The organism is Blastococcus goldschmidtiae (assembly GCF_031845325.1).
GTDB classification, from domain to species: Bacteria; Actinomycetota; Actinomycetes; order Mycobacteriales; family Geodermatophilaceae; genus Blastococcus; species Blastococcus goldschmidtiae.
Genome location: NZ_JAVREI010000007.1, coordinates 55,907 through 112,928 on the forward strand (window position 1 = coordinate 55,907; position 57,022 = coordinate 112,928).

General features: G+C 74.8%; 51 protein-coding genes and 1 pseudogene (2 of these 52 cut by a window edge). 27 read left to right on the plus strand and 25 right to left on the minus strand.

The window, feature by feature from the left end; translation table 11 throughout:
* Positions 1–602: the 3' portion of an SDR family oxidoreductase gene (locus tag RM425_RS11750; protein ID WP_311345390.1), read on the plus strand. 208 nt of this gene lie to the left of the window's left edge; 602 of the gene's 810 nt are visible here — the last part of the coding sequence; the start codon falls outside the window, past its left edge; its stop codon occupies positions 600–602.
* Between the two features lie 7 nt (positions 603–609).
* Here the strand turns inward: RM425_RS11750 and RM425_RS11755 are convergent, their stop codons facing one another.
* A complete protein-coding gene (locus RM425_RS11755) occupies positions 610–1,545 on the minus strand; it encodes a GGDEF domain-containing protein (protein ID WP_311345391.1) in 936 nt (311 codons plus the stop codon).
* 193 nt (positions 1,546–1,738) lie between these two features.
* Here RM425_RS11755 and RM425_RS11760 point away from each other — a divergent pair, with 193 nt between their 5' ends.
* Entirely contained in the window at positions 1,739–3,037 is a 1,299-nt protein-coding gene (locus RM425_RS11760; protein ID WP_311345392.1) for an erythromycin esterase family protein, read from the plus strand.
* A gap of 10 nt (positions 3,038–3,047) precedes the next feature.
* Here RM425_RS11760 and RM425_RS11765 read toward each other — a convergent pair whose 3' ends face one another.
* A complete protein-coding gene (locus RM425_RS11765; RefSeq protein WP_311345393.1) occupies positions 3,048–4,475 on the minus strand; it encodes an NAD(P)/FAD-dependent oxidoreductase in 1,428 nt (475 codons plus the stop codon).
* 114 nt (positions 4,476–4,589) lie between these two features.
* Between RM425_RS11765 and RM425_RS11770 the strand changes: the two genes are divergently transcribed.
* Complete coding sequence (locus tag RM425_RS11770) at positions 4,590–5,270, plus strand: alpha/beta fold hydrolase (RefSeq protein WP_311345394.1); 681 nt, start codon at positions 4,590–4,592, stop codon at positions 5,268–5,270.
* A gap of 37 nt (positions 5,271–5,307) precedes the next feature.
* On the opposite strand, the gene RM425_RS11775 is transcribed toward RM425_RS11770, so the two are convergent.
* Positions 5,308–6,738, minus strand: a complete 1,431-nt coding sequence (locus RM425_RS11775; RefSeq protein WP_311345395.1) for a xylulokinase — start codon at positions 6,736–6,738, stop codon at positions 5,308–5,310.
* A 127-nt stretch (positions 6,739–6,865) separates the two neighbouring features.
* Between RM425_RS11775 and RM425_RS11780 the strand changes: the two genes are divergently transcribed.
* The 9 genes and pseudogenes from RM425_RS11780 to RM425_RS11820 all read left to right on the plus strand — a co-directional run bounded on the left by RM425_RS11780 (position 6,866) and on the right by RM425_RS11820 (position 17,167).
* The gene (locus tag RM425_RS11780) at positions 6,866–8,119 is read left to right on the plus strand and encodes an ROK family transcriptional regulator (protein ID WP_311345396.1); all 1,254 of its coding nucleotides are present in this window, start codon (positions 6,866–6,868) and stop codon (positions 8,117–8,119) included.
* A gap of 47 nt (positions 8,120–8,166) precedes the next feature.
* Positions 8,167–9,327, plus strand: coding sequence for a xylose isomerase (xylA, locus tag RM425_RS11785; protein WP_311345397.1), 1,161 nt, complete (start codon positions 8,167–8,169; stop codon positions 9,325–9,327).
* Between the two features lie 67 nt (positions 9,328–9,394).
* Positions 9,395–10,033 (plus strand): annotated as a pseudogene (locus RM425_RS11790) (ROK family transcriptional regulator); the annotation flags it as partial.
* 41 nt (positions 10,034–10,074) lie between these two features.
* Positions 10,075–10,602 (plus strand): ROK family protein, encoded by a 528-nt coding sequence (locus RM425_RS11795; RefSeq protein WP_311345398.1) that lies wholly within the window; start codon positions 10,075–10,077, stop codon positions 10,600–10,602.
* 236 nt (positions 10,603–10,838) lie between these two features.
* Positions 10,839–12,422: a sugar ABC transporter ATP-binding protein gene (locus RM425_RS11800; RefSeq protein WP_311345399.1), complete on the plus strand. Its 1,584-nt coding sequence runs from the start codon at positions 10,839–10,841 to the stop codon at positions 12,420–12,422.
* Entirely contained in the window at positions 12,419–13,615 is a 1,197-nt protein-coding gene (locus tag RM425_RS11805) for an ABC transporter permease (protein WP_311345400.1), read from the plus strand. The genes RM425_RS11800 and RM425_RS11805 overlap by 4 nt, the downstream gene beginning before the upstream one ends.
* A gap of 150 nt (positions 13,616–13,765) precedes the next feature.
* Positions 13,766–14,818 carry a substrate-binding domain-containing protein gene (locus RM425_RS11810; RefSeq protein WP_311345401.1) on the plus strand — a complete coding sequence of 351 codons (1,053 nt, stop codon included), beginning with the start codon at positions 13,766–13,768 and terminating at the stop codon, positions 14,816–14,818.
* A 70-nt stretch (positions 14,819–14,888) separates the two neighbouring features.
* Complete coding sequence (locus tag RM425_RS11815; RefSeq protein WP_311345402.1) at positions 14,889–16,067, plus strand: Gfo/Idh/MocA family protein; 1,179 nt, start codon at positions 14,889–14,891, stop codon at positions 16,065–16,067.
* Positions 16,068–16,159: 92 nt separating this feature from the next.
* Positions 16,160–17,167 (plus strand): sugar phosphate isomerase/epimerase family protein, encoded by a 1,008-nt coding sequence (locus tag RM425_RS11820; RefSeq protein ID WP_311345403.1) that lies wholly within the window; start codon positions 16,160–16,162, stop codon positions 17,165–17,167.
* Positions 17,168–17,212: 45 nt separating this feature from the next.
* On the opposite strand, the gene RM425_RS11825 is transcribed toward RM425_RS11820, so the two are convergent.
* The 5 genes from RM425_RS11825 to RM425_RS11845 form a co-directional block, all read right to left on the minus strand.
* The gene (locus RM425_RS11825; RefSeq protein ID WP_311345404.1) at positions 17,213–17,632 is read right to left on the minus strand and encodes a hypothetical protein; all 420 of its coding nucleotides are present in this window, start codon (positions 17,630–17,632) and stop codon (positions 17,213–17,215) included.
* Positions 17,632–18,129 carry a cupredoxin domain-containing protein gene (locus tag RM425_RS11830; RefSeq protein ID WP_311345405.1) on the minus strand — a complete coding sequence of 166 codons (498 nt, stop codon included), beginning with the start codon at positions 18,127–18,129 and terminating at the stop codon, positions 17,632–17,634. Before RM425_RS11830 ends, RM425_RS11825 begins: the two co-directional genes overlap by 1 nt.
* Before the next feature lie 139 nt (positions 18,130–18,268).
* A complete protein-coding gene (locus RM425_RS11835; RefSeq protein ID WP_311345406.1) occupies positions 18,269–18,793 on the minus strand; it encodes a hypothetical protein in 525 nt (174 codons plus the stop codon).
* 140 nt (positions 18,794–18,933) lie between these two features.
* A complete protein-coding gene (locus tag RM425_RS11840) occupies positions 18,934–20,547 on the minus strand; it encodes a DEAD/DEAH box helicase (protein ID WP_311345407.1) in 1,614 nt (537 codons plus the stop codon).
* 355 nt (positions 20,548–20,902) lie between these two features.
* Positions 20,903–21,733 carry a helix-turn-helix transcriptional regulator gene (locus RM425_RS11845; RefSeq protein ID WP_311345408.1) on the minus strand — a complete coding sequence of 277 codons (831 nt, stop codon included), beginning with the start codon at positions 21,731–21,733 and terminating at the stop codon, positions 20,903–20,905.
* A 38-nt stretch (positions 21,734–21,771) separates the two neighbouring features.
* Between RM425_RS11845 and RM425_RS11850 the strand changes: the two genes are divergently transcribed.
* Positions 21,772–22,317, plus strand: coding sequence for a maleylpyruvate isomerase family mycothiol-dependent enzyme (locus RM425_RS11850; RefSeq protein ID WP_311345409.1), 546 nt, complete (start codon positions 21,772–21,774; stop codon positions 22,315–22,317).
* A gap of 106 nt (positions 22,318–22,423) precedes the next feature.
* On the opposite strand, the gene RM425_RS11855 is transcribed toward RM425_RS11850, so the two are convergent.
* The 3 genes from RM425_RS11855 to RM425_RS11865 are packed head-to-tail and all read right to left on the minus strand — an operon-like array spanning position 22,424 to position 26,054.
* Complete coding sequence (locus RM425_RS11855) at positions 22,424–24,043, minus strand: GMC family oxidoreductase (RefSeq protein WP_311345410.1); 1,620 nt, start codon at positions 24,041–24,043, stop codon at positions 22,424–22,426.
* On the minus strand, positions 24,040–25,593 hold the full coding sequence (locus RM425_RS11860; RefSeq protein WP_311345411.1) for an aldehyde dehydrogenase family protein: 1,554 nt from the start codon (positions 25,591–25,593) through the stop codon (positions 24,040–24,042). Before RM425_RS11860 ends, RM425_RS11855 begins: the two co-directional genes overlap by 4 nt.
* A gap of 44 nt (positions 25,594–25,637) precedes the next feature.
* Entirely contained in the window at positions 25,638–26,054 is a 417-nt protein-coding gene (locus RM425_RS11865; RefSeq protein WP_311345412.1) for an ATP-binding protein, read from the minus strand.
* 139 nt (positions 26,055–26,193) lie between these two features.
* Between RM425_RS11865 and RM425_RS11870 the strand changes: the two genes are divergently transcribed.
* The gene (locus tag RM425_RS11870; RefSeq protein ID WP_311345413.1) at positions 26,194–29,178 is read left to right on the plus strand and encodes a sacsin N-terminal ATP-binding-like domain-containing protein; all 2,985 of its coding nucleotides are present in this window, start codon (positions 26,194–26,196) and stop codon (positions 29,176–29,178) included.
* A 96-nt stretch (positions 29,179–29,274) separates the two neighbouring features.
* Here the strand turns inward: RM425_RS11870 and RM425_RS11875 are convergent, their stop codons facing one another.
* Both RM425_RS11875 and RM425_RS11880 read right to left on the minus strand, forming a co-directional pair.
* On the minus strand, positions 29,275–29,643 hold the full coding sequence (locus RM425_RS11875; RefSeq protein ID WP_311345414.1) for a hypothetical protein: 369 nt from the start codon (positions 29,641–29,643) through the stop codon (positions 29,275–29,277).
* 239 nt (positions 29,644–29,882) lie between these two features.
* Positions 29,883–30,215, minus strand: a complete 333-nt coding sequence (locus tag RM425_RS11880) for a hypothetical protein (protein WP_311345415.1) — start codon at positions 30,213–30,215, stop codon at positions 29,883–29,885.
* A gap of 191 nt (positions 30,216–30,406) precedes the next feature.
* Here RM425_RS11880 and RM425_RS11885 point away from each other — a divergent pair, with 191 nt between their 5' ends.
* The 3 genes from RM425_RS11885 (at position 30,407) to fabG (ending at position 33,048) form a co-directional block, all read left to right on the plus strand.
* Positions 30,407–30,784 carry an STAS domain-containing protein gene (locus RM425_RS11885; RefSeq protein WP_311345416.1) on the plus strand — a complete coding sequence of 126 codons (378 nt, stop codon included), beginning with the start codon at positions 30,407–30,409 and terminating at the stop codon, positions 30,782–30,784.
* Between the two features lie 211 nt (positions 30,785–30,995).
* A complete protein-coding gene (locus tag RM425_RS11890; RefSeq protein ID WP_311345417.1) occupies positions 30,996–32,210 on the plus strand; it encodes an acetyl-CoA C-acetyltransferase in 1,215 nt (404 codons plus the stop codon).
* An 88-nt stretch (positions 32,211–32,298) separates the two neighbouring features.
* Positions 32,299–33,048 carry a 3-oxoacyl-ACP reductase FabG gene (gene fabG / locus RM425_RS11895; RefSeq protein ID WP_311345418.1) on the plus strand — a complete coding sequence of 250 codons (750 nt, stop codon included), beginning with the start codon at positions 32,299–32,301 and terminating at the stop codon, positions 33,046–33,048.
* 16 nt (positions 33,049–33,064) lie between these two features.
* Here the strand turns inward: fabG and RM425_RS11900 are convergent, their stop codons facing one another.
* From RM425_RS11900 to RM425_RS11910, 3 genes are all read right to left on the minus strand, one after another.
* Positions 33,065–34,429: a DUF2254 domain-containing protein gene (locus RM425_RS11900; RefSeq protein WP_311345419.1), complete on the minus strand. Its 1,365-nt coding sequence runs from the start codon at positions 34,427–34,429 to the stop codon at positions 33,065–33,067.
* Complete coding sequence (locus RM425_RS11905) at positions 34,426–35,262, minus strand: DUF1206 domain-containing protein (protein WP_311345420.1); 837 nt, start codon at positions 35,260–35,262, stop codon at positions 34,426–34,428. The genes RM425_RS11900 and RM425_RS11905 overlap by 4 nt, the downstream gene beginning before the upstream one ends.
* A 65-nt stretch (positions 35,263–35,327) precedes the next feature.
* Positions 35,328–36,164: a DUF1206 domain-containing protein gene (locus RM425_RS11910; protein ID WP_311345421.1), complete on the minus strand. Its 837-nt coding sequence runs from the start codon at positions 36,162–36,164 to the stop codon at positions 35,328–35,330.
* Between the two features lie 102 nt (positions 36,165–36,266).
* Here RM425_RS11910 and RM425_RS11915 point away from each other — a divergent pair, with 102 nt between their 5' ends.
* Genes RM425_RS11915 through RM425_RS11925 form a run of 3 tightly spaced genes read left to right on the plus strand, consistent with a single transcriptional unit; the run spans position 36,267 to position 39,850 of the window.
* Complete coding sequence (locus RM425_RS11915) at positions 36,267–36,911, plus strand: hypothetical protein (protein WP_311345422.1); 645 nt, start codon at positions 36,267–36,269, stop codon at positions 36,909–36,911.
* A 58-nt stretch (positions 36,912–36,969) separates the two neighbouring features.
* A complete protein-coding gene (locus tag RM425_RS11920) occupies positions 36,970–38,583 on the plus strand; it encodes an SIR2 family NAD-dependent protein deacylase (RefSeq protein ID WP_311345423.1) in 1,614 nt (537 codons plus the stop codon).
* A 49-nt stretch (positions 38,584–38,632) separates the two neighbouring features.
* Positions 38,633–39,850 (plus strand): cytochrome P450, encoded by a 1,218-nt coding sequence (locus RM425_RS11925; protein ID WP_311345424.1) that lies wholly within the window; start codon positions 38,633–38,635, stop codon positions 39,848–39,850.
* Here the strand turns inward: RM425_RS11925 and RM425_RS11930 are convergent.
* Positions 39,847–42,099, minus strand: a complete 2,253-nt coding sequence (locus RM425_RS11930; protein ID WP_311345425.1) for a helicase — start codon at positions 42,097–42,099, stop codon at positions 39,847–39,849. The genes RM425_RS11925 and RM425_RS11930 overlap by 4 nt on opposite strands.
* A gap of 225 nt (positions 42,100–42,324) precedes the next feature.
* Positions 42,325–42,978, minus strand: coding sequence for an alpha/beta fold hydrolase (locus RM425_RS11935; protein WP_311345426.1), 654 nt, complete (start codon positions 42,976–42,978; stop codon positions 42,325–42,327).
* A gap of 122 nt (positions 42,979–43,100) precedes the next feature.
* Here RM425_RS11935 and RM425_RS11940 point away from each other — a divergent pair, with 122 nt between their 5' ends.
* Positions 43,101–43,244 (plus strand): hypothetical protein, encoded by a 144-nt coding sequence (locus RM425_RS11940; RefSeq protein ID WP_311345427.1) that lies wholly within the window; start codon positions 43,101–43,103, stop codon positions 43,242–43,244.
* 9 nt (positions 43,245–43,253) lie between these two features.
* Here RM425_RS11940 and RM425_RS11945 read toward each other — a convergent pair whose 3' ends face one another.
* The gene (locus RM425_RS11945; RefSeq protein ID WP_311345428.1) at positions 43,254–44,024 is read right to left on the minus strand and encodes a hemerythrin domain-containing protein; all 771 of its coding nucleotides are present in this window, start codon (positions 44,022–44,024) and stop codon (positions 43,254–43,256) included.
* 234 nt (positions 44,025–44,258) lie between these two features.
* On the opposite strand from RM425_RS11945, the gene RM425_RS11950 reads away from it, so the two are divergent.
* The 5 genes from RM425_RS11950 (at position 44,259) to RM425_RS11970 (ending at position 50,470) form a co-directional block, all read left to right on the plus strand.
* Positions 44,259–45,059, plus strand: coding sequence for an alpha/beta fold hydrolase (locus tag RM425_RS11950; protein ID WP_311345429.1), 801 nt, complete (start codon positions 44,259–44,261; stop codon positions 45,057–45,059).
* A 2-nt stretch (positions 45,060–45,061) separates the two neighbouring features.
* Complete coding sequence (locus RM425_RS11955; protein ID WP_311345430.1) at positions 45,062–47,320, plus strand: SpoIIE family protein phosphatase; 2,259 nt, start codon at positions 45,062–45,064, stop codon at positions 47,318–47,320.
* A 104-nt stretch (positions 47,321–47,424) separates the two neighbouring features.
* Positions 47,425–48,081 carry an alpha/beta fold hydrolase gene (locus tag RM425_RS11960; RefSeq protein WP_311345431.1) on the plus strand — a complete coding sequence of 219 codons (657 nt, stop codon included), beginning with the start codon at positions 47,425–47,427 and terminating at the stop codon, positions 48,079–48,081.
* 75 nt (positions 48,082–48,156) lie between these two features.
* The gene (locus RM425_RS11965; protein WP_311345432.1) at positions 48,157–49,317 is read left to right on the plus strand and encodes an acyl-CoA dehydrogenase family protein; all 1,161 of its coding nucleotides are present in this window, start codon (positions 48,157–48,159) and stop codon (positions 49,315–49,317) included.
* A gap of 103 nt (positions 49,318–49,420) precedes the next feature.
* Positions 49,421–50,470, plus strand: a complete 1,050-nt coding sequence (locus tag RM425_RS11970; RefSeq protein ID WP_311345433.1) for an acyl-CoA dehydrogenase family protein — start codon at positions 49,421–49,423, stop codon at positions 50,468–50,470.
* A gap of 96 nt (positions 50,471–50,566) precedes the next feature.
* Here the strand turns inward: RM425_RS11970 and RM425_RS11975 are convergent, their stop codons facing one another.
* The 5 genes from RM425_RS11975 to RM425_RS11995 all read right to left on the minus strand — a co-directional run bounded on the left by RM425_RS11975 (position 50,567) and on the right by RM425_RS11995 (position 54,768).
* The gene (locus RM425_RS11975) at positions 50,567–51,610 is read right to left on the minus strand and encodes a hypothetical protein (protein WP_311345434.1); all 1,044 of its coding nucleotides are present in this window, start codon (positions 51,608–51,610) and stop codon (positions 50,567–50,569) included.
* Positions 51,611–51,636: 26 nt separating this feature from the next.
* Positions 51,637–52,257 carry a hypothetical protein gene (locus RM425_RS11980; RefSeq protein ID WP_311345435.1) on the minus strand — a complete coding sequence of 207 codons (621 nt, stop codon included), beginning with the start codon at positions 52,255–52,257 and terminating at the stop codon, positions 51,637–51,639.
* A gap of 104 nt (positions 52,258–52,361) precedes the next feature.
* Positions 52,362–53,099, minus strand: a complete 738-nt coding sequence (locus RM425_RS11985; protein WP_311345436.1) for an acyl-CoA thioesterase domain-containing protein — start codon at positions 53,097–53,099, stop codon at positions 52,362–52,364.
* 70 nt (positions 53,100–53,169) lie between these two features.
* Positions 53,170–53,907 (minus strand): acyl-CoA thioesterase domain-containing protein, encoded by a 738-nt coding sequence (locus RM425_RS11990; RefSeq protein ID WP_311345437.1) that lies wholly within the window; start codon positions 53,905–53,907, stop codon positions 53,170–53,172.
* Positions 53,908–54,003: 96 nt separating this feature from the next.
* Complete coding sequence (locus RM425_RS11995; RefSeq protein WP_311345438.1) at positions 54,004–54,768, minus strand: AAA family ATPase; 765 nt, start codon at positions 54,766–54,768, stop codon at positions 54,004–54,006.
* Between the two features lie 76 nt (positions 54,769–54,844).
* Here RM425_RS11995 and RM425_RS12000 point away from each other — a divergent pair, with 76 nt between their 5' ends.
* Positions 54,845–56,353 carry a phospholipase D-like domain-containing protein gene (locus RM425_RS12000; RefSeq protein ID WP_311345439.1) on the plus strand — a complete coding sequence of 503 codons (1,509 nt, stop codon included), beginning with the start codon at positions 54,845–54,847 and terminating at the stop codon, positions 56,351–56,353.
* A gap of 5 nt (positions 56,354–56,358) precedes the next feature.
* Here RM425_RS12000 and RM425_RS12005 read toward each other — a convergent pair whose 3' ends face one another.
* A protein-coding gene (locus RM425_RS12005; protein WP_311345440.1) for a glutathione S-transferase family protein crosses the window boundary here: on the minus strand, positions 56,359–57,022 show its 3' portion. The gene runs 374 nt beyond the window's last position; only the last 664 of its 1,038 coding nucleotides appear in the window; its start codon lies beyond the right edge, outside the window — the gene reads right to left on this strand; the stop codon is at positions 56,359–56,361.

The window sequence follows — 57,022 nt, forward strand, 5'->3', positions numbered from 1 at the left end:
CCGCCGACGTCGTCGACGACCTGGCGGAGGCGCTGGGCGGGGTCGACGTCCTGGTCAACGACGCCGGCACCGGGCACCGCACCCCGCTCCTGGAGCTGGACCTGGACACCTGGCGGGAGGTGCTGGCCACCGACCTCGACGGCGCGTTCCTCTGCCTGCAGCGGGCCGCCCGACGCATGGTGGCCGCCGGCCGGGGCGGGCGGATCGTGAACATCACCAGCGTCCACGAGCACGCGCCGCGGGTGGGCGCAGCCGCCTACTGCGCCGCCAAGGGCGGTCTGGGGCTGCTCACCAAGGTCGCCGCGCTGGAGCTGGCCGAGCACGGCATCACCGTCAACGCCGTCGCGCCCGGCGAGATCGCGACCGCCATGACCGGCCAGGAGGACGAGGACCCGACCGCGCCCGGGCACGACCGGCCCGGCGTGCCGCTCGGCCGGCCCGGCGACGCCCGGGAGGTCGCGGCGGTCGTGGCCTTCCTCGTCTCGCCCGCGGCCGGCTACGTCACCGGGGCGTCCTGGGCGGTGGACGGCGGCATGCTGGAGATGGGCCCGATGGCCGGCTCGCACCTGGAGACCGGCCGGTGGCGCGCCGTCGAGACCTGACGGGCGGTCAGCCCGCCCGGCGGCCGGCGCGCTTGCGGGTGTAGAGGTCCGCGTCGGCCCGCTGCAGCACGCCGGCCAGCGTGTCGCCCGGCTCGAGCGTGGCCAGGCCCACCGACCACCGGAAGTCGTGCGTCTCCTCCAGCCGGGCCAGCAGCTCCCGGGCGCCGCGCTCGTCGGTGGCGGGCAGGCAGAGCACGAACTCGTCCCCGCCGTAGCGGCCGAGCAGATCGGCCCGGCGCAGCCGGCTGGTCCAGCCCGCGGCCAGCTCGCGGAGCAGCGCGTCGCCGGCGCCGTGCCCGTCCCGGTCGTTGACCGTCTTGAAGTCGTCGAGGTCCAGGATGGCCACGCTCAGCGGCTCGCCGCTGCGCAGCGCGCCGGCCAGGTGGCGGGAGGTCTCGGCCTCCCAGGCGCGTCGGTTCGCGACACCGGTGAGCGGATCGGTGTCGGCGGCGTTGCGCAGCCGGCGGGCCAGGCGGCCCTGCGCCTCGGCCAGCGCGAGGACCGTGACGACCAGGGCCAACCACGGCTGGAGGAAGCCCGACGGCTCCGCGGCCGCGGCGCCGGCACTGGCCGCGACGACCAGGAGACCGGCGTGCACGCGCACCGCCGGCAGGGCGAGGACGTGGGCGGCGCAGAGCGCAACGGCGATCATCGCCGGGCCGAGGCCCACGACGCCGACGGGTGTGGCCGAGCGCCAGGCGAGCACGCCGATGAGCACGGACAGCAGGGCGAGCGCGCAGTGGATCACCCACGGGCGCAGATCCCGGCCCAGCGCGGCGATCCCGGCGCCGACCACCAGACCGACGGTGCCCAGCGCCCAGAGCAGGCCGACGGGTGTGTCCGGGTCGAGCGGCCGGGCCGCACCCGCGAAGCAGAGCACTCCGCTGACGACGTAGAGCGCCGCCAGGAGCGTTGCCGCCGGCGCCCTGCGTTGGCCATCCATGCCCGCATCCTCCCGGTCGCGTGGGGGTCCCGGGTACAGCTCCGCAGTCGGGATGCCCCGGCCGGGGGAGGACCGGACCGGCGTGCGTGTGCCGGGACCCCACCCGGAGGAACGCACCGGCCCGCCGGAGGGTGCGGTGATCCCGGATCGGGTACGCGTCCGGACGCCCGGACGGCGACGGAGGGGAGGGGCGATGCCCGAGGACGAGGACCGGCGTCAGGTGCGCGCGCTCGCACGGCCGCTGAGGAACGCCCGTGACCTCGACCCGCTGCTGGAGCGCATCGGGGACGCACGCATCGTGGCGGTGGGCGAGGCCAGCCACGGCACCCACGAGTACTACGCCTGGCGGGCCGCCCTCACCCGCCGGCTGATCGAGGAGCGCGGGTTCGCCGTCGTCGCCGTCGAGGGGGACTGGCCCGACTGCTACCGGGTGAACCGGAGCGTGCGGCTGCTGCCGGGCGCGGACGAGGACCCGCGCGACGCGCTCGACGCCTTCGCCCGCTGGCCGACCTGGATGTGGGCCAACGACGACGTCGTCGACTTCTGCCGGTGGCTGCGCCGGTACAACGCCGACCGGTCCGACGGCGACCGGGTCGGGTTCTACGGCCTGGACGTCTACAGCCTGTGGGACTCCATGCACGAGCTGATCGGCTGGCTGGAGCAGAACGAGCCCGGCCACGTCGCCCGGGCCCGGCGCGCGCTGGCCTGCTTCGAGCCCTACGGCGAGGACGGCGCCGAGTACGCGTTCGCCCACCGCTTCTCGCCCACGTCCTGCGAGGACGCGGCGGTCGAGGTGCTGCGAGCGCTGTGCGAGGACCGTGGACGGGCGGAGGCGGAGGAGGACCCCGAGGCCCGGTTCGCCGCCGAGCAGAACGCTGCCGTCGTGGTGGACGCCGAGCGCTACTACCGGGCGATGGTGCAGGGCTCCGCGGAGTCCTGGAACGTGCGGGACGTGCACATGGTCGACGTCCTCGACCGGCTCCTGGAGCACACCGGCGGCAAGGTGGTGGTGTGGGAGCACAACACCCACATCGGGGACGCCCGGGCGACCGACATGGCCGGCGGCGGCATGGTCAACGTCGGCCAGCTGCTGCGGGAACGGCACGGGACCGACGACGTCGTCCTGGTCGGGTTCGGCGGCCACCGCGGCGGGGTGATCGCCGGCGCCGAGTGGGGCGCGCAGATGGCGCGGATGTCCGTGCCCCCGGTGCGGGCGGGAAGCCTGGAGGCGCTGCTGCACGACGCGGTGGGGGAGGACTCCCTGGTCGTCGTGCCCGGCGGGGAGCGGCCGGGGTGGCTGGACCGGCGGCTGGACCACCGTGCCATCGGCGTGGTGTACCGGCCGGAGCGGGAGAGGTGGGGGAACTACGTGCCGACGGTGCTCGGCGAGCGCTACGACGCATTCCTCCACCTGGAGCACACCTCACCGCTCCAGCCGCTCCACCTCGAGCGGCCGGACGAGCACGTCCCCCTGGCGTCCGAGGGGGTGTGAGGCGGCCGGCTCAGGCCGAGTCGCGGTTGGTCATGTCCTCGTCGTCCGCCGTCGGGTCCTTGGGGCCGCCGGTCTTGGAGACCTCCCAGCCGGCACCCAGCTGCTCGAGCGCCAGCCGGCCGTAGACCTGCTGCTGGGTGGCCACGCGCTGCGAGCGGCCGCGGCCCAGGAAGCTGATCAGCCAGTGGAACACCGTGGTGAAGCGGCTCTTGAAGCCGACGATGTACATGAGGTGGACGACCAGCCACAGCACCCAGGCGATGAAGCCCTCGAACTTGAACTTCCCGATGTCGGCGACCGCGGAGAAGCGCGAGATCGTCGCCATCGACCCCTTGTCCTTGTACTTGAACGGGGGCTGGGGCTGCTTGCCCGTCTGCCGGCGTGTGATCGCGTCGGCGGCGTAGCGGCCACCCTGGATCGCGACCTGGGCGACGCCCGGCAGCTTGCCCAGCGCCATCATGTCGCCGACGACGTGCACCTCCGGGCGCCCGGGCAGGGTGAGGTCGGGCTGCACCGAGATCCGGCCGGCCCGGTCGACCTCGGCGCCGGACTGCTCGCCGAGGAGCCGGCCCAGCCCGGAGGCCTGGACCCCGGCCGCCCAGATCTTGGTGGCGGCGTCGATCCGGCGGACCTGGCCGTCGGAGTCCTTGACGTCGAGGCCGTCGGCGTCGACGTCGGTCACCATCGCGCCCAGCTGCACCTCGACGCCGATGCGGTTCAGGTGCCGGCGGGCGGCGTCGCCGAGCTTCTCGCCGAAGGACGGCAGCACGATCGGCGCCGCGTCCAGCAGGACGATGCGGGCCTGCGTCGGGTCGATGGTGCGGAAGTCTCGGCGCAGGGTGCGGCGGGCCAGCTCGGCGATCTGGCCGGCCATCTCCACGCCGGTCGGCCCGGCGCCGACGACGACGAACGTCATCAGCCGGTCGATCTCGGCCTGGTCGGTGGCCAGCTCGGCGAGCTCGAAGGCGCCGAAGATCCGGCCGCGCAGCTCGAGGGCGTCGTCGATGCTCTTCATGCCCGGGGCGAACTCGGCGAACTGGTCGTTGCCGAAGTAGGACTGCCCGGCGCCGGCGGCGACGATGAGCTCGTCGTAGGGGTGCACGGTGGTGCGGCCCAGGACGGTGGAGGTCACCGTGCGGGCGGTCAGGTCGAGGTCGGTGACCTCGCCCAGGACGACGCGCGTGTTGTCCTGGTGCTTGAGGATCTCGCGGGTGGCCGGGGCGATCTCGCCCTCGGAGAGGATGCCGGTGGCCACCTGGTAGAGCAGCGGCTGGAACAGGTGGTTCGCCGTCTTGCCGATCAGCGTCACGTCGACGGGGGCGCGCTTGAGCGCCTTGGCGGCGAACAGCCCGCCGAAGCCCGAGCCGATGATGACGACGCGCGGCCGGCCGCTGTCGGTCCCGCGTCCGTCGGAGGTACGCGTCGCTGGTGTCGTCATGCTCACGATTCTCCCACTCCGGGCGTTGCCGGCCCCCCGCGCCCTCGGGCGATACGGACCGCGGTCCGGCGCTCCCGGCTGGCCCGTGCGGGGCAGGTCCGGTAGACCGCGAACGTGTCCTCGTCGCCTATCCGCATCGTCGTCGTCCCTGGTCTGGGGCTCGACAAGCGGTCGTGGGCGGGCGTGCTGGACCGGTTGCCGGCGTCGGTACCGGCGACCGTCCTGCACCTGCCCGGGATGGGGCTGGGGAAACCGGTTCCGCCGCTGGAGACGCTCGCCGACGAGGTCAGGTCGCGGCTGGGTGCCGGGCCCGTGGTGCTGGCCGGGCACTCGCAGAGCTGCCAGGTGGTCGTGGCCGTGGCCGAGCGCGATCCCCGGGTCGTCGGCGTCGTCCTGCTGGGACCGACGACGGATCCGCGGCTGCGGCGGGTCCCCGGGCTGGTGGTGGCCTGGCTGCGGACGGCGCTGCGGGAGCCCTGGTGGCAGGTGCCGCGGATCCTCGCGCAGTGGCTGCACACCGGGCCCCCGGCGATGCGTGCGCTGTGGCGCCGGGCCGCACCGGACCGGATCGAGCGGCGGCTGTCCCGGGTGAGGGTCCCCGTGACCGTGGTGCGCGGGAGCCGGGACGCCCTGTGCTCCGCGGACTGGGCCGCGGCCGTCGCCGCCGCCGCACCGCGCGGCCGGCTGGTCGAGATCCCGGGTGCGGCGCACATGACGCCGCAGAGCCATCCCGCCGTGGTCGCCGACCTGCTCCGCGGCGGGACCGGTGATCCGGGCGACTCCCGGGCCCGCTGACCGGCGGGATCGGCGGTCCGGCCGACGTCCGGTTTCGCTACTGGCCGTCGGTGCGGCCACGCACCTCCGCGTAGCGCTCGCGGACCCGGGACGCCGGCGGCGCCTCGAACGTCCGCGATCCCGGCTGCGGCCACTCCGGCGGGGCCTCCGCGCCGGACAGCGCCCACGCGGCCTGCCGGGCGGCGCCGTCCGCGACGTACTCGCCCGGCGGGGGCACCAGCACCGGGCGGCCGAAGATGCCGGGGGCCAGCTGCTGCACGGCGGGGGAGCGGGCGGCCCCGCCGACCAGGAGCACCCGCTCGATCGACACCCCCTGCGCCGCCACGGCCTCGATGCCGTCGGCCAGGCCGCACAGCAGCCCCTCGACCGCTGCGCGCGCGAGGTGCGCCGGGGTGGAGGTGCGCAGCGTGAGGCCGTGCACCGAGCCGGTGGCGTGCGGCAGGTTCGGCGTCCGCTCGCCCTCCAGGTAGGGAACGAGCACCAGCCCGTCGGCTCCCGAGGGGGCGGAGAGGGCGAGCTCGGACAGCGCCGCGTGGTCGACGCCGAGCAGCGCGGCCGCCGCGTCCAGCACGCGGGCGGCGTTGAGGGTGGCGACCAGCGGCAGGTGGTTGCCGGTCGCGTCGGCGAAGCCCGCGACGGTGCCGGTCACGTCGGCCACGGCGGTCGGGGTGACTGCGGAGACCACCCCCGAGGTGCCCAGGGAGACGACGACGTCGCCCGGGCGGGCGGCCAGTCCCAGCGCGGCCGCCGCGTTGTCGCCGGTGCCGGGGCCGAGGATCGCGTCCGCGCCGGCCAGCACCCCGATCCGCTCGGCCGGGCCGGCCACCCGGGGGACACCCGGGCGGCGTCCCCGCATCGCCCGCTCCAGCAGGTCGAGCCGGTACTCGCCGGTGCGCGCCGACCAGTAGGCGGTACCGCTGGCGTCGCCCCGGTCGGTGGTCAGCGTGCCGAGCCCGCGGCCGGCAGAGATGCGCCAGGTCAGCCAGTCGTGCGGCAGGCACACCGCCGCGGTGCGGTCGGCGTGCGCCGGTTCGGCGTCGGCCAGCCAGCGGAGCTTGGTCGCGGTGAACGAGGCGACCGGCACCACCCCGACGGCGTCGGCCCATGCCTGCCGCCCGGCCGCCTCGTCGCCGTTCCCCAGCTCGAGGATCAGGTCGTGCGCGGCGTCGGCCGAGCGGACGTCGTTCCAGAGCAGCGCGTCGCGGACGACCTCGCCGTCGGCGTCCAGGCAGACCATGCCGTGCTGCTGGCCGCCGACCGCCAGCGCGGCGACGTCGTGGAGCCCGCCGGCCTGCGCCGCGGCCGCGGTGAAGGCGGCCTCCCAGGCCCTCGGCGGCACCTCGGTGCCCGGTGGGTGCGGCGCCCGGCCGCTGCGCACCAGCGCCCCGGTGTCGGCGTCGCGGACGACGACCTTGCACGCCTGGGTGGAGGTGTCGACGCCCGCGACGAGGCGCCGGGCCCCGCTCATCGGGGCCGCCGGGAGGACGTCACGGAGCGGACCCTAGCGCCGGCGGCCTTGACCATCCAGGGGTCGGGCCCTAATTTGTTTACCCGACCGACGAATAGCGCGCGACGGAGCGACAGGGGGCTGAGCCGTGACCGCTCCGCGTCCTCTCCCCGACGGCGTCGCCGGTCGCGGGGTGCCCGCCGACCAGGCCGCCGTCCGCCGCGGCAACCTCGGCCGGGTGCTGCGCCTCCTGCGGGACGAGGGTCCGCGCTCGCGGGCGCGGATCGCCGAGGAGACCGGCCTGAACAAGGCCACCGTGTCCAGCCTGGTCGCCGAGCTCGCCGACCGCGGCCTGGTCACGGCCGGCGACGTCCACCGGGGCGGGTCCGTCGGCCGGCCGGGCCTGCCCGTCCAGCTCGACGGCCGGGCCGTCTGCGCGATCGGCGTGGAGCTGAACGTCGACTTCGTAGCGATCCTGGTGCTGAACCTGCGAGGGGAGGTGCTCTTCGAGCAGCGCATGGCCCTCGACGTCCCCGCCCTGGGCGCGGAGGCCACGCTCGACGAGGTGGCCCGGCTCGTGCAGCAGGCCCGGGACACGGTGCGCGACGCCGTGCCGGTCGGGCTCACCGTCGCCGTCCCGGGGCTGGTCCGCAGCGTCGACGGCGTCGTCTCCCTCGCGCCCAACCTCGGGTGGCGGGACGTGCCGGTGCTCGAGGGGCTGGCGGCGCGCCTCGGGCCGGGCTGCCCGGTCCGCGTCGAGAACGACGCCAACCTGTCGGCGATCGCGGAGTGGGCGACGGGGCCCGAGGCGCGCACGCCCGATCTCGTCTACCTGACCGGTGAGGTCGGCGTCGGGGGCGGGCTGATCGTCGACGGGCGGCTGCTGCGCGGGACGGCGGGCCTGTCCGGGGAGGTCGGGCACACCCCGCTCGGCGACCCCGACGTCGTCTGCGGCTGCGGGCGGCGCGGGTGCTGGGAGACCGCGGTCGGCCTCGGCGCCCTGCTGCGCGCCGCCGCCGATCCGGACGACCCGGTGCGCGACTCCACCCGCGACCTCGAGGTCCGGCTCGCGGAGATCGCCGCCCGCGCCGACGCCGGCGACCGGCGCACCCTCGACGCGCTGAGGCAGGTCGGCCGGGCGCTGGGCACCGGCGCTGCCGTGCTCATCAACCTCGTCAACCCCGCGGTCGTGCTGCTCGGTGGCTACTTCGCCGTCCTCGGGCGGTTCCTCGTCGAGCCGATGACCGCCGAGCTGCAGGACCGCGTGTTCGGGCCCGACCTCGCCGGCGCCCGGGTCGTCCTCTCCGAACTCGGCTTCACCGCGGCCGTCCGCGGCGGCGCGCACGTCGCCCTGGAGACCGTCTTCGACGACCCCACCCGCGTGCCACCGCGCGCCTCCTGAACCCCCGCACCCCAGACCGAACCGCTGCACACCGGACGGAGAACCCCATGACCGACCTCACCCCGACCAGGGACGACAGGTTCAGCTTCGGCCTCTGGACCGTGGGCTGGCAGGGCGTCGACGTCTTCGGCGGTGCCGTGCGCCCCCTCCTCGACCCGGTCGAGGCCGTGCACCGGCTGGCCGAGCTGGGTGCCGCCGCGGTCACCTTCCACGACGACGACCTGGTGCCCGACGACGCGAGCCGCGACGCCACGCTCCGGCGCTTCACGGCCGCCCTGGAGGAGACGGGGATGGGCGTGGAGATGGCCACCACCAACCTCTTCGGGGCGCCGGTGTTCAAGGACGGCGGCTTCACCGCGAACGACCGCGCCGTCCGCCGCTACGCGATCGCCAAGGTGCTGCGCAACATCGACCTGGCCGCCGAGCTGGGCGCGCGCACCTACGTGCTGTGGGGTGGCCGCGAAGGCGCGGAGTCCGGCGGCAGCAAGGACGTCGCCGCCGCGCTGGACCGCTACAAGGAGGCCCTCGACCTCCTCTGCGCCTACGTCCGCGACCAGGGCTACGACATCCGCTTCGCCTTGGAGCCCAAGCCGAACGAGCCACGCGGCGACATCCTGCTGCCCTCCATCGGCCACGCGCTGGCGTTCATCGACGAGCTCGACGAGCCCGGTCGCGTGGGGCTGAACCCGGAGGTCGGGCACGAGGAGATGGCCGGGCTGAACTTCGCGCAGGGGATCGCCCAGGCGCTGTGGCACGACAAGCTCTTCCACATCGACCTCAACGGCCAGCACGGCCCGCGCTTCGACCAGGACCTGCGCTTCGGGGCCGGCAACCTGCGCGGTGCGTTCTGGACCGTCGACACGATGCTGGGCTCGGGCACCGGCAAGGCCTACGACGGCTACGTCCACTTCGACTACAAGCCGCCGCGGACCGAGGACATCGACGGCGTCTGGGAGACCGCCCGTGCCTGCATGCGCAACTACCTGATCCTCCGCGACAAGGTGCGGGCCTTCCGCGCCGACCCGGCGGTCGCCGAGGCGCTGGAGGCGGCCAAGGTGGCCGAGCTCGCCGTCCCGACCCTGGCCGACGGCGAGTCGCTCGACGCCCTCCGGAACGAGGCGCACGACCCGGTCGCCCTCGGCGAGCGGGGCCTGCAGTTCGAGCGGCTGGACCAGCTGGCGATGGAGCACCTGCTCGGCGTCCGCTGACGCGGGTGCGCTGACCGAGGGGCCGGGGAGGGCGTACTCCGGCCCCTCGCAGCCGTGCCCCGATCGGATGCGAGGGGTCTGCGACGACGCCGCGCCGTGCCACTATGACGGCGTGGCGTCCACCTCCGCGTCGGCCGGCGCACTGCTGCGGCACGTGCGGACCGGCCGCGCGCGGAGCCGCGCGGACCTGGTGGCGCTCACCGGGGCGTCCCGCAACACGGTCAGTGCGCGGGTGGACCAGCTCATCGCCGCCAACCTCCTCGAGGAGGGCGGCCGGGGCTGGAGCACCGGCGGCCGGCCCCCGACTCTGCTGCAGTTCAACAGCCGGGCCGGGTGCGTCCTGGCCGTGGACCTGGGGGCGAGCAGCGTCGACGTCGCCGTCACCGACCTCTCGGCCCGGATCCTGGCCACCGTCGGGCACCCCATCGACATCGCCGACGGCCCCGGCCCGGTGCTCGCCGAGGTCGACCGGCTGGCGCAGAAGGTGCTGGCCGAGGCCGGGCTGACCCCCGCCGACGTGTGCGCGGTCGGCGTCGGCGTGCCGGGGCCCGTGGAGTTCTCGACCGGGCGGCCGTCCTACCCGCCGATCATGCCGGGCTGGCACGACTTCCCGGTCCCGAGCGCGTTCGGCCGGTACGAGTGCCCGGTCTACGTGGACAACGACGTCAACGTCATGGCCCTGGGCGAGATCGGCGTCGCCGGGTCGGTGCAGGACCTGCTCGTGGTCAAGGTGGGCACCGGCATCGGGTGCGGCGTGATCGTCGAGGGCCCGTCTACCGCGGGGCGCAGGGCAGCGCCGGAGACATCGGGCACATCTACGTCGGCCAGCCCGACGGCCGCACCGTCGGCTGCCGCTGCGGCCAGGACAACTGCCTCGAGGCCATCGCCGGGGGGCAGGCGATCCTCCGTGACGCCCGGGCGGCCGGTCTGCCCGTCGAGACGGTGCGGGACGTCGTCCAGCTGGCCGCCCACGGCGAGGGTGCGGCGCTGGAGCTGGTCCGCGACGCCGGTCGCACCATCGGCACGGTGCTCGCGGCGCTGGTCAACTTCTTCAACCCGCACCGGATCGTGATGACCGGTGGTGTCGCGCGCGCCGGTGTGCCGCTGCTGGCCGGCATCCGCGAGGCGGTCTACCAGCGGTCGATGCCGCTCGCGGCCCGGGCGCTGGAGATCACCGTGAGCGAGGCACCCGACCTGTCCGGCCGCGTCGGCGCGGCCCGCATGGCCATCGAGGAGTTCCTGGACGAGGACTCCGTGGAGGCCCTGGCCAGGTAGGTCTTGTCGCGCCGAGTGGGGCCCGCAGGGTTCCGCGCAGGCGCGACGCAGCGGCTCCGCGCGACCCGGGAACGGCACCTGGCCGCGGTGCGGTCCGGAGGATCGCCATGTCATCGCATCTCAGTTCGGTAACCACCGCGCCCGCGGCCCTTGACCTGCTGTGACCCCCCTCATACGTTGCTGCCTCAGCAGACTAATGATCAGTGATGAGCAAAAGTCCACGAGGAGAACGACGCGTGACCGAACCGGATCGCCTGGCCGCGGGGGGCACGCCGCTGCTGGAGATGCACGGCATCGTCAAGACGTTCCCGGGGGTGCGCGCCCTCGACGGCGTGGACCTGGACGTGCGCGCCGGTGAGGTCCACTGCCTGCTCGGCCAGAACGGCGCGGGCAAGTCGACCCTGATCAAGGTGCTCGCCGGGGCGCACCAGCCCGACGCCGGCCGGATCACCTGGCGGGGCGAGGAGGTCCGGCTGGGCAGCCCGCAGGCCGCGATGAGCCTGGGCATCGCCACGATCTACCAGGAGCTCGACCTGGTGCCCGGGCTGACCGTGTCCGACAACATCTTCCTGGGTCGCGAGCAGTCGCGGTTCGGCCTGAACCTCCCGTCCGTGGCCAACCGGGCTGCGTCCGGGCTCCTCGAGCGCCTCGGCCACCCGGAGATCCGGCCCTCCGCCGAGGTCGGCTCGTTGTCGGCCGCCTCGCAGCAGATGGTCAGCATCGCCCGCGCCCTGTCGCAGGACGCCCGGCTGATCGTCATGGACGAGCCGTCGGCGGTCCTGGACAACGAGGAGGTCGAGCGGCTGTTCGAGGTCGTCCGCGACCTCACCGCCCACGACGTCGCCGTCGTCTACATCTCCCACCGGCTGGACGAGATCCGCCAGATCGGTGACCGCACCACAGTCCTCAAGGACGGCCGCACGGTCGCGACCGGCCTGCCCGCCCGGGAGACCCCCACGAGCGAGGTCATCACGCTGATGACCGGGCGCACCATCGAGTACGTCTTCCCCGAGCGGCAGGCGCCGGTCGCCGCGGACGCGGACCCGCTGCTGGAGGTCGACGGGCTGGGCCTGCGCGGCAGCTTCTCCGACGTGTCCTTCGTCGTCCGCCCCGGCGAGATCGTCGGTCTGGCCGGGCTCGTGGGCGCGGGGCGCTCCGAGATCCTGGAGACCGTCTTCGGCGCCCGGCGCGCCACATCCGGCACCGTGCGGGTGGGCGGGAAGCGGCTGGGCGCCGGGGACGTCGGCGGTGCGGTCGCCGCGGGCGTCGGCCTCGCGCCGGAGGAGCGCAAGAGCCAGGCGCTGCTCCTCGGCGACTCCGTCTACCGGAACATCAGCATCTCCAGCCTGGCGCGCTTCGCCCGGGGCGGCTTCCTCGCCCGCGGCGCCGAGCGGGCCGCGGCCGAGGAGCAGGTCCGGTCGCTGGACGTGCGCCCGGCCGACGTCGACCGCGAGGTGCGGACGCTGTCCGGCGGCAACCAGCAGAAGGTCGTCCTGGCCCGCTGGCTGCTGCGCGAGTGCCGCGTGCTGCTCCTCGACGAGCCCACCCGCGGCGTCGACGTCGGCGCCCGCTCGGAGATCTACGCGCTGGTGCGCGACCTGGCCGACCGCGGGGTCGCCGTGGTCGTCGTCTCCAGCGAGATCCCGGAGGTCCTCGGGCTGGCCGACCGCGTGCTGGTCATCGCCGACGGCGCGGTCGTCGCCGAGGAGCCGGCCGACGCGCTCGACGAGCACCGGGTGCTCGACCTGGTCATGGAGAGGAGCGCCCACCGGGGCGCCCCGGTGTCCGCAACGACGCAGCACGAAGGGGACGTGGCATGAGCAGCAGCACCACGGCGACGACCGGAGGAGCGGCGGCCGTGTCCGCGTCCCCGGCGGGGGACGCCCCGGGCAACGGGCCGGGGCCGGGGCTGATGGCCGGCCCGGTGGGCCGCAACCTCGGCCTGGTCGTGGCCCTGGCCATCCTCTGTGCGGTCGGCGTCATCACCGCGGGGGACCGGTTCGCCGACGTCGACAACGTCCTCACCATCCTGCGGCTGGCCGCCGTCATCGGCGTGGTGAGCATCGGGATGACGTTCGTGATCATCGGCGGTGGCATCGACCTGTCGGTCGGTGCGCTGGTGGCGCTGTCCTCGGTGTGGGCCACCACGCTGGCCACGCAGCAGCTGGCCGAGGACGTCCACTGGATCGTCATGGTGTTCACCGCGCTCGTGGTCGGCAGCGTGGCGGGCCTGATCAACGGCGTGGTGATCGCCTACGGCAAGCTCGCCGCCTTCATCGCCACGCTGGCCATGCTCGCCTCCGCCCGCGGGCTCGCCGAGATCATCGCCAACCGGCGCACGCAGATCGTCCAGGACCGCGACTTCCGGTCGTTCTTCGCCGGCGACGTGCTGGGCGTCCCGGCGCAGGTCATCCTCTTCGCGCTCGTCGCCGTCGCCGGCTGGGTCCTGCTCAACCGCACCACCTTCGGCCGGCGCACGTTCGCCGTCGGCGGCAACGCCGAGGCGGCCCGCCTGGCCGGCATCCGGGTGCAGCGGCACACGGTGAAGCTCTACGTCCTGTCCGGCTTCTGCTGCGGCATCGCCGCGGTCATGCTCATGGCCCGGACGACGACCGGCAGCTCCACCCACGGGACGCTCTACGAGCTGGATGCGATCGCCGCGGTGGTCATCGGCGGGACGCTGCTGATCGGCGGCCGGGGAACGATCGTCGGCACCGTCCTGGGCGTGCTCATCTTCAGCACGCTGGGCAACGTCTTCGTGCTGAACAACCTCTCCAGCTCCGCCCAGAACGTGGCCCGCGGCGTCATCATCGTCGCCGCCGTCCTGCTGCAGCAGCGCCTGGCCACCGGCGGGTTCAGCTTCCGCCGGCCCGGTGGTGGCAGCTCGTCCTCCGGGGGAGGGGCCGTCCAGGGCAGCCCCGCCGGCACGGTGTCCGGTGGCACCAGCGACCCGGGCGGTCCCGGTGGGGCCCGCCCCGCGGCCACCACGCCCACCAGGACCACCACGACCTGACCGGGGTGCGGTGACCTCTCACCGCCGCACCCCGGCCAGCACCACCCCGGCGGGCTCCCGCCCGCCGGACCCCGCACCTCACCCGCACGTCCGACACGCACGACGACCTGGCGGTCCAGCCAGGGAGGCGAACACCCCCGAGGAGATCCCATGTCCGTAGCGAGGCAGCGCCCCTTCCGCCGGATGACCTACACCGCGGTCGCCCTGATGAGCGCCGGCGCCCTGGTCGCCGGCTGCACCAGCAACGAGCCGGAGAGCTCGGGCGGTGACGGCGGCACCAACGCCGCCAGCGACAACGACGAAGAGGGCGAGACCGTCCGCATCGGGTTCTCGGCGCCGGCGGCCGACCACGGGTGGATGGCCGGCATCACCGAGGCCGCCCGCGCGGTCGACGACGAGTACGACGACGTCGAGCTGGTCGTCGCCGAGGGCACCAACGACGTGAGCACCCAGATCAGCCAGGTCGAGACCTTCATCAACGAGGGCGTGGACGCGATCGTGCTGCTGCCCTTCGACGGCGCCGCCATGACGCCGGTCGCGCTGAAGGCGATGGAGGCCGGCATCCCGGTCATCAACGTCGACCGCGAGTTCAACAGCCCCTTCGCCGCCCGCGCCACCATCCTGGGCGACAACTACGGGATGGGCGTCTCGGCCGGCACCTACATCTGCGAGGAGCTGGGCGACCAGCCCGACGCCGTGATCGCCGAGATCGCAGGCATCGACTCGCTGCCGCTCACCCAGGACCGCAGCCAGGGCTTCGCCGACGCGCTGGAGGACTGCGGGCTGGAGGTCAGCAACCGGGTCGCCGCCGACTTCACCGTCGAGGGCGGCGAGGAGGCGGCATCGAACCTGCTGCAGGCCGCCCCGCAGATCGACGCCCTGTGGAACCACGACGACGACCAGGGCGTCGGCGTCCTGGCCGCCATCGAGAACGCCGGCCGCGACGAGTTCCTGATGGTCGGCGGCGCCGGCTCGGCGAACGCCATGCGCTCCATCCAGGACGGCGACTCGGTGCTGCAGGCCACCGTCATCTACCCGCACACCCAGGCGGCCGACGGCGTGCGGCTGGCCCGCCTGATCGCACAGGGCAAGGGCCTGTCCGACCTGAACTCCCAGGGCGTGCCGCGCGAGATCGTGCTGAACGCGCCGGTGGTCACCGCCGAGAACGTCGACGAGTTCATCGACGCCGCGTTCGAGTCCTGACCGACTGATACGGAGCCGCCGGGTGGGTGCTCCCACCCGCCCGGCGGCTCCGCTCCACCCAGGAGCCTCCATGACCCGCACGCTCGGCAAGCCCCGGATGGGCGTGGCCCTGATCGGCTACGCGTTCATGGGCGCCGCCCACTCCCAGGCCTGGCGGACCGCCCCCCACTTCTTCGACCTCCCCCTGCTCCCCGACCTGACCGTGCTGGCCGGCCGCGACGCGCACCGCGTCGCCGAGGCCGCCGCCAAGCTGGGCTGGTCGTCCACCGAGACCGACTGGCGCCGGGTGCTGGAGCACGACGACGTCGACCTGGTCGACGTCTGCACCCCCGGCGACACGCACGCCGAGATCGCGATCGCCGCGCTCGAGGCCGGCAAGCACGTGCTGTGCGAGAAGCCCCTGGCCAACTCGGTCGCGCAAGCCGAGGCGATGGCCGACGCCGCGGCGAAGGCCGCGACCCGCGGGATCCGCTCGATGGTCGGGTTCACCTACCGCCGGGTGCCGGCCATCGGACTGGCCCGGCAGCTGGTCGCGGAGGGCCGGCTCGGCGACATCCGGCACGTGCGGGCGCAGTACCTGCAGGACTGGATCGCCGACCCGGCCGCGCCGATGTCCTGGCGGCTGGACAAGCAGAAGGCCGGGTCCGGGGCGCTGGGCGACATCGGCGCGCACATCGTCGACCTGACCCAGCACATCACCGGCCAGCGGCTGACCGGCGTCAGCGCGCTGCTGGAGACCTTCGTCAAGGAGCGCCCGCTGCCGTCGGCCGCCGGCTCGCTGTCCGGCGTCGCGGGGGAGGGGACCGGCACGGTCACGGTCGACGACGCCGCGGTGTTCCTGGGCCGCTTCACCGGCGGTGCGCTGGCCAGCTTCGAGGCGACCCGGTTCGCCCTCGGCCGCAAGAACGCCATCCGGATCGAGATCAACGGCTCCCGTGGCAGCCTGGCGTTCGACTTCGAGGACATGAACGTCCTGCACTTCTTCGACGGCGACGAGCCGGCCGAGACCGCGGGTTTCCGCCGCATCGTGGTCACCGAGCCCGGGCACCCCTACGTCGGCAACTGGTGGCCGGCCGGGCACGGGCTGGGGTACGAGCACGGCTTCACCCACCAGGTCGTCGACCTGGTGACCGCGATCGCGGAGGACGAGGATCCGGCGCCGTCCTTCGCCGACGGGCTGCAGGTGCAACGGGTGCTCGACGCGGTCGAGCGCAGCGCCGCGGACAACTCCGCCTTCACCGCGATCTAGACGAAGGACTCCGTCCTCCCCACCACTCGCATGCTCGCGGCGGTGCCCGGGACGAGGCCGACAGAAGAATCGAAGAGAGAGGACCCTTTCTGATGCCCCGTCCCGTCACGCTGTTCACCGGCCAGTGGGCCGACCTGCCGTTCGAGGAGGTGTGCCGGCTGGCCTCCGGGTGGGGCTACGACGGCCTGGAGATCGCCTGCTGGGGCGACCACCTCGACGTCGAGCGCGCCGCGAACGACGAGTCCTACGCGCAGGAGCGCCTCGCGATCCTGGAGCGGCACGGCCTGAAGGTGTTCGCGATCAGCAACCACCTCAACGGCCAGGCGGTCTGCGACGACCCGATCGACGAGCGGCACCGCGGCATGGTGCACCCGCGCGTGTGGGGCGACGGCGACCCCGAGGGCGTCCGGCAGCGGGCGGCCGAGGAGATGAAGCTGACCGCCCGGGCGGCGCGCGCGCTCGGTGTCGACGTCGTCGTCGGGTTCACCGGGAGCAAGATCTGGAAGACCGTGGCGATGTTCCCGCCGGTGCCCGAGTCGATGATCGAGGACGGCTACCGCGACTTCGCCGACCGGTGGAACCCCATCCTCGACGTGTTCGACGAGGTCGGTGTCCGGTTCGCGCACGAGGTGCACCCGTCGGAGATCGCCTACGACTACTGGACGACGGTCCGCACCATGGAGGCCATCGGGCACCGGGAGGCGTTCGGGCTGAACTGGGACCCGTCGCACTTCGTGTGGCAGGACCTGGACCCGGTCTCCTTCATCTGGGACTTCAAGGACCGGATCTACCACGTCGACTGCAAGGACGCGAAGAAGCAGGTGGGCAACGGCCGCAACGGCCGGATGGGCTCGCACCTGCCGTGGGCCGACCCGCGGCGCGGCTGGGACTTCGTCTCCACCGGGCACGGCGACGTCCCGTGGGAGGCGTGCTTCCGGATGCTCAACACGATCGGCTACGACGGCCCGATCTCGATCGAGTGGGAGGACGCCGGCATGGACCGCCTGGTCGGCGCGCCCGAGGCCCTGGAGTTCGTGCGCCGGCTGGCGTTCGACCCGCCGGCGGCGGCGTTCGACGCCGCCTTCGCCAGCGGCAACTGACGGCGAGCGGAGTGGGAGGGCGGGGAATCAGCCCTCCCACTCCGGTCAGTGGGTTCGTCCGCGCCACGCCAGGGCGGCGAGTGCGGTGAGGACGACGGCGGCCGCGATCTCCACCCAGAACGACTCCCACCAGTACATGGCCGCGGTGGACTCCGTGAAGCCGAAGAGCCCGACGGTCGTGGACAGCAGGAGCGCGGCGAGGCTGCCCAGGGCGAAGGCGGCGCCTGCCGCGGCGGCCCAGGGCAGCAGCCGGCGCGGGGCCAGCAGGACGGCGGCGGCGCCGAGCACGCCCAGCACCGTCTGGAGCAGGAACGCCGGCCCGATGACGTCGATGTCCCGGTAGCCCTGCCGCCACAGGTAGCCGTGGATCACCGCGACGACGACCAGCAGGGCGGCCCCGCCCACGCGGAGGACCGTGGTCGTGGCGCGGGACTGCTGCTGCGGCCGATCCATGGCGGCGCTCATCAGCTGACCGTCACCGTGATCTCCATGCCCATCGACCGGTGGGTGCCGACGGAGCAGTAGAAGACGTACTCGCCCGGCTCCAGCGTGACCGCGAGGGTCTCGGACCCGCCGGGGCTGAGGACCTCGGTGGCGGCGACGTCCTCGCCGTCCCGCTCGACGACCAGGTCGTGGCTGGCGCCGCCGTCGTTGGTGACCTCGATCTCGTACTCGCCGGCGGCCAGCTCGGTCTCGGAGAGCTCGATGTCGAAGTCGACCAGCGAGGCGGTGGCGCTGGTGGTCCCGGTCTCCGCCTCCACCTCCGTCTCCGTCTCGGCCTCCGCCGGTGCGGACGGGGAGCCGCCGGCGGTCGAGGGCGCCGACGAGCTCGTCTCCGGCGAGGGAGCCGCGGTGCCGGCGTCCTCCTCGGACCCACCGCAGGCGGTCAGGGCCAGCAGGCCGGCCAGCGCGAGGGGTACGGCGCGACGGGACAGGGGTGCGATGCGGTGCGACTTGGTCACGGGACGTCCTCCTGGAGGGCGGCGGCGCCACCCGGGGGGCAGCGACGTGCGGGGTGCCGGTGCTGCATCGTGCAGCACCGTGCGGGCCGGTCCTCCAGCGTTCGTTCCCGCGCGCGATCCGGATGCCTCCGGACCGGGCTCAGCCGCGGGCGGCGGCCCTCGCCTCGCGCCGGGCGTCCTTGGCGGCCAGCTTGGCCTGCTTGTTCGCCCGCTTGGTGGCCTTCTTGACCGTCACCCGGGGACGGCGCTCGGTCAGCCCGCGGGTCATCAGCCCGATGCCGATGCCGACCAGCCAGCTGTCCTTGGCCAGCGACAGCCCCTGCTCGGTGGGGGCCAGGCTGTTCGGCTTCCGCATGCCCGGCGTCTTCAGGTAGAGCCCGAGCAGGCCCCCGGAGAAGGCGGTCAGCGCGACGCCGGCGGTGAAGGTGGGCACGAACGGGGTGAGCAGCGCCGCGCCGACGGCGATCTCGGCCGCGGACAGGCCCTGCACGAACTGTTGCGGCGACACCTTCTGCAGGAAGGGGTAGGTGCCGGCGGCGAAGCCGTGCATGCCGGCCGCGGCCTCCTCGTCGGCGGCGCGCTTGCCGAGCCCGCTGTTGAGGATGAACGCCCCGGCACTGATGCGGGGGGCGATCTCGGAGAGGGTGATGGGCAGCTTCAGCATGGGGGGCCAGTGCCCAGCGCCCGTGCGGTCAATCCCACCGCCCACCGCCCGCTGGGATCAGGTGACCTGATCCCAGCGCGTCCTCCCTCACGGTGTGCGGTGAGGGAGGACGCCCGGCGGTGGGGGAGGAGGAGCGAGGGTCAGCGAGCGCCGCGACGCGAGCGCGAGCTGAAGGAGGCGGCCGACGACGATCCGGCGCGGGCGGCCAGCTCGGCCCGGGTGCGCGCCGGGCCCGACGGGCGACCGCCACCGCCGGATCCGCCCCGACCGCCGGAGGCAGCCGGCTTGGCCTTCGAGGCCCCGGTGCCCGACCCGCCGCGGCCACGACGTCCGCCACCGGAGCCCTGCGGCTGCTGCTCGACCACGGGAGCCGGCTCGACGTACGGCGCCGGCGGGCCGGCGAGCTCCTCGAGCAGCGGCGCACCGGGCTTGACCTGGCTGACCAGCGGGTTGATGCCGGCCTGGCGGGTGAGGGTGCGCACCTCGCCGACCATGTCGGGGGTGGTGATGGTGACGACGGTGCCACCGGCGCCCGCGCGGGCGGTGCGGCCCGAGCGGTGCAGGTAGGCCTTGTGCTCGGTCGGCGGGTCGACGTGCACGACCAGGGCGACGTCGTCGACGTGGATGCCGCGGGCGGCGATGTCGGTCGCGCACAGCACCCGGGTCGAGCCGTTGCTGAACGCCTCGAGGTTGCGCTCGCGGGCGTTCTGGCTCAGGTTGCCGTGCAGGTCGACGGCGGGGATGCCCTGCGCGGTGAGCTGCTTGGCCAGCTTCTTGGCCTGGTGCTTGGTGCGGGTGAACAGCACGCTGCGGCCCAGGCCCGCCGCGAGCTGGCGCACGACCTCGCCCTTGTCCGCGGTCTGCACGTGGAAGACGTGGTGGGTCATCGTGCTCACCGGGGCGACGGCCGGGTCGACCGAGTGGGTCACGGGGTTGCTCAGGTAGCGCTTGACCAGGATGTCGACGCCGTTGTCCAGCGTGGCGGAGAAGAGCATCCGCTGGCCGACCTTCGGGGTGCGGTCCATGATCCGCTTGACGCCGGGCAGGAAGCCGAGGTCGGCCATGTGGTCGGCCTCGTCGAGGATGGTGACCTCGATCGCGCCGAGGTCGCAGTGGCCCTGCTGGATGAGGTCCTCGAGCCGGCCGGGGCAGGCGATGACGACGTCGACACCTTGGGACAGCGCCTGGACCTGCGGGTTCTGGCCGACGCCACCGAAGATCGTGGTGGTGCGCATGCCCAGCGCGCGGGCCATCGGGTCGACGACGGCGGCGACCTGGTTGGCCAGCTCGCGGGTCGGGACGAGGATCAGCGAGCGCGGGCGCTTGGGCAGCCGCTTGCTGTCCGAGGCCGCCAGGCGGGCGACCAGCGGGATGGAGAAGGCGAGGGTCTTGCCCGAGCCGGTGCGGCCGCGGCCGAGCACGTCGCGCCCGCCGAGGCTGTCGGGGAGCGTCGCCACCTGGATCGGGAACGGCGCGGTGATGCCGCTGCCGGTGAGCACCTCGACGAGGGGGGCGGGGACGCCCAGGGCCTCGAAAGTGGTGTCGGTCGGCAGCACGGTGGCGTCGGCCCCGACGGGGACGACGACGGGAGCCGGCGCGGCGGGTGCCGGGCGGTCCTGCTGCTGGTTCTGCTGTCCCTGCTCGCCGGCCGGGCGGGTGCCACGACCGCGGCCGCCACGACGGCGACGGGTGCTCGGGGCGGTGGGGGAGTCGCCGGTGGGGGAGGCGGGGGAGTTGCTGATGCTGGAGGTCAAGGGAGTCCTTCGACGTTCGGTGGCTGCACTCCACCTCGCGAACGCGAGCACCGGCACGACTGCACAGGGCAGGGCGGGCTCGCATCATCGGCGAGACGTCGGTCAGCCGGGCGCACCAAGGTGGCGCAGCCTCAGCCCGACGTCGATTCCTGCCGCTCAGGGTGAGCGAGGGCGGCGCCGGTACGTACGTACTCAACCAGACGCGCCGGTGATCTGGTCCCAGGCGCGGGGAGTGACACGTCACATCGGGTGAGTGCGGAACCGGGCGCCCGGCACCGGATCCCTGCTTCTCCGCGGAAAAGCAGGCTGATTCTCCGCGGAAAGGCGGGCCGGTCGTCCGCGGAGAGGCGGGGTCTCAGCGGGCGTGCAGGGACGCGAACTCGCGGGGCGTCATGCCGGTGACGGCGGAGAAGTCGCGGGAGAAGTGCGGCTGGTCGGCGTAGCCGAGGGCGGTGGCCACCTCGGCCAGCGACGTGCCGGAGGTGCGCAGCCGCTCGGCCGCCTCCTGCAGCCGGCGGCGCTGGATCAGCCACTTCGGGGTCAGCCCGATGCGCCGGTGCACCAGCCGCTGCAGGGCCCGCTCGGCGAGCCCGAACTCCTCGCACACCTGGGCCACGCGGGTGACGTCGCTGCGGGACTCCACGAACCGCACCAGCCGGTTGACCAGCTCACCCTCGTCGTCCACCGGGAGGTAGGGGCGCAGCGCGTCGCCGAACGCGGCGACCGCCCCGGCGTGGGCGGTGGGGTCGGCCGGGTCGTCCGCCATCGCCGTCCGGACGCGGTCGGTGAGGATGCGCCCGGCGTCGCCCAGCACCTCCCCGACGTCGACGGCGCGGTCGGTGTACGCCGCCATCGGGGCACCGGTGAGCAGGAACCCGGCCGACGGGGCGCAGGCGACCCCGACCGCCCAGCCGTCGCCGGACAGCGTCGTCGTGGACAGCCCGGACACGACGCCGTAGAAGCGTGCGTAGTCCTGCGCGACGACGATCAGCGAGTTCGGGTACTGGAGCACCTTCTGCGGCGCCTCCTGCCCGGGCGGCACCGACCACACCGGGATCCAGAACCACTGCAGGAGGCCGGTGAACTCTCTCGCCGCCTCGTAGCGGTGCATGCGGTGGGAGGCGTCGCGCGGGTCCCGGAGGTGGGCCCGGCCGATGGCGTCGAGCCGGTCGCTGTCGGGTTTCATCAAGACCCAGCCTGCCGCAGTGAGGCAGTGTCAGTGCCATGAACGAGACCGCGACGTCCTACGAGACCGCCAACGGCCCGCTGACCGCCGTCCTCGACGCGCTGCCCGCAGGTGCGTGGAGCGAGCCGTCCCCGTGCGAGGCCTGGTCGGCCGCCGACGTGGTGGGGCACCTGGTGGAGACCCAGCGGGACTTCCTTGGCCAGCGCGGTCTCGAGCTCGGCGCTGCACCCGACGTGGCGGCCGACCCCGCCGCGGCCTGGCGGGACCACGCGAAGCGCGTGCGGGAGGCGCTCACCGACGACGTCGTCGCGACGCCCTACGAAGGGTTCTTCGGGCCGAGCACGGTGGGTGCGACGTTCGAGCAGTTCTACGTCTGGGACATGGTCGTGCACCGCTGGGACGTCGCCCGGACCGCCGGGCTGGACGGCACGCTCACCGACGCCGAGCTCGACCGCATCGAGCGCGGCATCGACGCCTTCGGGCCGGCGCTGTACATGGAGGGCATCTGCCGGGACGGCATCGAGCCGCCGCACGACGCCGACCGCGCCACCCGCCTGCTCGCCCACCTGGGTCGCCGCGCCTGAAGGAAGACCTCGCCGCTGGGCGACGATGCGGGTGCAGTGCGGACGATGCGGGCGCGATCGCGCCCGCATCGTCGGCAAACCACCCTCGTCGTGACCGATCGCGGGATCAGCGACGTGCGGCAAGCTCCGGGGCGACGGTGCGGCCGCGGATCAGGTCGGCGGCCCGCTCGGCGATCATGATCGTCGGCGCGTTGGTGTTGCCGCGGACCAGCGTCGGCATGACCGAGGCGTCGACCACCCGCAGGCCCGCGATGCCGTGGACCCCCAGCTGCGGGTCCACGACGGCCAGGTCGTCGGTGCCCATCCGGCAGGACGACACCGGGTGGTACAGCGACTCCAGCGTCTCGCGCACCTTTGCCCGCAGCGCGTCGCGCCCGGAGATGGCCCGACCGGGCGACCACTCGTCGGCCAGCACGGACGCCAGCGGACCGACCGAGGCGATCTCGCGGGCCTTCTCGACGCCGCACACCAGGGCATCCAGGTCGCGCTCATCGGTCAGGTAGCCGGCATCGATCGACGGCGCCCACGTCGGGTCGGCCGAGCGCAGCCGCACCGATCCCCGCGACTGCACGTCCACCAGCACGACCGCGGCGGTGAAGGCGTCGACGTCGGGGTCGACCTCGGCCTGCTTCCAGAACTTCACCGGCAGGAAGTGCATCTGCAGGTCTGGCTCGGCCAGCTGCGGGGTGGAGCGGGTGAACAGCCCCGCCTCGGCCAGGTTGGACGTCAGCGGCCCGCGGCGCGCACCGAACCACTTCGCGTAGCCCGACGGCGACTCCGCCCGGAACAGCGACTCGCCCGAGCGCACGTTCCAGACCACCGGCACCAGCGGGTGGTCCTGCAGGCCGGCGCCCACACCGGGCAGGTCGTGCACGACGTCGACACCGACCTCGCGCAGGTGGTCGGCCGGGCCGATGCCCGACAGCATCAGCAGCTGCGGGGAGTTGACCGCGCCGCCGGAGAGCACCACCTCGGCGTCGGCCCGGGCGGTGTGCAGCGAGCCGTTCCAGCGGTACTCGACCCCGGTCGCGCGGCCGCCGTCGACCAGCACCCGGGTGGTCAGGGCGCCGGTGAGCACGGTCAGGTTGGGCCGGCCCATCACCGGGTGCAGGTAGGCGTCGGCGGACGACCAGCGCCGTCCCCGCTTCTGGGTGACCTGGTACTGCCCGACGCCCTCCTGCGCGGCGCCGTTGAAGTCGTCGTTGCGCGGATACCCGGCGGCGACGGCGGACTCGACCACGGCCTTGGTCCACGCGTGCGGCGAGCGCAGATTCTCGACCCGCAGCGGCCCGCCCACCCCGTGCCACTGGTCGGCGCCGCGGGCGTTGTCCTCCATGCGCCGGAACAGCGGCAGCACGGACTCGTAGGACCAGGAGTCGTCACCGGTCAGCGACGCCCACTCGTCGTAGTCGGCCCGCGCCCCGCGGATGTAGATCATCGCGTTGATCGACGACGACCCGCCGAGCACCTTGCCCCGCGGCCAGAACAGCTTCCGGCCGTCGAGACCGGGCTGCTCCTCGGTCGTGTAGTTCCAGTCCCGCCGGGTGCGCCACACCTTGTAGAGGGCGGCGGGGATCTGCACCTCGAGCACCTTGTCCGACCCGCCGGCCTCGAGCAGCAGCACGCGCAGCGACGGGTCCTCGCTCAGCCGGCCCGCCAGCGCGGCCCCGGCCGAACCGGCCCCGACGACGACGACGTCGTACTCGTTCACCACCGGAGCACTCACCGGTGCCGTCCGTGCAGCATGCCGATCACGCGGGCCAGCTGGTCGGCGGTGTTCGCCGGCCGGCGGAAGCTCATGGGGTTGGTCGGCAGGGCGAACCGCTGGCGGGTGATCGCCTTGGCGCGGGTGAACTCCTTGAGCCCGTCCTCGCCGTGGATGCGGCCGAAGCCGGAGTCGCCCACCCCGCCGAAGGGCAGGGCCGGCACCGAGGCGAAGGTGAGCACCGAGTTGATCGACGTCATGCCGCTGCGCATCCGCCGGGCGAGGTCCATCGCCTTCGCCTTGGAGCCGGAGAAGACCGAGCCGGCCAGGCCGTAGCTGGTGTCGTTGGCCCGGGCGAGGGCCTCCTCGGCGTCGCGCACCCGGGTGATGGTCAGCGTCGGCCCGAAGGTCTCCTCGCGGATGGCGGCGGACTCCTCCGGGACGTCGAGCAGCACGGTGGGCGCCACGTAGCCCTCGCCGGGGAAGGCGTCGGCGTCGGTGCCGCCGGTGATCACCCGCGCACCGGCGGAGGCTGCGTCCTGGACGTGGCGGCGCACGACGTCGATCTGCGAGGGCATGGTCATGGGGCCGTAGGTGGCCTCGTCGTCCGGGCCCGGCCGCAGCGAGCGCACCTGGGCGGTCACCTCGGCGACGAACCGGTCGTAGACCGCGTCGGTGGCGTACACCCGCTCCACCCCGATGCAGGTCTGCCCGCCGTTGCTCATCGCGCCCCACACGGCGGCGTCGGCCGCGGCGACCACGTCGGCGTCGTCGTCGACGATCATCGCGTCCTTGCCGCCGAGCTCCAGGAGCACCGGGGTGAGCGCCTCGGCGCAGGTGGCCATCACCTTCCGGCCGGTGGGGGCGGAGCCGGTGAAGGCGATCTTGCCGACGCCCGCGCGGCACAGCGCGGCTCCGGTAGAGCCGTTGCCGGTGACCACCTGGAAGGCGTCCGCGGCGTCGGGGACGGCGGCTCGCCAGGCGGCGGCCAGCCAGGCGCCGACGGCCGGGGTGTACTCGGAGGGCTTGAAGACGACGGCGTTGCCGGCGGCCAGCGCGTAGGCGATCGAGCCCATCGGCGTGAACACCGGGTAGTTCCACGGGCCGATGACGCCGACGACGCCCAGCGGCTGGTACTCGAGGTAGGCGGCGTGGTTGGCCGCGAGCATGCCCGAGCGCACCCGCCGGGAGCCCAGCGCCTTGCGGGCGTGCCCGGCGGCCCAGGCCAGGTGGTCGATGGCCAGGCTGATCTCCAGGATCGCGTCGCCGTGGGGCTTGCCGTTCTCCCGGTGCACGAGGTCGGCCAGCTCGTGCAGCCGGCGGGCCAGGTAGCCGCGGTAGGCGTTCAGCCGCTGACGCCGCCCGTCGAACCCGAGGCCGGCCCAGAGCTCGGCCGCGACGACGGCCTTCGTCACCGTCTCGCCGACGGCGTCGTCGTCGTGGACGGGGAAGACGCCGACGACCGCGCCGGTGGCGGGCGCCGTGGACTCGAACGTGCGGGAGGTGGCGTGCCGGTCGACGCTCCCGGCGGATGCGCCGGTGACCGTGCCCATCTCTTCGGCGAGCGACATGGGTCGCAGGTTACCGACGGGTCACCTGGGCAGCAGGGGAGCGGTCAGTCGGCCGCGACGACGGCCCACGCAGTCTTCTGACCCCGCCCGACGGTGGTCCAGCCGTGCCGTACCGAGAGGTCGGCCACGAGGTAGAGGCCGAAGCCGCCCTTGCCCGGGTCGCGGCCCTGCGCGGGGGTCGGCGGGACGCCGGGCGCGGAATCGCTCACCGCGACCAGCCACTCGTCGCCGGCCCGGCTGAGCGCGGCGGCCACCGGACCGCCGCCGTGCCGGAGGGCGTTCGAGGCGAGTTCGTCGGCGATGAGGACGAGCCGCTCGGACCAGTGCTCCTCGGTGGGGCGCTCGACGGTGGCGCTGCCGGTCATGGTCGCCCGCAGCCGGGACCGCAACTTCGCCAGCTGCGACAGGGAGGTCAGCTCCTGGCACCACAGCTCGGCGAAACCGGACGGAAGGCGCGCCATCTCCCAGAGCCTCACCGTCACCGCCTTCCGCGCCTGCCGCGACCGGACGTCGCCCGTCGGGGACCCCGTGCCCGATCCCCGGAGGCGCCAACCCACGAGTCACCCGGAGGGGGTGACCCGGACTCTAGGGTCACAACCTGTGGGGAGCCCGCTCGTTGCCGACCCGTTCGGCACCGGCGAGTTGGGCCGTCGGGTGCTCACCGCGTGGACCGACTCGCCCGCACGCTTCCGCGAGGACGCCAACGCCGAGGAGGATCTGGTCCGCGGGGGCTACCGCGACCGGCTGCTGGTGGAGCTGGCGCAGAACGCGGCGGACGCGGCACGGCGGTCGGGTGAGCCGGGCCGGCTGCGGCTGGAGCTCTCCGGTGCCGGGAACCCGGTGCTGAGGGCGGCGAACACCGGAGCGCCCCTGGACGCCGCGGGCGTGGAGGGTCTGGCCACGCTGCGCGCCTCGGCCAAGCGGGACGAGCCGGGCGGCGTGGGCCGGTTCGGCGTCGGGTTCGCCGCGGTGCTGACGGTGACCGACGAGCCGGCCGTCCTCTCGACGACCGGTGGCGTGCGGTTCAGCGCCGCGCGCACCCGGGCCGCCGTCGCGGCGGTGCCGGACCTGGCCGCCGAGCTGGCCGCCCGCGACGGCGCCGTCCCGGTGCTCCGCCTCCCCGAGCCCGCCGACGGCGCCCCCGCCGAGGGCTTCGCCACTGAGGTGCTGCTGCCGTTGCGCCCGGGCCTGCGCGACGACGTCGCCGCGGCGCTGTCGGCTCTGGACGCCGAGCTGCTGCTGGGCCTGCCGGCGCTGGCCACGATCGAGGTCGTCGTCGACGGGAGCCGCCGGGTGCTGACCCGGGACGGCGCTCCGCCGCTGATCCGGCTCGCCGACGGCGACGTCGTCACCCGGTGGGCCGTCGCGACCCGCGCGGGGACGCTGTCCGCGGAGCTGCTCGCCGCCGCGCCGGTGGAGGAGCGGAGCCGATCGGGCTGGACCGTCACCTGGGCGGTGCCGGTCGACGACGACGGCGTCCCGCGGCCGCTGCCGGGACGTCAGGCGGTGCACGCACCCACGCCGAGTGACGAGCCGTTGAGCCTGCCGGTGCGGCTGATCGCTCCCTTCCCGCTCGGCCCCGACCGGCGGCACGTGCTCCCCGGCCCGGTCACCGACGCGCTGGTGTCCGCCGCGGCCGGCACGTACGCGGAGTTCCTGGCCGGGCTGCCGGCCGACCCCGCGGTGCTCGCGCTCGTGCCCCGCCCCCGGCTGGCCGGGGCGGAGCTGGACGCCGCCGTGTGCGCCGCGGTGCTCGACCGGCTGCGGGACACCGCGTGGCTGCCCGGGGCGGGGGAGGCCCGGCGGGGAGCGCCGGCGCGGGCGGTGGTGCTCGTCGACGCCGGCGACGAGCTGGTCGCCGCGCTGACCGGTGTGCTGCCCGGGCTCCTCCCGGCCGGCTGGTCGCGGCGCACCGACGGTCCGGCGCTGGCCGCGCTGGGCGTGCGGCGGATCGGGATCGCCGAGGCGGTCGAGGCGGTGCGCGGGGTCGACCGGCCGCCGGCCTGGTGGGCCCGGCTCTACGCCGCGCTGGACGGCGCCGACCGCGAGGAACTCGGTGCGCTGCCGGTGTCGCTGGCCGACGGCCGGACCGCGCACGGGCCGGCGGGCGTGCTGCTGCCCGAGGAGGACCTGCCCGCCGCCCGGCTCGGCCCGCTCGGGCTGCGGCTGGCCGACCCCGCCGCCGTCGCGGACCCGGCCGCACGGCGGCTGCTGGAACGGCTGGGCGCGCGGCCGGCCACCCCGGCGGCGGTGCTGGCCGACCCGGCCGTGCGGGCGGTCGTCGAGCAGTCGCTGGACGCGGTCGACGACGCCGTCCCGGGAGGGGCGGACCCCGACGAGCTGGCCGCCGCCGTCCTCGCCCTGGTCGCCGCGGCCGGACCGGCGGCCGACGGGGCGGCCTGGCTGGCCGAGCTCGCCCTGCCCGATGCCGACGGCGGCTGGGCGCCCGCGGGCGAGCTGGTGCTCCCGGGCGCGCCGCTGGCCGGCGTGCTGGAGCCGGGCGCGCTGGGCGTCCTGGACCCGGCCTTCGCCGCGACGGTCGACGCCGGAGCGCTGCGGCGGACCGGCGTCCTCGACACGTTCGCGCTCGTGGCCGCCGAGGACCCCGGTGGGCTCGACGTCGACGGCGTCGACGACTGGATCGACGCCGTCCTCGACCGGCTGCCGGCGGATGCGCCGCCGCCGGAGTGGCCGGCCGTGACCGCCGTCCGCGACCTGGAGCTGGTGGCCGACTGGCCGGCCGCACTCGGGCTGCTCGCCCGGCTGCCCGCGCCGGCGTGGGACGACGTGCAGCTGGGCGGGACGGCGGTGCCGGGCTACCTGCGCTGGTGGCTGTCCACCCACCCGGTCCTCGACGGACAGCGGCCCGACCGCGTACGCCGGCCGGGACCAGGCCCGTTACAGGGACTGTACGAACCGGTGCACGTCCCTCCGGAGCTGCTCGAGCTGCTCTGCCTCCCGGCCACGCTCGCGGACGTGCTGGCCGACGTCGACGGCGCCGTCGAGCTCCTGCACCGGCTCGGCGACCGCAGGCGCACGGTGCGGTGGAGCGTGCTGCGGACGGTTTACGCCCAGCTGGCCCGCGCGCTCGACGGCGTCGACGTGGCACCGCCGGCCCGGGTGCGGGTGGCGCCCGACCGGGTGTCCGCGGATGCCGTCGTCCTCGACGCGCCCTGGCTGCAGCCACTGGTGCGAACCGACGTCGTCCCCGCCGGGGGGCTCCCGGGGCCGGTGGCCGATCTGCTGGACCTCCCGCTGGCGTCGGAGGTGATCACCGGGACCGTCGCCGGGTCCCCGGGCCCCGCCCGGCGCTGGGCGGAGCTGCCCGGGGCCGACCTGGCGGCGGCCCGGCTGGGGCTGGACGAGCTGCCCGGCGAGGTCGCGGTGGACGCGCGGCTCGCCGTCGGCGACCGGCCGGTGCCGTGGTGGCCGGGGGAGCCGGACCTGGTCGACGGCAGCCCCGCAGCGCTGGGCCGGGCGCTGGCCTGGCGGGCAGGGCGGTGGGAGCTGCGCCAGGCGCTGGCGGAGGTGTTCGCCCACCCCGCTCGCGCCCTCGACCTGGCGGCCGAGGACGCGATCGGCTGACGCCTCCGGGCGCCGGAGCGGTCGAGTGCGACGAACTGGTGGCCATCAGACGCTGATCGCCACCAGTTCGTCGCACTCGGCGGGGGACCCGGACCGCTACTGGCCCCACCGGGGGATCGCGGTGGCCCCGGGCGCGTGGCCGTGCGTCGAGGGGCGGCCCCCGCGCCCCGAACGCGGAGCGCCCGGACCGGGTGCCCGCGACGTGCGGGTCCAGCAGTCGAACAGCGAGCGCCACTGCGCGGCGGTGAGCGCCGTCGGCCGGGTGGTCGGCGGCAGGCCCTCGTGCCGCAGCCACTGCACCCCGGCGGTGCCGGGCAGCTGGGCGCGCAGCAGCGGCCCCAGGGGGGCCGACGCCGACGCCAGCACGGCGGAGGCCAGACGGTCGAAGGCTGCGGTGTCGGACTCGGGCAGGCCGGCGCGGACGTCGGCCGCGGGGCCGGTGGACAGGGGGCCAGGACGTGACACGGGTACCTCCAGGTGAGGCGGTTCGGATGTCCCCGGGCAGCACAGGGCCCGGCGGAGGGAGGGTGCGGAAGGCGGCGGTGACGGATCACCGCGGCCGGCCGGCCGGGCGGAGCCGGGACCGGCGAGGAGCGCGAGGGCTCGGAGAGGGCGCGGATGCCCGGATCTCAGGAGGTGCGCAGGCGCACGGAGTGCCGCATGGCCGGAAACCTACGAAGGCGGCCGGGGGGCCGTCGAGCGAATTACCGGCCCTCGTCCGTGCTGCCGGCCCCGCGAGCGGCCTGCCGGGCCTGGTGGGCCTCCCACTTCTGCCGGTCCCGCCGCCGGGCCGCCTCGTTCCGGTCCCACTTCTGCTGGCGACGGAGGGCTCGTGCCTGCTCCCGCTCCTCGTAGGTGGAGTGCTCGTCCCACCCGCTGGCCGCGAGGGCGATGCCCAGCGCGGTGACGAGCACGACGGCCACGGCGGTGGCGACGATCACGTCGAGGAGCACGAACGCCGTGGCCGTCAGGGCGAGAACGAGGACGGCGCCGAGGACTGCGCCGAGCAGGCGTCCGCGTCGGGGCTTCGTCGTCACCGGCCCAGTATCCGCGCCGCCGGCGGGGACCGGGCCGGGGCCTTGTCAGTGTCGTGCGGTGTCCGTACGGTGGGCCCAGCGGTTCAACCAGTCAGCCGTTCCCCGTGCTGCGGATCCGTTGCGCGCCCCTGAATGGGGTACGTCCGTCCGACGTAGCGGGTTCCGGTTCCACCCGCCCGAGAGGCGCACCCGTGGCCGCATCCTTCGCCGAACCGCCGGTCACCGATCTCGTCCGTGTCGACGTCGTCGCCCAGGGCCGGACCGTGCGGGTCATCACCGCCGGTGAGGTCGACTCCTCGTCCGCACCCGTGCTGGAGAGCCACCTCGCCGGGGTGTTCGAGGAGTCCCTCGACGAGCTGGTCGTCGACCTCTGCGGCGTCACCTTCCTCGACTCCGCCGGACTGTGCGTCCTGGCCGCGGCGCACCGCCGGGCCGGCGAGAAGCGGGTCACGATGCGCGTGCTGGCCTCCTCCCGCGCCGTCGTGCGGCCGCTGCAGATCACCGGGCTGTGGCAGCTCCTCGGCGCCGAGCACGTCGAGTCCACGTCGGTCGACCAGAGCGTCGCCTGACCGTCGTTCAGAGCGTCGCCCGACCTCTGCACGCCGGGCTGCCTGCCGGTAGCCCGGCCACCTGCCCGTAGCCCCGCCGCGGCCGACGAGCCGCCGCGCACCCGCCGTGGGAGGGTGCGTGCACGCCCTGCTGTGCCGCCGGGCACACTTCCTACGACGTGCGCCGGCCGCTCCAGGGGCCGCGGACGCGGACCTACCCAGGAGGACACCCGTGCGAGATGCGGTCATCTGCGAGCCCTTGCGAACCCCGGTCGGAGGCTTCGGCGGCTCGCTGCGCGACGTGCCGGTGCAGGAGCTCGCCGCGACGGTCATCCGGGCGCTGATCGAGCGCACCGGCATCCCGCCCGAGTCCGTCGAGGACGTCCTGCTGGGCCACTGCTACCCGACCATGGACGCGCCGGCGATCGGCCGCGTGGCCGCGCTGAACGCCGGCCTGCCCGTCACCGCCTCCGGCCTGCAGATCGACCGCCGCTGCGGCTCCGGGCTGCAGGCCGTCGTCAACGCCGCGATGCAGGTGCAGTCGGGCGCCTCCGACCTCGTCCTGGCCGGTGGTGCCGAGTCGATGAGCAACGCGCCGTTCTACTCGACCGCCATGCGCTGGGGGGTCAAGGCCGGTACCGGCGTCCTGCTCGAGGACGGCCTGGTGCGCGGCCGGGTCACCGCCGGCGGCACCAACCACCCGGTGCCCGGCGGCATGCTGGAGACCGCGGAGAACCTCCGGCGCGAGTACGAGATCGGGCGCGAGGAGCAGGACGAGTACGCCGTCCGCAGCCACCAGCGCGCAGCTGCCGCCACCGAGGCCGGCCGCTTCGCCGACGAGATCGTGCCGGTCACCGTCAAGGGCCGGAAGAGCGAGACCGTCGTCGACCGCGACGAGCACATCCGGCCCGACTCGAACATCGAGACCCTCGCCCGGCTCCGCCCGATCATGGGCCGGGACGACGCCGAGGCCACGGTCACCGCCGGCAACGCCAGCGGGCAGAACGACGGCGCCGCGGTCTGCATCGTGACCACGCCCGAGAAGGCCGCCGAGCTCGGGCTGCGGCCGCTGGCCCGGCTGGTCTCCTGGAGCGTCGCCGGCGTCCCGCCGCGGACCATGGGCATCGGCCCGGTCCCGGCGACGGCCAAGGCGCTCGCGATCGCCGGTCTCGAGCTGGCCGAGATCGACCTGATCGAGCTCAACGAGGCCTTCGCCAGCCAGGTGCTCGCCGTCGCCCGCGAGTGGAAGTTCACCGACGCGGACTGGGAGCGGACCAACGTCAACGGTTCCGGCATCTCCCTGGGTCACCCCGTGGGCGCGACCGGCGGGCGGATCCTGGCCACCTTGCTGCGCGAGATGGACCGCCGCGAGGCGCGCTACGGCCTGGAGACGATGTGCATCGGCGGCGGGCAGGGCCTGGCCGCGGTGTTCGAGCGCATCGCCTGACCAAGGACCCCCAGCCCCCCACCACTCGCAGGCTCGCGGCGGGTCCCTGCAGCGAGGCCGCGAACCGCTCGACGAAGAGGAGCACGGAATGAGCAAGGTCGCGATCGTCACCGGTGCCGCACGAGGCATCGGGGCGGCCACCGCACTGCGGCTGGCACAGGACGGCTTCGCCGTCGCCGTCCTGGACCTCAAGGCCGAGGACTGCGCCGACACGGTCGCCGCGATCGAGTCCGCCGGCGGACGGGGCCTGGCCGTGGCCGCCGACGTCGGGGACGCCGAGCAGGTGGAGGCCGCCGTCGAGCGGATCGCCACGGAGCTCGGCCCGCCGGTGGTGCTGGTCAACAACGCCGGCGTCACCCGCGACAACCTGCTGTTCAAGATGAGCGACGCCGACTGGGACGTCGTGATGCACGTGCACCTGCGTGGCTCGTTCCTCATGACCCGGGCCGCCCAGAAGCACATGATCGAGGCCAAGTGGGGCCGGATCGTCAACCTGTCGAGCGTCTCCGCGCTCGGCAACCGCGGCCAGGCGAACTACGCCACCGCCAAGGCGGGGCTGCAGGGCTTCACCAAGACCCTCGCCATCGAACTGGGCAAGTTCGGCGTCACGGCCAACGCCATCGCCCCCGGGTTCATCGTCACCGACATGACCAAGGCGACCGCCGAGCGGATCGGTGAGGAGTGGGAGCCCTACGTGGCCAAGCGCGCCGCGGCGATCCCGGTCGCCCGGGCCGGGCAGCCCGAGGACATCGCACACACCGTCTCGTTCTTCGTGAGCGAGGGCGCCGGCTTCGTCTCCGGCCAGGTCATCTACGCCGCCGGCGGCCCGCGGACCTGAGTCCGCGGACCAGGCGTCAGGGCCGGGGCCAGTCGCCCGCGAGAGCGGAGTCGACGGCCTCGGCCCGTCGCCGTACGTCCTCGGCCGTCCAGCCGACGGGCAGCTCGTCGTCGTACTGGGCGACGAGGTGGTCCCGCTCCCGGCGGACGGCTTCCTGCTGCACCGGTGACCGGACGTGCCACGCCGTTTCGGTGAGCACGCCGAACACCCGCTCGGCCACGGCCGGATCGGTCCCGCCGTAGGACCGCGGCTGGGTGAGGGCCAGCGACAGCAGGGCGGGGTAGTCCCAGGACGGCACCAGCAGCCGCTGCGTGCCGTTCTCGTCGGCGAGCCTGCGGTGCCACGTGGTCCGGCACGCCGCCAGGCCGAGCATGTCGGAGACGTGCGAGAGCGCGTGGACGGCGGTCGTCGGGTCGTTGATGCCGGGGGAGAGGGCCCGCGCGGCGATGTCGACCAGCTTGCGGAGCCCGTAGCTGGGGTCGCCGGAGTACGCCCGCTCGTAGCTGAGGACCAGCTGCTCGTCGACGGCCACCTCGAGCTCCTCGATCGGCGGCTCCGAGCTCGTCCCGACGCTCCAGGTCCAGGCCACCGGGATGCCGGCGAGCACCGACTCGCCCGGGCGGGGGATCAGCCGCAGCACCGCACCCGCCTCGGTCGCCGCGGCCAGCAGCGGGCCCTCCACGACCTGCACGAGGAACCCGCTGTGCCGGGCGAGCAGGGGCCGGGCGTGGGCGGGGACCGGCGGCAGGTCGACGTCGGGCATGTCGTCGTCGGCCTGGTCCCCGGCGAGCCGGCGCAGCGTCGCGGCGCCCTCCACGTGGACGTCCCGGAGCATCGTCTCGACCCGGAGCTGGCGGCTCTGGTGGCTGAGGAAGGCGACCAGCGCGCCCACCGAGGCCAGGGCCAGGACCAGGGCCACGGTCACCGACAGCCGCGGGACGAACGCCCCCACACCGGCCTCGTCGGCCGAGCGCACCGTGCGCAGCACGACCAGCGCGAAGACGAACGTGCCGAGCAGGACGCCCAGGCAGACCTGGACCACGCGGTCGCGCACGAAGGTCTGCAGCAGCCGCGGGGAGTACTGGCTGCTGGCCAGCTGCAGGGTGACGATCGTCAGCGAGAAGAGCAGCGTCGTGACCGAGATCAGCGACGACGCGATCGCCGACAGCACGGTGCGTGCCGCCGACGGCCCCCCGCCGAACACGTAGGCCAGCGGCTCGTTGTCCTCACCCTGCTGGAGCCACGTGTCCACCTCCGGCAGCAGGAAGGCCAGCCCGACGGCGGCCAGGACGGCCAGCGTCGGCAGCGGCCAGAGCGCCCCTCCGACGATGCGACGGACGCTGCTGAACCAGCCGCCGCGCGGGTTCGAGTGCCGGCTCACGACGACGGGTCGCGGTCGGGATAGCGGGCACGGGCCAGGGCGTAGATGCCGAACGCGGCGAACCCGAGCGCGATGCCGGCCAGCAGCCACGGTCCGGCGTGCACCCGGGCGATCGCGGTCAGGGCGCCGTCGAGCCCCGTGGCGTCGGTGACGTCGGCGGAGGTCGCCGCCCGCCACAGCAGGACGCCGACCAGCCCGAACGCGATGCCCTTGGCGACGTAGCCGATCCGGCCGATGCCCTCGATGACCGGCTCCCAGCGGTCGGGCGCGGCGGGCAGGTCGACGTCCCGCATGAAGCCGCCGGTGAAGCCGCGGACCAGCGTGTACAGGCCGACCGCGACGACCCCGGCGGCGACCAGGCAGACCGCCGCCGTCCCCCCGGGGATCCGCAGCGCGTCGTCGGTGAGCGCGGGCAGCCGCTCGTCGGCCTCGTACTCCAGCCCCAGGGCGAACAGCAGCGCCGTCGTGCCGAGGAACGCGTAGACCCCGCCCTTGGCCAGGCACTTGGCACAGACCAGCGCGGTGCGCCGGCGGTGCGCCGGGTGGAGCAGCCCGCGCCACCAGAGCAGGACCTCGCCGGCCTGCCACAGACCGAGACAGAGCAGGCCCAGGCCGATCGCCCACAGCAGGACGCGTCCGCCCGGACCGGCGCCCACGGTCTGCAGCGCACCGGTCTGGTCGGCGTCGGCGCCCTGCAGTCCCAGCGCCATGCGGGCGGCCAGGAACGCGATGAGCAGGTGCACGGCGCCGTAGGCGATGAGGCCGACCCGGGCCAGGTGGGTGAGCACGGGGTGGTCGGTGACCCCGCGGGCCTGCTCGATGGCGGAGTGCACCCGATGAAGGACCCCGCTTCCTCCCACCACTCGCGAGCTCGCGGCGGGACCCTGAAGCGGGGCCACTAGGTCCGCTCGGGGTAGCGGGCGCGGACGAACAGGTAGGCCCCGAAGGCGGCGATGCCGAGCCCGACCAGGGTCAGCAGGATCTGGCCGAAGGGCGCCTGGACGATGAGCCGCAGCGCGCCGTCGAGACCAGCTGCCTTGGCCGGGTCGAAGGTGACCGCCGCCCACACCAGCATCCCGCCGACGACACCCAGGGCGATGCCCTTCGCGGGGTAGCCGACCTGCCCGAGCCGGGTGACCAGCCGGACCGCCGAGTGCGGGGCCTCGCTCAGGTCGATCTCCTTGAGGAAGCGCTTCGACACCCCCTTGTAGACGTGGTAGACGCCGACCCCGACCACCACCAGCCCGGCGAGGCCCACCAGCCAGCGCCCGGCCGGCCAGCCGAAGACGCCGTTCACCGTGCCCTGCGTGCTCGAGGATCCGGACGAGCCGCTGCTGGTGACGACGCGGAACGCCAGCACCGCCAGCGCGCCGTAGATGATCGCCTTGGCGACCGCCTTGCCCGACCGCTCGAGGGCCTGGGTGCGCGCCTTGCCCGACGCAGACCAGCCCGAGCGCCAGCGGAAGATCTCCAGCGCCTGCCACACCGCCAGGGCGATCAGCCCGATCGCGACCACCCACAGCAGCGGCTTGCCGAGCGGGGACTCCGCGAGGGTCTGCAGCGCACCGGTCTGGTTGGCCGAGTCGCTGGCCTTCCCCCAGGCCAGCTGCACGGCCAGCCAGGCCAGCACCAGGTGGACCACGCCGTAGGCCACCAGCCCGACCCGGGCCAGCTTCTCGAGGCCGTCGTTGTCAGCGGCCCTCGCCGCGTTCTCAGCCGAACCGTGCACGCTCATGTCCGCCTTTCCTGTCGTCGGCGGATGATCAACGCCTCACAGTGGCACGACTGCCCGTCCGGTGCCTGCCGTCGTCCCCCGACCGTGAGGGACACTGGGTCCGTGGCAATCGCTGGAGACGTCCTCACCGCACAGCCGACCCGCGAGGTCGCCCGACGGGCGTGGCCGCAGTGGCTCGCGCTGGGCGTGGCGATGATCGCCGTCGCCGGGGCGTCGATCGTGTGGTCCGACGGCGGAGCGCGGCTCCTGCTCGGTGCGCTGGGGCTCTTCCTCGCGGTCCGCGGCGGGGCGCTGCTCCGGAGCGCGCCACGGCTCGCCGGTGAGCTGAGCGGCCGTGCGCGCACCCTCGGCTCGGTCGCCGCGGTCCTCGGGCTGCTCGCTCTGGTCGTCGCCCTGGTCCCCGGCGAGGCGGCCGCCCGGGTGCTGCTGGTCGGCGTCCCGGTCGTCCTGCTCGCCGGTGCGCTGGCGCTGCTGTCCCGCAGCGGCGTCGCCCGCCGCGGCGGGCAGGCGCTGCTCGTCTGGGGGGTGCTCGTCACCGGCCTCCTGGCCGTCACCGGGTTCGCCCGGGACTGGGGCCGGGCCGCCGACGCCGCGACCGTGGTCGGCGCCCTGATGCTGGCGGTGCTGGCCGTGCCGGTGCTGGTCAGCGCCGTCAACCTGCGTGCGGTCGCGGCCCGGCCGTCTCCTCCGGCAACCGGCGGCGGCTGCGGTGGCTGCGCCTGCGGCGCCGGGGGCTGCGGCTCCTGATCATCCGGGCGCCGGGCGACCGGTGTCCGCACCGTCCCCACCGGGGTAGAGGCGGTGCATGAGCGGACACGTCTTCGTGGTGGGCGCCGACCTGACCCGGCTCTCCTGCGACGACGTCCTGGTGCCCACCGGCCGCAGCCTGCGCATCTCGCCGGGCTGGTGCCCGCTGGTGCCCGGCGAGCTGATCACCGAGTCCGGTGACGAGGGCGCCTGCGTCAGGCTGTCCTGGGACGCCGACGAGCGCGTGCTCGAGGTGCCCGGCGGCGGTCCCCGGCGCGCCTGGCTCGTCGACACGGTCGACGACGAGGGCCGGGGCCTGCCCTGGCTGCTCGACGGCGCGCGCGAGGCGCTGGCCGCCGTCGCCCGCCGGGAGGTGGACCACCCCGCGCACGGCCGGGCGCGGCGGCTGGTCGGCCTGCCCGCGCTCGGTACCGGCTGGGGCGGTGCGGCCGGCCGGCGGGGGGCACTGCTGCAGGAGCTGCTGCCGGTGCTGCACGAGGCGGCGCGGGAGCACGGCTTCGACGTCGCCCTCGTGCTCAAGCGGCCCAGCGACCTGGCGGCCGCCCAGCGGGTGCGCCGCGCGGGGGACGGCGGGTGGGACCTGCCCGCCTCCCTGCACCGGCTGGCCGAGCAGTTGGGTGACCGGGCACGGTGCGGCCAGCTGGCGGTCTTCCTCGGCGCCGGCGTCAGCGCGGCGGCGGGGCTGCCCACGTGGGAGCAGCTGGTCGGTGAGCTGGCCGACCGCTCCGGGCTGGACGGGGAGCTGCGCGCCGGTCTCGTCCGACTGCCGGCGCAGGACGCCGCGGCGCTGCTGGCCCGCGAGCTGGGCAGCGAGGCGCTGGCGTCCTTCGTCTCGGAGCGCTTCGGGCCGGGCCCGTACGCGCTGGCGCACGCGCTCGTCGCCGGCCTCCCGGTGCAGGAGTTCGTGACCACCAACTACGACCCGCTGGTCGAGCAGGCCGCGAACGACGTGGGCCGCGGCCTGCGGGTGCTGCCGTTCGAGCAGGCCCGGCCCGGGGCCCCGTGGCTGCTCAAGCTGCACGGGGACGCCGCCCACCCCGAGAGCGTCGTGCTGACCCGGGAGGAGTACCTCCGCTTCGGGGACTCCCGGGCCGCGCTGGCCGGGGTGCTGCACTCGCTCCTGCTGACCCGGCACGTCCTGTTCGTCGGCACCTCGATGCTGGACGACGACCTCATCCGCATCGCGCACGAGGTGCGCAGCGCCCTGCAGGTGCAGCGATCGGGCCGCGCGCACCGCAGTGGCACCGTCCTGGCCCTGCGCGAGGACGTGGCCCGTGCCCGGCTGTGGGAGCAGGACGTGGAGACGGTGGCGATGGCCGGCGCCGACGTGCCGTCCGCCGAGGCGGCGAGGCGCCTGGAGGTGCTGCTGGACCTGATCGGCTGCCTGTCCACGCCGCCCACCGGCTACCTGCTCGACCCGGCCTACCGCGGGCTGCTCGACGGGGAGGAACGCGCCCTGGCCGACGCGCTGGTGTCGGTGGCCGGGCTGGTGCCCGAGGGCGGGGTCCCCGGCGCCGGGCAGGAGGTGGCCGCGCTGCTGCACCGCCTGGGCCACGGCAGCTCGCCGGCCGGAGAGCCGCCTGGCCGGGGCCATGATCCGGATCCGGACTCGGGCCCGGACCCGGATCCGGACCCGGGCCCGGAGCAGTAGCCGGACCGACCGGCGATTGCCCGGCGGCACCACGGGGCAACGGTCGAGGGTGGCGCGACTGGAGAACAGCCTGAAGCTGCTGACCCGGGGATACGGCTGGCTGCCGGACAAGCGACGGCAGACCGGTCGGCGGACCGTGCCCACCCGGCTGGGTGGGCTCAAGGTCCTGGCGATCGAGGGGCCCGAGGCCGCTCGTTTCCTCTACGACGAGAACCACGTCCACCGGGCGCACGCGATTCCGGAGCCGGTGCAGGGCACGTTGTTCGGCAAGGGGGCGGTGCACACCCTGGACGGCGAGATGCACCGCGTGCGCAAGGCGATGTTCGTCGCGCTGCTCATGCGCGAGGACGGCATCGCCGCGCTGGTGGAGCAGGCCACCTCGGCCTGGGACGACGCCGCCGCCCGCTGGCCGGGCCGTCGGATCGTGCTGTTCGACGAGTCCGCGCAGGTCATCGCCGGCACCGTCTGCCGCTGGGCGGGGGTGCCGGTTGCCGACGACGAGGTGCCGGCGCTCGCCCGTGACCTGGTGTCGATGGTCGACGGCTTCGCCACCGGCGGCCCCCGGCACTGGCGGGCGCGCCGGGCCCGCGGGCGCCGCGAGGCCTGGCTGTCCCAGCTCGTCACCGACGTCCGCAGCGGAGCGGTGGCGGTGCCCGAGGGGTGCGCGGTCGACGTCGTCGCCCGGCACACCGACGCCGACGGCGAACGGCTGGACCCCCACGTGGCGGCGGTCGAGCTGCTCAACATCATCCGGCCGACCACCGCGGTCGCGTGGTTCATGGCATTCTCTGGGCACGCCCTGATCCGCTGGCCAGAGCACCGCGAGCGGCTGGCCGCCGGCGACCCCGCGAACGCTTCGGCCTGGGCGCACGAGGTGCGCCGCTTCTACCCGTTCGCCCCGTTCATCGGCGGCCGGGCGCCGCAGGAGACCGAGCACGACGGCGAGCGGATCCCGCGGAACTCCATGGTCCTGCTCGACCTGTACGGGCAGAACCACGACGCGGACCTGTGGCCGGACCCGTACGACTTCCGGCCCGAGCGCTTCCTGGACCGGGAGATCGGCGCCTTCGAGCTCGTCCCCCAGGGCGGCGGGGACCCGCGCACCAACCACCGCTGCCCGGGCGAGCAGCTCACCGTCGGCCTGCTGTCCGCGCTCGCGGTCCGGCTGGCCCGGCTGGAGTACGAGGTGCCGGAGCAGGACCTGGAGATCGCTCTGCACCGCATCCCGGCGCGGCCGGACAGCGGCGTCCTCCTCGACGTCCGCTAGGAGCGCTGCTCCAGACCGGACAGCTCGGCGGGGAGCTCGCCGGGGTGCAGGACGCCGAGCCGCTGGGTGGCGCGGGTGAGGACGACGTAGAGGTCGTTCCAGCCGCGTACCCCCTCGGCCACGATCGCGGCCGGATCGACCACCAGCACCGAGTCGAACTCCAAGCCCTTGGCGCCCTCGGGCGGCAGCACGACCGGCGCGTCGGCGGCGTCGGGCTCGGCGGACAGGCGGGCGGCCACCGCGGCGCTCACCGCGTCCAGCCGGCTCCGGGGCACGAGCACCCCGAGGGTGCCCTCCTCCTTGTCCAGCTCCAGCGCGGTCTCGGCGACGGCGTCGGCCAGGCCGGCGTCGTCCACCCGCTGCGCCCACGGGTGCACGCCGGTGGAGCGCACCGACGTCGCGGCCGAGCCCGGGGCGCCGGTCGCGGCGAGCACCTCGGTGGCCACGGCCATGATCTCGGCCGGGGTGCGGTAGTTGACGGTGAGCTCGGCCAGCTGCCAGGTGAGGCCGAGGTGCGGGGCGAGCACGTCGGACCAGCTGGTGGCGCCGGCGAGCGTGCTGGTCTGGGCGACGTCGCCCACCACGGTCATCGAGCGGGTGGGGCAGCGGCGCATCAGCAGCCGCCAGGCCATGGCCGAGAGCTCCTGCGCCTCGTCGACGATGATGTGCCCGTAGGTCCACGTGCGGTCGGCCGCCGCCCGCTCGGCGGTGCTGCGGTAGTCGCTCTCCTCGTGCCGGTCGGCCAGCCCCTCGGCGTCGAGCAGGTCGCCGGCCAGCAGCTCCTCGGCCTCCTCCTCGGTCTCGGCGTCCGTGGAACGCGAGCCGTGCAGCATGTCGAGGGTCTCCTGGGCGTCCCGGAGCCGCCGCTGCCGGTCGCGCTCCTCGGCTCGCCGCTGCGCGGACTCGTCGATGCCCAGCAGCTCGTCGACCTCCTCGAGCAGCGGGACGTCGGCCGGCGTCCACGGCGACGACGGCTCCCGGTGCAGCAGGTTCCGCTCCGCCTCGGTCAGCGAGGTCGCGACCGTGTCGAGCTGGCGGCGGGAGGCGAAGAGCTCGCGGAGCACCCGCTCGGCGGTCAGCCGGGGCCAGAGCCGGTCGATCAGCGCGTGCACCGCGGGCTCGGCGGAGACCTCGCGGCGCAGCGCGGCGACGTCGCCCGCGTCGAGCAGGTTCGCCCCGCCGAGCACGTTCTCGCCGAGCTTGTCGGCGTACTTGCGGGCCAGCACCTCGATCACGGTGCGCCCGGCCGCCGGCCGGGCCTCGTTGTGCACCCGCGAGGCCGACCGCGCCCGGCTGCGGACGCGGGCGGCGTCGGCCTTGGTGAAGCGAAGTGGGATGCCGTCGATCTCGATCTCGGCCGGGCGGTCGAGCACCGCCTGGCGCTGCTTCACGGCCGCGGCGACGACGTCGGCCATCGCCAGCCGTCCCTTGACCTCCGCCACCTCCGGCGGCTCGGGTGCGTGCGCCTGCAGGCCCGGGCGAAGCCCGCCGATGTCGGCGAGGACGACGCCGGTCTCGCCGAGGGAGGGCAGCACGTCGGCGATGTAGGTGAGGAAGGTGGGGGAGGGGCCGACGACGAGCAGACCGCTGCGGGCCAGCCGCTCGCGGTGGGTGTAGAGCAGGTAGGCGGCCCGGTGCAGCGCGACGGCGGTCTTGCCCGTGCCCGGCCCGCCCTGCACGACCAGCACGCCGCGGACGTCGGCGCGGATGATCCGGTCCTGCTCGGCCTGGATGGTGCGGACGATGTCGGTCATCCGGCCGGTGCGCGAGGCGTTCAGCGCGGCGAGCAGGACCGACTCCCCGGCCAGCCCGCCGCGCTCGCCGGCGCCGCCCTCGGCTGCTGCCTCGCTGATGTCCAGGGTCTCGTCGGCGACGCTGACCACCGTGCGGCCGCGGGTGCGGATGTGCCGGCGGCGCCGCACGCCCTGGTCGTGCAGCGCCGTCGCGGTGTAGAAGGGCTGCGCGGCCGGCGCCCGCCAGTCGACGAGGAGGGGTTCGTCGGCGCCGTCGGCGAAGAGCCCGATGCGGCCGATGTAGCGGGGCGTCGCGGTGTCGTGCCGGTCGAGCCGGCCGAAGACCAGACCGCTCTCGGCGGCGTCGAGGGCGACGATGCGCCGGCTGTGCAGTTCGACGGCGGCCTCGCGCTCGCCCACGGCCTGGGGGTTGTGCGGCACCAGGGCCAGCGCGTCGGCGAGCCGGCCGACACTGCGCGCGCGCACCTCGTCGAGCCGGTCGAACAGCGCGCTCACGTAGGGCTGCTCCGCGGCGATCCCGGAGTCGGGGGCGTCCGCGCTTCGAGCTGTCGACAAGTCGTGCCGCTTTCGGTCGGACGTGCACTACCTCCCGTGCGGGAGCGCCGGTCGTGGCGGCCGCCCATTATGCGCGCCCACCCCGGCGTCCAGATCACGTGATCCCGGCGGTTCGAGGGCGCTGACGAGGCGGGATCACACGATCCCGGCGGGTGGCGGAGCCGGTCAGGCGTCGAGGTAGGCCACCAGCTGCTCCGCGAGCTCCGCCGGCCGGCTGAGGGCCACGAGGTGACCGCCTGGGAGCTCGTCGACCGTCAGGCCGAGCCGGTCCCGGGCGACCCGGCGCTGGAAGTCCAGCGGGAAGAAGCGGTCGTCGCGGCCGGCCAGCACGCGGGTGGGCACGTCGGGCCAGCGGTCCAGCGGCCAGGGGTCCTCGAACGGGCGATCGGCCTGCTCGAAGGGCTCGGCCTGCACCGTGGCGGCGACGTCGGCGGGCACGTCGGCGAAGAAGGCCGCCGTCATGTCCCCGGGATCGGCGTGGCCGGTGTTCGCCCACCACGCGCCGCCCGTCTCGCCGGGGCTGGGCACCATCGCGTTGAGCAGGACGAGCAGCCGCACCGGCAGCCGGTCGCAGACCAGCGGCGTGGTGAGCCCGCCCATCGACTGACCGACGAGCACCACGGGGTCGGCGGAACCACCCGGCGCCGTCCGGACGGTGCCGACGACGGCGTCGGCGTACGCGGAGAGCCCGGCGTCCGGGTCGGCGGCGGGTAGGCCGACGGCCAGGGCGCGGTGCCCGCGACGCTCCAGCTCGGGCACCAGGAGGCGCCAGTAGGAGGCGCTGCCGCCCGCTCCGGGGACGAGCACGAACGTGGTCACGGCAGAGGAGACCGCTCCGAGTGAGCCAACTCATCGCCGTCGCGTCTCCTGGCAACCGTGCGGACACCATGCCGTCACAGCGGCTGCCTAGCGTCGGCCCCGTACTCGACGAGGGGACGGACATGACGACGAGCACCCTGGAACGGCCGGTTCAGCGGCCCGCTCCCGACGGCAGCGGCCGCGACCGCTGGACCTGCGAGAACTGCCGGACCGAGACCAGCGCCGTCCGGAAGCGGTGCACCGACTGCGGCACGTCCCGCTACTGACGGGGCAGCTCACCGCGCCGGGGGCGCCCCCCGCAGGCGGACGACGTCCGCACGGTGCCGCCGGCCGCCCAGCCACCGCCAGGCCAGCCGGTCCGGCGGGGACAGCCCCCTGAGGATCCGTGCCCGGTCCCCGGCGCAGCTGTCCTCCAGCGCCAGGCCGAGCACCAGCCGGCGCTCCCGTCCGGTGAGCCGGCAGGAAGCCGCCGAGGCGACGGCGGACACCTGCGCGGCTCCCAGGTGCGCGTCCAGCAGCGGGAGCAGATCGTGCTCCTCGGCGGCGGTGTGGTCGGCGACGGCATCGGCCAGGCGGCGGCAGTCCAGCGCCAGGCCGTCCCGGGCGGCGGGGGTGCCCGCCACCGCCCACTGCCGCGCCGCGGTGCCCAGGTCGCGCACCGCGGCGTCGATGCGGCCGGCCCGGACGGTCCAGTCGGCGACGGCGGTCCGCAGCGGCGCCTGCCCCCCGTCCGGCACGGCGCCCAGCAGCGCCGGCCACAGGACGTCGCGTTCCAGCCGGTGGTGCGCGAGCAGCAACCGTCCGACGAGGTCGGCGTGCCCGGTCAGGGCGCGGGTGCGTGCCGCCTCGGCCGGCGGGGCCCAGCTGACCAGCTCGGCGAGCAGGTGCAGCTCGCGGCGGAGCACCTGGTGCACCACCCGCTGGGCGGCGCCGGCGGCGCTGCCGGGGTCCGGCGGCACGCGCCGCGACCCGGGCCGGCCGTCGTCGCCGGGGCGTCGGGGAACCGGCAGCACGGACGTGCCCGCAGCGGCCTGGACAGCGGTCATGGTGCACCTCGCTGGGCGTCGGGCCGGCGATCCGGCCGGCCCGGATCGAGGACGACGCGGCGAGGGTAGGACCGATCGGGAACGCCCGACAGGGATGTCCGCAACGCAGGCGGTCAGGTCGCGGGCGCGCGCCGGTGAGCCTGTCGCTGCGCGTCCGCCGGCTGACCCATCGTCACCGGTCGCAGGGGGCGTGGACCGCAGACAGGCCCGGCGTCCTCCCCTAGGGTTCACCGCGTGGAGAAGGTCCTGCAGCGGAACTGCGTGCGCCTCACCGGCTCGCCCGAGGGCCGGCCGATGATGTTCGCCCACGGGTTCGGCTGCGACCAGCAGATGTGGCGCTTCGTCGTCCCGGAGTTCGAGACCGACCACCGGATCGTGCTGTTCGACCACGTCGGTGCCGGCAACTCCGACCTGCAGGCCTACGACCGCGCCAAGTACAACTCGCTGCGCGGGTACGCCGCTGACGTCGTCGAGATCTGCCGCGCGCTGGACCTCACCGACGTGGTGTTCGTCGGGCACTCGGTGAGCGCGATGATCGGCGTGCTGGCCATGCAGCAGGCCCCGGAGGTGTTCGGCGGGCTGGTGATGATCGGCCCCAGCCCGAGATACGTCGACGACGGCGACTACGTGGGCGGGTTCAGCCGCAGCGACATCGCCGGGCTGCTCGACGCCCTGGACGCCAACCACCTCGGCTGGTCGGCGCAGATGGCGCCGGTGATCATGGGCACGCCGAACCAGCCGGAGCTGGCCGCCGAGCTCACCAACAGCTTCTGCCGCACCGATCCGGACATCACCCGGCACTTCGCCCGCGTGACGTTCCTGTCCGACAATCGCGCCGACCTGGCCGGTGTCGCCGTCCCCACGCTGGTGCTGCAGTGCACCGAGGACGTGATCGCGCCCGAGGTGGTGGGCCGCTACGTGCACGAGCAGATCCCCGGCAGCGTGTTCACCCAACTCGCGGCCACCGGTCACTGCCCGCACCTGAGCGCCCCGGAGGAGACGGCGGCGGCGATCCGAGCCTTCCTGCCGGGGTGACCGTGACCAGCCCGCAGGACCCGGGCGGAAACGGCCCGGAGGAGTGCGGCCGGCTGGACCACCTGCTCGAGGACGATCCCGCCGACCTCTACGAGAACGCCCCCATGGGCTACCTCTCGTCGCTGCCCGACGGCCGGATCGTCAAGGTCAACCGGACCTTCTGCGACTGGATCGGCCGGCCCGCCGGAGAGGTGCTGGGGCTGCGCTTCCAGGACCTGCTGAGCATGGGCGGCCGGGTCTACTACGAGACCCACCTGATCCCGCTGCTGCGGATGCAGGGAGCCGTGCGCGAGATCGCCCTGGACCTGGTGCGGGCCGACGGGACGCCGCTGGCCTGCCTGGCCAACGCGGTGGAGATCAGGGACGACGACGGCACGCCGCTGCTGCTGCGGGCGACGGTGTTCGAGGCCACGGCACGACGGCGCTACGAGCGCGAGCTGCTGGCCGCGCAGCGGACCGCCGAAGAGTCCGAGCTCCGGTCGCTGACGCTGCAGATGGTGGTGTCGGACCTGGCCGCCGCCGTCTCGGTGGAGGACGTCGCCTCGGTCATCGTGGAGCGCAGCAGCGAGGCCCTGCGGGCCCGGGGCGCAGCGCTGATCCTCGTGGATGCCGACCCGCACGACCCCGAGGGGGTGCCCGCGCTGCGGCGGGCGCGCTCGGAGGGGTTGCCGGCCAACCTGCTGCCGGAGCTGCGCGACGCCGCGGGCAGCCAGCTCGCCGTGGAGCTCGCGCGCGGGGTGCGCTCGATCGTCCGCGACGACCGGCTGCGGCGGGTGCAGCCGGGGTTGTCCGCGGCGATGGCGGCCGCAGGGCTGTCCGAGCTCGTGGTGGTGCCGGTGACCGCCGACGGCCGGCGCCTCGGGGTGCTGGTGCTGGCCCTCGGCGAGGGTGTCGACGACCTGATCAGCCTCGAGCCCGCGGACGGAACCGCGAGGCTCACGACGGCCGACATCAACCTGCTCTGGACGATCGGCCGCCAGGCGGGGCAGGCGCTGGAGCGGGCGCGCCTGCACGAGGAGACGGCCCGGCAGGCGGAGCGGGCGTCGTTCCTGCTCGAGGCGGCCCGGTTGCTCGCCGAGGCCGCCGACGTCACCGAGACCGTGGACCGGCTGGCCGGGCTCGTCGTGGGCCGGCTGGCCGACCTCTGCGTCGTCGACCTGGACACCGACGGGGGGCTCGTCCGGCCCGCCGTCCGCCACGGCGATCCGGCGTGTGCGCACCTCGCCGAGGAGCTGCGCACCCACCACCTGCCGCGCCGCTCGACCGCGCACCCCAGCGTCCGTGCGCTGCGCACCGGCGGGACCCAGTGGATCCGCACGGTCGACGACGACTTCCTGCGGTCGGTCGCGGTGGACGAGGCGCACCTGGAGGTGATGCGGGCGCTGGACCTGGCCGCCGTGGTCGCGGTGCCGCTGACCGCCGAGGGGCGGCAGCTGGGTGTGCTCACCATCGCGGCCGACGCCCGGCGCGGGCCGTTCACCGGGGCGGACGTCGAGGTGGCCGAGCAGCTGGCGCTGCAGCTGGGCCTGGTGGTGGCGCGGGCGCAGCGCTTCGACCTCGCCGTCCGCACCTCGCACGCGCTGCAGGGCAACCTGCTCCCCCCGGCGCCTCCCGCGCTGGAGGGCCTGGCCATCGCGGTGCGCTACCTGGCGGCCACCCACGGGGTCGACGTGGGCGGCGACTTCTACGACGTCGTCGAACTGCCGGGGGGCCAGGTGGGGTTCGCGGTCGGCGACGTGGTCGGGCACGACATCACCGCGGCCGCCACGATGGGCCAGCTGCGCAGCGTGTACCGCGCGCTGCTGGCCGACGGCCCCTCTCCCGGCGCGGTGGTCGACCGGTTCCAGGCGGGCTGGCCGCTGCTGGGCCTGCGGCGCATGGCCACGGCACTGTTCGCCTCGCTGGACCCGGCGTCGGGCCGCTTGCAGATCGCCTCGGCGGGCCATCCGCCGCCGGTGGTGCTCACCGGCGGCCGGGCCGGGTTCCTGCCGGTCCGGCCGAGCCGGATGCTCGGCGCGCCGCCGTCGGCCGCGGCGGAGTGGGAGGGCGTCCTGCCGCCGGGGGGCGGCCTGATCCTGTTCACCGACGGCTTGGTCGAGAGCCGCTCGGCCGACATCGACGAGGGCTTCGACCTCCTGCTCGCGGCCGCGTCGTCCGCGGGGACCACCGACCCCGACGCCCTGTGCGACCACCTGCTGGCCGAGCTCACCGGCACCGACCGGGCCGACGACATCGCCCTGCTGGTGCTCACCCGCCTCTGATGCGTCCCCTCCGGCTCGCAGCGACGGTGGCCCTCTGCCTCGTGGCCGGGTGCGGTGCGAGTTCCTGGGGGACGGTGAGGGACGCCGCGGGGCAGGAGCAGCGGGTGGAGTGCGCGGGTACCGAGCTCCCGGCCGTGGTGTTCCTGCACGGGCTGGGGGACCGGGCGTCGTCGGCGTCGTTCGAACCGGTGATCGACCGGCTGGAGCCCGACCGGCGGTGGTGCCGCTACGACCGCCCCGGAGCCGGGGACAGCCCGGCCCCGACGCGGTCCGGCCGGGACGCCGAGGACCTGGGCCGCGAGCTGGACGCCGTGGTCGCCGAGGCCGACGGGGACGGCGCGGTGGTCCTCGTGGGCCACTCCTTCGGCAGCTACCCGGCCCTGGACTACGCGCTGGCACACCCGGACCGCGTCGCCGGACTCGTCCTGCTCGACGGCGTCGAGCCGGCGTTCGGACTGGCCCGGGCGCTGGGGGCCGACGACCTCGACGACGTCGCCATGGCCGAGGAGGCGCTGGACCTCCGCGCGATCCAGGAGCAGACCGAGCAGGCCGTGGCGGCCGGGGGCGAGCCGCTCGGGGATCTCCCGCTGGTCGTCGTCGCCCGCGGGCGGGACGGCTCGGCGGCCTGGACGGCGGCGCAGCGCGCGCTTGGCGGGCTCTCCTCGGCCGGGGCGCTGCGGACCGCCGCGGACAGCGGCCACGACATCCCGGCCGACGCTCCCGGGGCGGTCGTCGACGCCATCGGCTCGGTGGTCGGCTGACCGCGCCCCGGCACCGTTCGGAGCGCTCCTGTACAACCGAGGCTGCAGGCAGAGCCACCTCGAGCTGGGAGTCGCATGAGCAACCCGTTGACACTGGCGCCGGCGCCGCGATCCGACGCGGCCGAGCGGGTGCGGGGCGAGGTGCGCGACTTCCTGGCCGAGGAGCTGACCGCCGGCAGCTTCAGCACGCACGTGGACACCTGGCTGTCCGGCGTGGCCCCCGAGTTCTCCCGCAAGCTGGGCGCCCGCGGCTGGCTGGGCATGACCTGGCCCAAGCAGTACGGCGGCCACGAGCGGACGGCGATGGAGCGCTACGCCGTCACCGAGGAGCTGCTGGCCGCCGGTGCGCCGGTCGCCGCGCACTGGATCGCCGACCGCCAGTCCGGCCCCAACCTGCTGCAGTACGGCACCGAGAAGCAGCGGCAGGAGATCCTGCCGAAGATCGCCCGCGGTGAGTGCTACTTCGTCATCGGGATGAGCGAGCCGGACTCCGGGTCCGACCTCGCCTCGATCCGCACGAAGGCGACGCGCAACGCGGCCGGCGACTGGGTGGTCAACGGCGCCAAGGTGTGGACGTCGAACGCGCACCTGTCCCACTACGGCATCGTGCTGGTGCGCACCGCGCCCGTGGACACCACGAACCGGCACGCGGGCATGTCGCAGCTGCTGATCGACCTGTCGCTGCCGGGCATCACGATCAACCCGATCCGCATCCTGGACGGCGGGCACCACTTCAACGAGGTCGTCTTCGAGGACGTCGTCGTCCCGGGCGACATGCTGCTCGGCGAGGAGGGCAACGGCTGGCACCAGGTGACAGCCGAGCTGGCCTTCGAGCGGTCCGGTCCCGAGCGCTTCCTGTCGACCTACCCGCTCATGGCGGAGTTCGGCCGCCGCGTCGCCGCCTCGGGCGACCCCGCCGGGCTGGTGGCGCTCGGCCGGCTCTCGGCGCGGGTGCTGGCGCTGCGGCAGATGTCGCTGCGGATCGCGGCGGCCCTGGACCGCGGTGAGCTGCCCAACATCCCGGCCGCGCTGGTCAAGGACGTCGGGACGACGTTCGAGGCCGACGTCATCGAGGAGGTCCGCCGGGTGGTCGACGTGCTGCCCTCGCTGGACTCGCCCGACCCGCTGGCGCGGGCGCTGGCCGAGGCGCAGCTGCACCAGCCCGGGTTCACGCTGCGGGGCGGCACCAACGAGATCCTGCGCGGGATCGTCGCACGTGGATTGGGGCTGCGATGACGACAGCGAGCGAGCATCGCCACTGGCTGGGGGCACCTCCCGCTTGCGGGGGACAGCGACCGAGGAGCGGAACGAGCGCGGAGTCGAGCGGGGGACAGCGCTGATGAGTGATCAGGATCTGGTGATCGAGACCGTCCGCGGTCTCCTGACGCGGCACGAGCCGTTCGACCCGACGCCGGAGCGGCGGTGGGACGCCCGACTGTGGAGCGCGCTCGCCGAGGCCGGGCTGACCGGCGTCGGGCTGCCGGAGGCCGCCGGCGGCTCCGGCGGTGAGCTCCCCGACGCCGTGGCGATCGTCCGCACGCTGGCCGCCGGCGCCGGGGCGGTGCCGGTGGCCGAGCAGCTGCTGGTCGCCGGCCCCGCGGTGATCGCGGCCGGACTGACCCTGCCCCCGCTCGACGAGCCGCTCACCTTCGGCATCGCCGACGGCGTCACGGCCGTACCGGCCGGCGACGGCTGGACGCTGACGGGCACCGCGACCGACGTGGCGTGGGCCGGGGTGGCCGCGCACGTGGCCCTGCTCGTGACCTCGCCCGACGGCCCGGTGCTCGTGCTGCTGCCGACGGCGGGCCTGACCGCCTCCGGCGCGGTGAACCTCGCCGGTGAGCCCCGGGGGTCCCTGACCCTTGACGGCGTGCAGGCGCAGGGCGCTCCGCTCGGCGAGGCGCAGGTGCGCGAGCTGCGGGCCGGGTTCGCGCTCGCGCGGGCGGTGCAGCTGACCGCCGCGCTGGAGCAGGTGCTGGCCTGGACGGTGCAGTACGCGGGGGAGCGGCAGCAGTTCGGCCGCGCCCTGGCCAAGTTCCAGGCCATCCAGATGGAGCTCGCGGAGATGGCCGGCGAGGTGACGGCGGTGACCGCGCTGACCGACGCCGCGGTGCAGTCCCTGGGCCACGGTGAGGCGAGCTTCTGGCTGGCGGCCGCGGCGGCGAAGGTGCGCGCGGGGGCGGCGGTCGAGGTCGTCGCGCGGCTGGCCCACCAGGTGCACGGCGCGATCGGCTTCACCCAGGAGCACAAGCTGCACCACCTGACCAAGCGGCTGTGGTCGTGGCGGGACGAGGCCGGCAGCGAGCTGGTCTGGTCGCGGGTGCTGGCCCAGGGTCTGCTGGCCGACGGCCCGGACGGTCTCTGGCCCGCCCTCACCCGGGCGGTCTGAGCTCCTCTCCTCTCCGCAGTTGATCATCGTCATACGGCTCGCCGACACGCCGGCGGGGGCAGCCATCCGACGATGATCAACTGCGGGGTGCGGAACTCAGTCGGCGAGCTGCTGCGGCACGCACCGGGGCGGAGCGAGGCCCGCGTCCGCGCACCACTGCTGCGCCTCGGCCTCGGTGGCGAAGCCCTCTGTGGCCACGCTGAGCCACCAGCTGTCGTCGAGGCCGCCGCCGGTCACGTCGTCACCCCGCACGAGCAGCACCGGCAGCAGCCCCGCCCGCGCGCGGTGGCGCGCCGAGTGGTCGGTGGCCGCGTCGTCGTCGGGAACCTGCGCGGCCTCCAGCTGCGGGACCCAGGGGTCGGCGAGGTCGTCGGCCGCGGCGGCGTCGTCGGCCCGGACGGTGAGCAGCCCGGCGACGTCCTGCGGCGGTCCGGCGGGGCCCAGGCCCTCGGCCTGGACGTGCGCGACGGTGGCCCCGCCGAGCAGGAGGAGCAGTGCCAGCCCCAGGCCGGCGAGGACCGCGGTGGCGGCGCCGCCGGCACCCGAGCCGGGATCGTCGTCGGCGGGCGAGCGCCAGTGGGCCACGCCCGACAGGGCGAGGGTGAACGCCGTCAGGCAGATGGCGAAGACCGGGAGCAGGTCCCAGATCCGGGCGTCGACGACGTCGAGGGTCGCCCAGGCCGCCCGCGCCGTCGTGACCGCCAGGGCGATGCCGAGCCCGGCGACGACGACGTCGGGCAGCCGGACCCCGGTCAGGGCGACCACCACCAGGACGACCGCGACGACGCCGGCGAGCAGCGCCACCCAGTTCGGCCAGAACCAGGGCTCGCCGCCTCCCGGCCAGCGCGTCGCGGCACTGCGGGCGGCGGCGGTGGCGCGGTCGGTGAGGGCGAAGTCGAGCCGGCCGAGGACGGCGGGGGCGAGGAAGAGGCCGAGGAGCAGGCCGGAGCTCAGCAGCAGCGAACCCCCGGCGGGGTGCCGGCCGAGCGGGGCGCCGGCGCCGAGCCGGGACGGCTTCGCCGCCGTGGTCACGGCGGACGCGCCGGTGCCCGGAGCCGGGGCGGCGGTCTCCTCGGGGTCGGCCGGGTCGGCGTGCCGGCCCCGCCCCGCGGTGCCGGGCGTCGGTTCGGAAGTCGTCACGGATCTCCGTCCTGGGTGATGTCGGCTCAGACCGTCTCGGGGACGCGCAGGTGGGCGAGGACGAGGTCGAAGGTCGCGTCGTCGGTGACCTCGCCGCCGCGCTGCCGGGAGAACTCCTCCAGCACGGGCGCCATCCGGGCGCCGGCCTCCTGCAGAGCGGCGTCGTCGGTGAAGGTGACCGCGGCCGTGCTGCGGCCGTGCTCGGCGTCGGCCATGACGCTGACGCTGCAGAAGCCGGGCAGGTCGTTCAGCCGCGGGACGACGCTCTCGGCGTAGGCGTCCAGGGTGGGGTCGAGGCGGGCCGGGTCGGTGCGGCACCAGGACACGCGGGTGCGGGCGCCCTCGGGAGCGCTGCGCACCCGGTGCAGCAGCGCGATCCGCCACTCCTCCAGCGACTGGGGGCTCTGCAGGACGTCGGCGATCCGGGCACGGATGCCGCGCATCTCCGATGCGCTGCGGCGCAGGGCGGCGAGGTCCTCGAAGGAGCTGGTGATGATGCACCGGCCGGAGCTGCGGTCGGCCAGCATCGAGATGCCGACGAAACCGTCCATGCCCATCAAGGCGGGCATGGCCTTGTCGCGGATGTAGTGGACGGCGTCGTCGATCCGGTGCGGATCGCCCTGGAAGCCGGTCGAGCGTGCGTACATGCCGATTCCCCCTCGGACACAGACGGGAGCCCCGGAGGCGCCCGCCGCCCCCACTGTGACGCAGGCGACGGCGGAGTGGGAAGTCGAGCGCCGGTGGCGGGTCGCTAGACGTTGCGGATGTTGGCGACGGCGACGGCCATGCTGTAGCCGATGGGGCCCCGGGTGTCGTGCATCGCGCAGTGCCCGACCGCGACGCCGGCCTCGCTGGCGTGGCCGCCGGACTCCAGGCCGATGTGGTCGCCGACCGGATCGCGGCTCAGCGTGAGCGTGTAGTCGGCGTTGATGAACTCCAGCTCGTCCTCGCTGCGGTGGGCCAGCGGGCTGGCCATGTCGGCCGCGAGCGCCGCGCGGACGAAGGGGGACAGGATCTCGCCGTCGACGAGCGGGCTCTTCTCCTTGATCCACATCCGCCGGCGGGCCGGGTGGCCCTCGTCGCCGAACTCGTGCACCGAGCGGGGGAGGGTGCCCGGGTCGGGGGCGTCCCACGGCGGGGTCCGGGTGGGGACCGGGCTGGGCGGCTGCTCACCGCGGCGCAGCTGCACGGCGCTGGCGCGGGCGACGGCGCCGATGCCCGTGGTCACGGTCGCCTCGGTGACGCGGATGCGGCGCCCCTGCCGGACGACGACGCTGCTCACCTGGACCGGCTCGAACGGGGCGTTGCGGAACATGTCGACGGTGAGCCGGCTGAACTGGAACTCCGGGTCGCCGTGGGTGGTCTCCAGCTCGCGCGCGAGCAGCCCGGCCAGCAGGCGGCCGTGGATCATGCCTGGCACCCACCAGCTCTTGGCGCTCTCGCCGGGCGCGAAGCCCTCGTCGGTCAGCGTGAAGTAGGCGGGCCGCACGAGCAGGCTCCTTCGGGGCGGGGCGGGGCGGGGCGGGGCAGGGCGGACAGGGTGAAGCCGGACGCAGTGGTCAGACGCGGCGGATGTTCGCGACGGCGGTCGACATGCTGAAGCCGATCGGCCCCTTCTCGTCGTGCACCGTCGCGTGGCCGACCGCGACGCCGTCCTCGCTGACGTGGCCGCCGGCCTGCAGGCCGATGAACGCCCCGACCGGATCCCGGCTGAGGGTGAGCGTGTAGTCGGCGTTGATGAACTCGAGCTCGGTCTCGCCCCGGTGCGCCACGGGGCTGCCCTCGTCGGCGGCCAGCGCGACCCGGACGAACGGGGAGAGGGGCTCGCCGGCCACCAGCGGCCGGTCCTCGCGGATCCACATGCCCCGGCGGGAGTGGTCGCCGTCGGGCAGGAACTCGGTGTACGTGTCGGTCAGCGGGGTCGGGTCCGGGGCGTCCCAGTGCGGCGTCCGGGTGGGGACGGGGCTGGGCGGCTGCTCGCCGCGGCGCAGCTGCACGGCGCTGGCGCGGGCCACCACGCCGATGCTGGTGAGCACGCGCGCCTCGGTGACGCGGATGCGGCGGCCCTGCCGGATGACCTCGGTGGTCACCTGGACCGGCTCGAACGGGGCGTTGCGGAAGAGGTCGACGGTCAGCCGGCTGAACTGGAAGTCCGGGTCGCCGTGCTCGGCCTCGAGCGCGCGGGCGAGCAGGCCGCCGAGCAGGGGGCCGCTCAGCATGCCGGGCACCCACCAGCTGGCGGCGCTCTCGTCCGGGACGAAGCGGTCAGCGGTCAGCGTGAAGAAGGCGGGCCGCACGAGCAGGCTCCTTGCGAGGGTGCTGAGGACCTGGTCGGGCCCTTCGGGAGACGGGATGGGTGCCTCGACCCTATCGCCGTGCCCCCGCGTCCCCGGTCAGCCCAGGTGGCGGAGGAAGTCCTGGGGCCGGTGCAGGAAGGCCCGCCACGCCGTCACCAGGTCGCAGTCGTCGTAGGCGACCGGGGCGATGCCGTGGTCGTCGAGCTGCAGCAGGGTGGCCCCGGGCAGCGCGGCGAGGACCGGGGAGTGGGTGGCCAGCACGATCTGGCTGCCCGCGGCGAGCATGTCCTGCAGGATCGTCAGCAGCACGAGGCTGCTGTCGAACGAGAGCGCCGACTCGGGCTCGTCGAGGACGTAGAGGCCGGCCTCGGCGACCATGCCGGCGAGCACCTGCAGGAAGCCCTCACCGTGGCTGCGGCCCAGCAGCGGACCGTCGATCCGGTCGCGCCAGCGACCGCGGCCGGAGAACTGCTCGGCCTGGGCGTGCAGCCGCTCGGCGCGCAGGAAGAGCCCTCCGGTCGGTCCGCCCCGGGTGCACGCCAGCCGCAGCGAGCGGTGCAGGTCGGAGTCCTCGGCGGCCGGCTCGGCGATGGACCGCTGGAGCCAGTCCTGGCGGAAGGCGGTGATCCGGCGGGCCCAGGCCGCGGCGATCGCCTCCACCAGCGTGGACTTGCCGGCCCCGTTCGCGCCGATCAGCACCGTGGCGCCCGGCGTCAGCGGCAGCCCGGAGTCGTACACGTGCCGGACGGCGGGGACGGTGTACGGCCACCGCCCCGGGTCGGACTGCCCACGGTCGATCGTCAGCCCGGTGACCGGCGCGCCGGGCTGCCGGCCGGCGCCGGAACGCGCCGCGGGAACCATGACACGATCGTGGCATCCGGCGGCCGCAGGTGCCGACGAGCCGGGATCGGTGCCGCCGTTGCGGCACACTTCCGGGGTGATCGAACCTCGGACCTCCACGGGCGGACCGGCGGACCGGTCTGCTCCGGACGTCGCGGACGGTGTGGTGCTGGTCCCCGGGGAGACCTGCTGGCGGATCGAGCGGGCGGCCCGGTACGCGGTCTTCGTCGACGCCGCCGACTACTTCGCCGTCCTCAAGAAGGCGGTGCTGGCCGCCCAGCGGCGGGTCCTCTTCATCGGCTGGGACTTCGACCCCCGCATCCGGCTGGACCCGCGCAGCCCGGGGCGGGGGCGCGACGACCGGCTCGGCCGGGTGCTGGAGACGGCGGTCCGGGACAACCCGCAGCTGGAGATCGGTGTGCTGCAGTGGGGCATGGGGGCGGTGGAGTCCCTGCGCCGGGGAGTGCTGCCCGCTGCGCTGGTCATGCGCCGTGCCCCCGAGCGGCTCGAGTTCTTCGGGGACCACCACCACCCGGTGGGAGCGGCGCACCACCAGAAGATCGTGGTCATCGACGACTGCCTGGCCTTCGCCGGCGGGATCGACGTCACCGCCGACCGCTGGGACACCTCCGAGCACCTCGACCGGCACCCGCTCCGGCACCGCCCCACCTCCCGGCGGTCGACGGGCCCGTGGCACGACGTGACCACCCTGGTGTCCGGCCCGGCGGCACGCGCTCTGGGCGACCTGGCGCGCGAGCGGTGGGAGAGCGGGACCGGCAGCCGGCTGGAGCCCGTGGAGGAGGTCGAGCCCTGCTGGCCCGACGGCGTCGAGCCGCTGCTGGGCGACGTCGACGTCGCCATCTCGCGCACCCGGCCCGAGCACGGCGGCACGGAGCTGGTGCACGAGATCGAACTGCTCTGGCTGGCCGCCATCGCGGCCGCCCGGGAGGTCGTCTACATCGAGAACCAGTACTTCGCCAACCGCCGGATCGCCGAGGCGATCGCCGACCGGCTGGGTGAGGACGACGGACCGGAGTTCATCGTCGTCAACCCCGAGTCGGCGGTCGGGTGGCTGGAGGAGAAGGCGATGGGCACCGCCCGCGCCCGGCTGCTCGATGTCGTCCGGAAGGCCGACGTGCACGGCCGCTTCCGCATCTACGTGCCGGTGACCGACGGCGGCCGGCCGGTGTACGTGCACGCCAAGGTGCTGGTGCTCGACGACCGGCTCCTGCGGATCGGCAGCGCGAACCTCAACAACCGCTCGATGGGGCTGGACTCCGAGTGCGACCTGACCATCGAGGTGCGCGAGGAGGACGCCCGTCGCGCCGAGCTGACCGAGGCGGTCCTGGGCATGCGGCACCGGCTGCTGGGCGAGCACCTCGGGGTGGAGCCGTCGGCGGTGGCCGCGGCGGTGCGGGAGCACGACGGCTCGCTGATCCGCGCGGTGGAGAGCCTGCGGAACCGGACGGGTCGCACGCTGCAGCCGTTCGAGCCGCCCCGGCAGCACGTCGTCGACCGGGCACTGGCCGAGACCGAGCTGCTGGACGCCGAACGCACCCCCGACCGCTGGGGGCGGATCAAGGGGTCGTTCCGGCGTCGCCGCTGACGCGGTCAGCGGTGCGGGATGCCTCCCGGGCCGTGGCCGTCGGGCACCCGCTCGCTCTCCGGGGTCGGCCCGGGCGGGGTCCCGTCGCCGAACGGGGAGCCACCCAGCTCCTCCCGGCCGTGCGGGGTCAGCCAGACCGCGGTGTCCGGTCCCGCCGGGATGATCTGCGTCGGGTTGATGTCGGCGTGGACGACGTAGTAGTGCTCCTTGATCTGCGGGAAGTCGGTGGTGTCGCCGAACCCGGGGGTCTGGAACAGGTCCCGGGCGTATCCCCACAGGGCGCGGAACTCCGTCAGCTTCTGCCGGTTGCACTTGAAGTGGCCGTGGTAGACGGCGTCGAAGCGGGCCAGGGTGGTGAACAGCCGGACGTCGGCCTCGGTGATCGTGTCGCCCATCAGGTAGCGGCGGTCGGTGAGCCGCTCCTCCAGCCAGTCCAGCGCGGTGAACAGCCGCTCGTAGGACGCGTCGTAGGCGCGCTGGGATCCGGAGAAGCCGCACCGGTACACGCCGTTGTTGACCTCGGTGTAGACGCGCTGCATGACGTCGGCCATCTCGTCGCGCAGGTGCTCGGGGTAGAGGTCGGGCGCGCCGTCGCGGTGGAAGGCCGTCCACTCGGTCGAGAAGTCCAGCGTGATCTGCGGGAAGTTGTTGGTGACCACGGCCCTGGTC

What these genes read in the sequence shown, in the direction of transcription:
- RM425_RS11755 (WP_311345391.1), bottom strand. Translation starts at nt 1,545, where the DNA reads ATGGATGGCCAACGCAGGGCGCCGGCGGCAACGCTCCTGGCGGCGCTC.
- RM425_RS11835 (WP_311345406.1), bottom strand. Translation starts at nt 18,793, where the DNA reads ATGCTGAAGCTGCCCATCACCCTCTCCGAGATCGCCCCCCGCATCAGT.
- RM425_RS11845 (WP_311345408.1), bottom strand. Translation starts at nt 21,733, where the DNA reads ATGAAACCCGACAGCGACCGGCTCGACGCCATCGGCCGGGCCCACCTC.
- RM425_RS11760 (WP_311345392.1), top strand. Translation starts at nt 1,739, where the DNA reads ATGCCCGAGGACGAGGACCGGCGTCAGGTGCGCGCGCTCGCACGGCCG.
- RM425_RS11820 (WP_311345403.1), top strand. Translation starts at nt 16,160, where the DNA reads ATGCCCCGTCCCGTCACGCTGTTCACCGGCCAGTGGGCCGACCTGCCG.
- RM425_RS11865 (WP_311345412.1), bottom strand. Translation starts at nt 26,054, where the DNA reads ATGGCGCGCCTTCCGTCCGGTTTCGCCGAGCTGTGGTGCCAGGAGCTG.
- RM425_RS11850 (WP_311345409.1), top strand. Translation starts at nt 21,772, where the DNA reads ATGAACGAGACCGCGACGTCCTACGAGACCGCCAACGGCCCGCTGACC.
- RM425_RS11810 (WP_311345401.1), top strand. Translation starts at nt 13,766, where the DNA reads ATGTCCGTAGCGAGGCAGCGCCCCTTCCGCCGGATGACCTACACCGCG.
- RM425_RS11970 (WP_311345433.1), top strand. Translation starts at nt 49,421, where the DNA reads ATGAGTGATCAGGATCTGGTGATCGAGACCGTCCGCGGTCTCCTGACG.
- RM425_RS11920 (WP_311345423.1), top strand. Translation starts at nt 36,970, where the DNA reads ATGAGCGGACACGTCTTCGTGGTGGGCGCCGACCTGACCCGGCTCTCC.
- RM425_RS11765 (WP_311345393.1), bottom strand. Translation starts at nt 4,475, where the DNA reads ATGACGACACCAGCGACGCGTACCTCCGACGGACGCGGGACCGACAGC.
- fabG (WP_311345418.1), top strand. Translation starts at nt 32,299, where the DNA reads ATGAGCAAGGTCGCGATCGTCACCGGTGCCGCACGAGGCATCGGGGCG.
- RM425_RS11910 (WP_311345421.1), bottom strand. Translation starts at nt 36,164, where the DNA reads ATGAGCGTGCACGGTTCGGCTGAGAACGCGGCGAGGGCCGCTGACAAC.
- RM425_RS11805 (WP_311345400.1), top strand. Translation starts at nt 12,419, where the DNA reads ATGAGCAGCAGCACCACGGCGACGACCGGAGGAGCGGCGGCCGTGTCC.
- RM425_RS11860 (WP_311345411.1), bottom strand. Translation starts at nt 25,593, where the DNA reads ATGTCGCTCGCCGAAGAGATGGGCACGGTCACCGGCGCATCCGCCGGG.
- RM425_RS11995 (WP_311345438.1), bottom strand. Translation starts at nt 54,768, where the DNA reads ATGGTTCCCGCGGCGCGTTCCGGCGCCGGCCGGCAGCCCGGCGCGCCG.
- RM425_RS11940 (WP_311345427.1), top strand. Translation starts at nt 43,101, where the DNA reads ATGACGACGAGCACCCTGGAACGGCCGGTTCAGCGGCCCGCTCCCGAC.
- RM425_RS11825 (WP_311345404.1), bottom strand. Translation starts at nt 17,632, where the DNA reads ATGAGCGCCGCCATGGATCGGCCGCAGCAGCAGTCCCGCGCCACGACC.
- RM425_RS11980 (WP_311345435.1), bottom strand. Translation starts at nt 52,257, where the DNA reads ATGTACGCACGCTCGACCGGCTTCCAGGGCGATCCGCACCGGATCGAC.
- RM425_RS11945 (WP_311345428.1), bottom strand. Translation starts at nt 44,024, where the DNA reads ATGACCGCTGTCCAGGCCGCTGCGGGCACGTCCGTGCTGCCGGTTCCC.
- RM425_RS11965 (WP_311345432.1), top strand. Translation starts at nt 48,157, where the DNA reads ATGAGCAACCCGTTGACACTGGCGCCGGCGCCGCGATCCGACGCGGCC.
- xylA (WP_311345397.1), top strand. Translation starts at nt 8,167, where the DNA reads ATGACCGACCTCACCCCGACCAGGGACGACAGGTTCAGCTTCGGCCTC.
- RM425_RS11775 (WP_311345395.1), bottom strand. Translation starts at nt 6,738, where the DNA reads ATGAGCGGGGCCCGGCGCCTCGTCGCGGGCGTCGACACCTCCACCCAG.
- RM425_RS11815 (WP_311345402.1), top strand. Translation starts at nt 14,889, where the DNA reads ATGACCCGCACGCTCGGCAAGCCCCGGATGGGCGTGGCCCTGATCGGC.